Source organism: Arenimonas metalli CF5-1 (genome assembly GCF_000747155.1).
Lineage (GTDB): Bacteria > Pseudomonadota > Gammaproteobacteria > Xanthomonadales > Xanthomonadaceae > Arenimonas > Arenimonas metalli.
Map to the genome: position 1 here is coordinate 1 of NZ_AVCK01000020.1, position 55532 is coordinate 55532.

Here is a 55532-nt window from a genome sequence, read left to right on the forward strand (position 1 = left end):
TCGGGGGAGTTGTTCAGAGTTTCCTTAGGACTGTCAGGCTGGCGTTGACGTCCTCAATCCGCGAATTCGACCCGCCGCTACTGAGCTTGGCCAAACGGGCGGTGAGCTCTCCGCCACACGCATCCAAATCCGCTTTCCGGCTCAGCTGCGCTGATCGAAGGTAACTACTCTCGCAGTGCCTTACATCAAAAATCGCGTGAACGAAGCTGGTCACCGACAGCTCAATCGGGTGCACCTCTGGCTTTTCCGAAACATCCTCAGCTTTACCATCTGCAACCTCGGACTGCTCGCTACTCATTCAGCACCACCATTGGGTTTTGTTGTTGCAATACCGAGTCAAAGACTACTCGCTGGCTTTTCTGGCCACACCAAAACCTTCAGTTGAAGACAATCCCTTGAGAGAAAGGAATCGATCCATACCAGCACCGAATTCACACCGAAACGCCATTACATATTTCTTCGGTACTCACCACCCACGTCATACAACGCGTGGCTGATCTGCCCGAGGCTATGCGTCTTCACCGCCTCCATCAGCGCCTCGAAAATGTTCTGGCGTTCGCGGGCGGTGTTCTGGAGGTAGGTTAGGCCATGGCCAGCCCGGTTCGGGCCTGAAACCCCTCCCACAGGGGCGAGAGAATTTCTCGCCTGCTGGAAGGTCCGCACGTTGGCGATCTGGGCGGCCTTTTCGGGCTCGGTGCTTCGGATCAGTTCGATGGTGGTGGCCACCTCGCCGGCGTGGTCCTTGGGCAGGAAGGTATTCACGCCCACCAGGGGCAGGCTGCCGTCGTGCTTCTTGTGTTCGTAGTACAGGCTTTCTTCCTGGATCTTGCCGCGCTGGTACATGGTGTCCATCGCGCCCAGCACGCCGCCGCGCTCGCTCAGGGCCTCGAACTCCTTGTACACGGCCTCTTCCACCAGGTCGGTCAGCTGCTCCACGGCGAAGCTGCCCTGCCAGGGGTTCTCGTTGAAGTTCAGGCCCAGTTCCTTGTTGATGATCATCTGGATGGCCACGGCGCGGCGCACGCTTTCTTCGGTCGGCGTGGTGATGGCCTCGTCGTAGGCATTCGTGTGCAGGCTGTTGCAGTTGTCAAACAGCGCATACAGGGCCTGCAGCGTGGTGCGGATGTCGTTGAACTGGATTTCCTGGGCGTGCAGCGAACGGCCCGAGGTCTGGATGTGGTACTTCAGCATCTGGCTGCGCTCGTTGGCGCCGTAGCGCTCGCGCATGGCGCGGGCCCAGATGCGGCGGGCCACGCGGCCGATCACGGTGTATTCCGGGTCCATGCCGTTGCTGAAGAAGAAGCTAAGGTTCGGCGCGAAGTCATCAATGTGCATGCCGCGCGCGAGGTAGTACTCCACGATCGTGAAGCCATTGCTCAGCGTGAACGCCAGCTGCGAGATCGGGTTCGCGCCCGCTTCGGCGATGTGGTAGCCGCTGATGGACACCGAGTAGAAGTTGCGGACCTTCTGGTCCACGAAGTACTGCTGGATGTCGCCCATCATCCGCAGCGCGAACTCGGTACTGAAGATGCAGGTGTTCTGGGCCTGGTCTTCCTTCAGGATGTCGGCCTGCACGGTGCCGCGCACCTGGCGCAGGGTGTCGGCCTTGATGCGCTCGTAGGTCAGCGGGTCGAGCAGCTGGTCGCCGGTGACGCCCAGCAGGCCCAGGCCCAGGCCGTCATTGGTGGGCGGCAGCTCGCCGTGGTACTCGGGGCGCTTCTTGCCCTCGAAGAACGCCTCGATCTTCTTGTGCGCCTCGTCCCAGCGCGCCTGGTCCTCGCGCAGGTACTTCTCGACCTGCTGGTCGATGGCGGTGTTCATGAACATCGCCAGGATCATCGGGGCAGGACCATTGATCGTCATGCTGACCGAGGTGGTGGGCGCGCACAGGTCGAAGCCGGAGTACAGCTTCTTCATGTCGTCCAGCGTGGCGATGGAGACGCCGCTGTTGCCGATCTTGCCGTAGATGTCGGGCCGCTCGGCCGGGTCCTCGCCGTACAGGGTGACGCTGTCGAAGGCGGTGGACAGGCGCGCCGCGGGCTGGCCGACGCTCAGGTAGTGGAAGCGGCGGTTGGTGCGCTCGGGCGTGCCCTCGCCCGCGAACATGCGGATGGGGTCTTCGCCGGTGCGGCGATACGGATACACGCCGCCGGTGTACGGGTAGGCGCCGGGCAGGTTTTCCTTGCCCAGGAAGGTCAGCAGTTCGCCCCAGCTGGTGTACTTGGGCGCGGCGATCTTCGGGATCTTCTGGTGGCTGAGCGATTCGCGGTAGTTCTCGACCTTGATGGCCTTGCCGCGCACTTCGTACTCGGTGGTGTCGTCGGTCACCGACTTCAGGCGCTCGGGCCACTCGCGCAGCAGGGCGATGGACTCGGCGCTGAGCGCCTTCACCGCGTCGTTGTAGCGCTGGCGCAGGGTCACCAGGCTGCGGTCGATGGTGGCGGCGCGGCGCTCTTCCAGCGGGCGGCCGTCGGCCGGCGTGCCCTGGGCCTGCTGCCACTTGAACACCACCTTGCGGCGCTCGCCGCCGGTGCGGCGCTCGCCGCAGGCCGGGTACTCATTGCCGCTGGGGCTGGTGCCGGCGGGGGCGCGCTGCAACACCAGGTGGTGCGGGTCGTACTGGTCGAGCTGGCGCGGCAGGTCGGGGTCTTCCAGCTCGCGCAGGCTCTGCCAGTAGTGCTGGGCGCGGTCGGCCGCCTCGGCCTGGCGCTCGATGCTGGCATTGATCTGGCGGCCCTGCTCGGAGATTTCGGCCAGGTAGCGGGTGCGGGCGCCTGGGATGAGCACGGTGGCGCGCGGTTCCTTCAGCGTCACGTCCACCTTCGGATTGAAGTCGCAGCGCGGGCTCAGTGTAGGAGGGGCTTCAGCCCCGAAGCTCTCGGCGGAAAGCTTCGGGCCTGAAGGCCCTCCTACAGAGAGCTTTTCGCGGAGGAGGCGGCAGAGGTTGGCGAACATCCAGCTGACGCCGGGGTCGTTGAACTGGCTGGCGATGGTCGGATAGACCGGCACCTCCTCGTCCTTCAGCGCGAAGGCGACGCGGTTGCGTTTCCACTGCTTGCGCACGTCGCGCAGGGCGTCTTCGGCGCCGCGCTTGTCGAACTTGTTCAGCACCACCAGCTCGGCGAAGTCGAGCATGTCGATCTTCTCGAGCTGGCTCGGGGCGCCGAAGTCGCTGGTCATCACGTACACCGGGAAATCGACCAGGTCGACGATCTCGGAGTCGCTCTGGCCGATGCCGGCGGTTTCCACCAGCACCAGGTCGAAGCCCTGGCCACGCAGGAAGGCCACGCAGTCCTTGAGCACGGCATTGGTGGCCACGTGCTGGCGGCGGGTGGCCATCGAGCGCATGAAGATGCGCGGGCTGCGCAGCGAGTTCATGCGGATGCGGTCGCCCAGCAGCGCACCACCGGTGCGGCGGCGGGTCGGGTCGACCGAGATCACCGCCATGCGCATCTCGGGGAAGTGCTGCAGGAAGCGGTTCATGATTTCGTCGGTGACCGATGACTTGCCCGCGCCGCCGGTGCCCGTGAGGCCGATGACCGGCGTCTTGCCGCCGGCGAGCTGCCATTCCTTGCGGAGCGTGGCGAGCTGTGCCTCGTCGATCTGGCCGGCTTCGATGGCGCTGAGCACTTTGCCGATGGCGAATTCGTCGTCCAGGCTCACCCTTCCGAAGGAAGCCGTACCAGGTTCATTTTTCCGGGGGGAACCCTTGCCGTTGTTGCCGGGTTCTTCTCCGGAAAAATGAACCTGGTACGGTTTTTCCCGCTTTTCGCGGGCAACCTGGGTGCGGCGGACGAGGTCCTCGATCATCGCCACCAGGCCCATCTGCATGCCGTCGTTGGGGTGGTAGATGCGCTCGACGCCGTAGTCCTGCAGTTCCTTGATCTCCTCGGGCGTGATGGTGCCGCCGCCGCCGCCGAAAACGCGGATGTGCGAGGCGCCCCGCTCCTTCAGCATGTCCACCATGTACTTGAAGTACTCGGTGTGGCCGCCCTGGTAGCTCGACAGCGCGATGCCGTCGGCGTCTTCCTGCAGCGCGGCGCGCACCACGTCCTCGACGCTGCGGTTGTGGCCCAGGTGCACCACTTCCACGCCCTGCGCCTGGATCAGGCGGCGCATGATGTTGATGGCGGCGTCGTGGCCGTCGAACAGGCTGGCAGCGGTGACGAAGCGGAGCGGGCTGCGCTCGGGCTGGGAATCCGGGAGGGAATTGGCGGGGGTGCTCATGGGGCGCGCTCGTACGGCAAGGGGCGGGATCGCCCGATTGTAGCGCCGACCGTATGGTTCGCCCTACCCCGCGCCCCGCAGGGCCTTCACGGGGCGTCAACCGCCCAGCTGCTCGCAGAAGGCCTTGGCAAAGGTGCTGCGACGGATGTCACAGGCGTCGCGCCCGTCGGCCGCGACCAGGTCCAGCCGCGCCGCCCGCAGCCGGTCGATCTCGGCCCCGCGGCGGAAGGCGACCTCACGCTGCAGCCGCGCCCGGCGGTGGTCGTCCAGCCCGGATTCAAAGGTGACGCGATGGTCCACCAGCGCCCGCCACGGCACGAAGATGGCGTGAAGCTCGCCCTCGGCCACCGCGAAGAACCCCACGCCGAACAGGTCGGCGCTGGCGCTGTGCGCCGACAGCCGCCACTCGCCGCCATCGCGGTAATGCAGGGTCGAGGCCACCGACAGCGGCGGCGCCACGGCGCGGCCGCGGGCCTCGGCGCTGATCATGATGCCGCGCAGGCTGCCGATCGGATTCGAATGGGTCACGTCGCCGGCACGCAGGATCACGTTGCCGCCTTCCCAGTCCAGGCCTGTGAGCTGGCCGAACAGCAGTTCGCTGGTATCGAGCAGCAGCAGCGCCTTCTGCAGGTCCGGGTTGACCTCGCCCATCCAGCGCGGCGGCTGCGGCAGGCCGTACAGCAGCCCGGCGCCATAGCCAAAGCTTCCCGGGAGATCGTCAATGCGCAGGTCGGACATGGCCTGAGTGTAGGCAAGCGCGGCTGAACTTTCACCGGCCCGCGGCGGGTGTCCGGGCCGCCGGCAAGGCCGCGTTAACCTCCCCGGACCGTGCCACCCTGTCCGCCGGGCCCGATGCCCAAGGAGCCTCCCATGTTCATTCCCCTCTGGCTGCTGATCACCCTTGCCGTGATCGTCATCACCGTATTCGGCTGGACCGTGCAGGTGGTGATGGGCCGCAACCCCTTCCCGTTCCCGGACCCGGGCTCGCGCATCTTCTCGGCCGCCTCGCCCGAGGCCAAGGCCGCCGTGGTTGCGCTGCTTGAGAAGCACGGCATCAAGGAGCGCTTCCGCGCCGACAGCGAGGCCGTGCTGCGCTCGATCATGTGGGACGGCACCATCATCAACACGCCCTCGCCCGGCGCGCTGGAAAAACTCGATGCCGCCTCGTCCTGCATCGGCCTGGTTTCAGGCGACCCCGAGGCCAGCGCCCGCGAGGCCGCGGCCTTCCTGGTCTCGCGCGGCTTCGCGGCCCGCGTGGTGCTGGACGTCGAACCCGGCCTGCCGATTGCCTTCGTCGTCACCGATGCCTTCCCCGGCACCGTAATCAACTTCCGCAAGCACATGATCCACCTGCCGCGGCCTCAGCCCGTGCCGGGCTGAGCCCCGAAAAAACGCGGGGCCGGCGCCCATGTCCAAGGCGACCGGCCCCGCTGCCCCACGCAAGCGATTACTTGTTGACGATTTCCCGGTGCATCGGCGCCAGCTTGGCCAGCAGCTTGTTCTGCGCCGCGAACGGCACGTCGTGCTCGTTCATGGCCACCTGCAGCACTTCCACCAGTGCGTTGAAGTCGCCGCGGCCGATCTGCATGTCGCGGTGCGAGCTCTTCATGTCGCGGCCGGTGTAGGTGCAGTCGCCGCCCAGGATCACGCAGAACTGCTCGACCAGCTGGCGCTTCACGCGCACCTGGTCGGAGTTGGCGAAGAACGGGCCGGTGCGCGGGTCGGCGATAAGGCCGGCCATGAAGGTGTCCATCAGCTTGGTGAGGCCGGCCTCGCCGCCGAACTGGTCCAGCACCGGGCGCAACTCCGGATGGGCCGGCGCGGGGTTGGGCGCGGTCGGGTCGTTCATCGGGGCGGCGCTCGCGGCCTCCTCGGCCTCCAGGCGCGCTTCCTCGGCCAGGATGGCCTGTTCCTCGGCGGACACCGCGGCGTCCTGGGCCGCCAGCGGGCCGGCGGCCAGCAGCAGGGCGAAACTGATCGAAAGCAGGGTCTTCATGGGGTTCTCCAGGGGTCTCAGAAGCCGACCTGCAGGGAGGCGTACACGCCCCGCTGCTCGTCGCGGATGACGATGTTGCCGAGGTCGACGTAGGCGACGGTCAGCGACACGTTCTTGATCGGGGCCCAGGCCACGAACACGTCCCAGGCATCGTCCTCGGTGGCGATGCCCAGGTTGTCGGGCTTGGTGCGGTACTCGGCGCCGATGGCCAGGTTGCGGCTCAGCAGGTAGGCCGCGGAGGCCTCGAACTGCGCCTCGTAATCGTCGTTGCGGTCGCCGCCGAAGCCCAGGATGCCGAACTGGTTGGCCTTGGTGAACCGCACCGTGCCGTTGAGCAGCAGGCTCTGCGCGAGGTAGAGCTTGGTGGCGCTGACGTAGTAGTCCACGCCGCTGTCGTCGCGGGCGCCCACGAAGGCCAGCACGCCCGGCTGGTCGTTCTTCTTGTACTGCGCGCCCACCGCGATCTGCGGCAGCCACGAATCCTGCTCGAGCACCGCGTCGCCGGCCACCTTCACCTTCACGCCGATGGTGTCCTGGGTGAAGGTGAAGCCATTGCCCAGGCCGAGCGCGCCGCCGACGGCCTCGGTGTCGAACTCCTGGCGCGAGAAACTCAGCTCCACGCGGTCGTAGAAGCCGACCAGCACGCCGTAGCTGTCGAGCGCGTAGTCGTCGACGTTGACCTTGGTGTAGAAGGCATTCGCGCCGATCTGGTCGCGGGTGCCGTAGCCGCCGATCACGGCCCAGGGCGTGAGTCCGCCGCCGGCCGAACCTTCGACCTGGCTGACGCCACCGGTGAGCAGCAGCTTGCCGCTGGTGCCGGCGCCGTCATCGTCGGCGTCCTGGGCCTGGGCGAACCCGGCCGCGGCCATCAGGGCCAGCGCGAGCGCGAGGCGTTGGGGGTGGGTGTTCCGGGTGTTCATCAGCGCTTCCTCGACAGGTTGGCTTGGGACGGATTGGACAGGTTGGTGCCGGCACGGGGCATCGGCATCGGGAAATACGGCGTCACCGCGGTCTTGAGCTCGGGCGGCACGCGCACCAGGAACCAGACGTCGGCCACGCCGTCGCCGCCGGCGGCGCCGCGCTTGCGGTCGGAGATCCAGCGGTACAGCGGCTTGCCCTGCCAGGCCCACATCGGCCGGCCGTCATAGCTGCGGGCGATCGTGAAGGGGCCGTGCGGCTTGGCGTCGGGCGCGGCGTAGTGCGGCGGCCACAGCGCTTCGCAGGGCAGGTCGCAGTTGCTCTGGCCCGGGGTGTCGGGCGTGTAGGTGTAGAGCGCGCGGCCGCCCTGCTCCACCAGGATGCCGCCGCGCTGCCAGACCGGCACGGGGCTGGCCAGGGCCACTTCCTGCGGCGAGAGCGGGCGCTTTGCGGTCGGGTTCGAGGCGGCCGTCGACGGCTCCGCGCTGGCCACGAGGGCCAGGCAGGCCAGAAAGAGCGTGACGAGCACGCTGGCGAGCAAACGGGTCATGGTGGTGCGCTCCGCGGGGATATTCGAGGAGGCTTACGCGCCTCGCGGGCGGCCCGGATGCAGGCGCGCGAAAAAACTCTTACGGGCCGTCGTGGCCGGCGAGCCGCGAGGGGTCGGGGATCAGTTCGCTGCGGATCATCAGCAGCGCGCCGCGCGGGGCCAGGAAGGGCTGGTGGCGTTCGCCCGGGGGCGCGAGCAGGAAATCGCCCGGGAAGTATTCGATGCCGTCATGGATCACCGAGCCTTCCAGCACCAGGCACTCCTCTTCGCGCGTGTGCGGGTGCGGCGGCACCTGGGCGCCGGGCTCGATGCGCCACAGGCTGGTCTGGGTGCCGTCCTGTTCGTCGCGGCGCAGGGTCTTGATGCGGATGCCCGGCACGAACGGCGCCCACTCGCCCTCGTTCGCGCGCAGCACCACGGTGCGCGGGCGGGCGGCCGCGGCCAGCAGGCGCTCGCGCAGCGCGAGGGCGCGCTCCGGCGGCGGGGCCTCGGCCGGCGTCAGGCCGGCCAGGGCGGCCAGCAGCAGGTCGTCGGCGGGATCGGGGCGGCGGGGGTTCATTGGGATTCACCGTCGGCCATCAGCGCGGCGCGCATCGCGGCCAGGCCGCGGCGGGCATGCGATTTCACCGTGCCCAGGGGCAGGCCGGTGCGCTGCGCGATTTCAGGCTGGGACAGGTCCTCCAGGTAAGTGAGTTCGATGACGGTGCGCTGCGCGGGGCTGAGCGCCTTGAAGGCGCGCTGCACGGCCTGGGTGTTGCCGAGGCGGTCGAGGACATCGGCCGGATTGGTTTCACCTGGCGTATACGACTCGTCCGTGCCGTCCGGATGCAGCGGCTGTTCGAGCCGCTGCCGGCGGCCGCGGCGCTGTTTGTCCACGGCGCGGCTCCAGGTGAGCGTGAGCAGCCAGGCCATCACCGCGCCGCGCTCCGGGCAGAATCCCGCCGCCTGCTCCCAGGCCTGCAGGAAGACGTCGCTGACCACCTCCTCCGCATCCTCCGGGTGACGCAGCACCCGCATCGCCAGTCCGTAAACCCGCGCCAGCGCGAGGTCGTAGAGCTGGCCCAGCGCCGCCGTGTCGCCGAAACGCATGCGGCCGACCAGCGCCACCAGGGCGGCTTCATCGCCCGGGGCGTCGGTGGTGTCGGGGCTGGCGAGCTGGGTGGCGATGGCGCGGATCCGCGTGAAGGCGGCGCCATTGGGCTTGCGGCAGCGGCTAGGCCATGTGAAGCCGGGCCGGCGCGCGGGCAAAAAAATGGGCGATCGCGTGGCGACCGCCCAACAACCCTGCTCGAGGGTTTTGGCCAGCCGCCTTCCGGGGAGAGACAAGGCGGCCAAGCATTGATAGGAACGCTGCACTGCGGCAAGACCGGACACGCCGCCCGGACTGCCCGGTTAGAGCGTTTGCTTTACACTACGGCGCGCCTGAGGCCGGGCTGGCGGTCGCCATTCCTGCCAAAAACGCATTAATTCAATAACTTGCGGATAATTTTTAAAGTAACCGCGCACGCCTGCACTCGCGCAGGCCCGCGCCATCCGCCGGACCGGAGCCTTCCATGATCTTCGAAACCATCTCCACCTCGGGCCACGAGGAAGTGGTGTTCTGCCACAACAAGGACGCGGGCCTGAAGGCCATCATCGCGATCCACAACACCGTGCTGGGTCCCGCGCTCGGCGGCACCCGCATGTGGCCTTACGCCAGCGAGGCGGAAGCGCTCAACGACGTGCTGCGCCTGAGCCGCGGCATGACCTACAAGGCGGCGGTGTCGGGCCTGAACCTGGGCGGCGGCAAGGCGGTGATCTGGGGCGACCCGAACAAGGACAAGTCCGAGGCGCTGTTCCGTGCCTTCGGCCGCTTCGTCAACTCGCTCGGCGGCCGCTACATCACCGCCGAGGACGTCGGCATCGACGTCAATGACATGGAATACGTGCTGCGCGAGACCGAGTTCGTCACCGGCGTGCACCAGGTGCACGGCGGCTCGGGCGACCCGTCGCCGTTCACCGCCTACGGCACGCTGCAGGGCCTGATGGCCGCGCTGCAGGTCAAGTTCGGCAACGAGGAAGTGGGCAATTACTCCTACGCCGTGCAGGGCGTCGGCCACGTCGGCATGGAGTTCGTGAAGCTGCTGCGCGAGCGCGGCGCCAAGGTCTTCGTCACCGACATCAACAAGGATTCGGTGCAGCGCGCCGTGGACGAGTTCGGCTGCGAGGCCGTGGCCCTGGACGAGATCTACGACGTCGACGCCGACGTGTACTCGCCGACCGCCCTGGGCGGCACGGTGAACGTCAACACCCTGCCCCGCCTCAAGTGCAAGGTGATCTGCGGCGCCGCCAACAACCAGCTGGCCACCGACGAGATCGGCGTCGAGCTGCAGGCCAAGGGCATCCTGTATGCCCCGGACTACGCCGTGAACGCCGGCGGCCTGATGAACGTCTCGCTCGAGATCGACGGCTACAACCGCGAGCGCGCGATGCGCATGATGCGCACCATCTACTACAACCTGGGCCGCATCTTCGAGATCGCCAAGCGCGACGGCATCCCGACCAACAAGGCCGCCGACCGCATGGCCGAAGAGCGCATCAGCGCGATCGGCAAGCTGCGCCTGCCGCACCTGGGCGCCCCGGCCCCGCGCTTCCAGGGCCGCCGCGGCAACTGATCCACCCGCGGGGTCAGGTTCCGAACCTGACCCCGCGTGCTGTGCCCCGCCGGCACGGGCGCCTCGCCTGCGCCCGGCCCCTGCGGCCTTGACCGGGTCGCGACGGCAACCCGGTCATGCTCCGCCGCTTTCCCATGACACGGAGTCACCATGCGCACGTTCCCCCTCGGCGAAGACCTCGATGCCCTGCGCGACGCCGTCCGGCGCTTCGCCGATGCCGAGATCGCCCCGCGGGCGGCGCAGATCGACCACGACAACCTGTTCCCGGCCGACCTGTGGCCGAAGCTCGGCGAAATGGGCCTGCTCGGCCTCACCGTGCCTTCGGAATACGGCGGCTCGGACATGGGCTACCTCGCCCACCTGGTGGCGATGGAAGAGATTTCCCGGGCCTCCGGCTCGGTCGGCCTGAGCTACGGCGCGCACAGCAACCTCTGCGTGGCCAACCTCTACGGCAACGGCAACGAAGCGCAGCGCCGCAAGTACCTGCCCGGCCTGTGCAGCGGCCAGCTCAAGGGCGCGCTGGCGATGAGCGAGCCGGGCGCCGGTTCCGACGTGGTGGGCTCGATGAGCTGCCGCGCCGAACTGCGCGACGGCAAGTGGATCGCCAACGGCAACAAGATGTGGATCACCAACGGCCCGGAGGCCGACGTGCTGATCGTCTACATGCGCACCGCCGGCAAGGAAGCGGGCTCGCGCTGCATGACCGCCTTCCTGGTCGAGAAGGGCATGAAGGGCTTCTCCACCGCGCAGAAGCTCGACAAGCTCGGCATGCGCGGCTCCAACACCTGCGAACTGGTGTTCGAGAACTGCGAAATCCCGGCCGGGAACGTGCTGGGCGAAGTGAACCAGGGCGTCAAGGTCCTGATGAGCGGCCTCAACACCGAGCGCCTCGTGCTCACCGGCGGCCCGATCGGCCTGATGCAGGCGGCGCTCGACATCGCCCTGCCCTACGTCCGCGAGCGCAAGCAGTTCGACCAGGCCATCGGCACCTTCGGCCTGATGCAGGGCAAGATCGCCGACATGTACACGGCGCTGCAGTCCAGCCGCGCCTTCGCCTACCAGGTGGCCCGCGACTTCGACGCCGGCCACGCCAGCCGCGTGGATTCCGCCGCCTGCCTGCTGCACGCCAGCGAAGGCGCCGTGCAGGTGGCGCTCGAGGGCATCCAGGCCCTGGGCGGCAATGGCTACATCAACGAATACGCCACGGGCCGCATCCTGCGCGATGCCAAGCTCTACGCCATCGGCGCCGGCACCAACGAAATCCGCCGCATGCTCATCGGCCGCGAACTCTTCGACGGCCGCGACTGAGCCCGGTAGGAGGGCCTTCAGGCCCGAAGCCTTCCGCCGAAAAGCTTCGGGCCTGAAGGCCCTCCTACAAGGGGCGCTATAATGCCCGGCTGAATTCAAACTACCCGGAGCCACCATGTCCAAGGTCATCATCGCCGGTGCCAAGCGCACCGCCCTCGGCGCCCTGCTGGGCCAGTTCACCGGCGTGCCGGCCACCCAGCTCGGCAGCACCGCGATCAAGGCGGCGGTCGAACAGGCGGGCGTCAAGGCCGACGCCGTGGACGAAGTCATCATGGGCTGCGTGCTGCCCGCCGGCCTGGGCCAGGCCCCGGCCCGCCAGGCGGCGCTGGGCGCCGGCCTGTCCAAGGCCACCGGCTGCACCACCATCAACAAGGTCTGCGGCTCGGGCATGAAGGCGATCATGATGGGCGCCGACCTGATCCGCGCCGGTTCCGCCAACGTGGTCGTGGCCGGCGGCATGGAGTCGATGACCAACGCCCCGCACCTGCTGATGGGCTCGCGCACCGGCACCAAGTACGGCAGCACCGAGATGCTCGACCACATGGCCTGGGACGGCCTCACCAACCCCTACGACAAGCAGGCCATGGGCGTGTTCGGCGAGCTGTGCGCCGACAAGTACGCCTTCAGCCGCGCCGACCAGGACGCCTACGCCGCCGAATCCGTGCGCCGCGCCCTGGCCGCCCAGGCCGAGGGCGCATTCAAGGACGAGATTGCCCCCGTGACGGTCGCCGGCCGCAAGGGCGACGTGCTGGTGGACACCGACGAGCAGCCGGGCCGCTGCGACATCGCCAAGATCCCGACCCTGCGCCCGGCCTTCAAGAAGGACGGCACCATCACCGCCGCGGCCTCCTCGTCCATCAACGACGGCGCCGCCGCGGTCGTGCTGGCCTCCGAGGAAGCCGCCAAGGCCCACGGCCTGGCCCCGATCGCCACCCTGGTGGCCCAGGCCGGCCATGCCCAGGAGCCCGAGTGGTTCACCACCGCCCCGGTGGCGGCCATCCGCAACGTGCTGGCCAAGGCCGGCTGGTCGGTGGCCGATGTCGACCTGTTCGAGGTGAACGAGGCCTTCGCCGTGGTCGCCATGGCCCCGATGAAGGAGCTGGGCATCCCGCACGAGAAGCTGAACGTGCACGGCGGCGCCTGCGCCCTGGGCCATCCGATCGGCGCTTCCGGCGCCCGCCTGGTGGTCACCCTGGTCAATGCCCTCAAGCGCCGGGGCGGCAAGCGGGGCGTCGCCGCCCTGTGCATCGGCGGCGGCGAGGCCACCGCGGTAGCGGTCGAACTGGCCTGACCGTACGGTGGGCGGCGGCGGGGCCGGAAATTTATTTCGCGCCAAAACGCTGGTTCTGCTTGACTCCCGCCAAACTCTTGTCAAGATTGTTCGCACGTGTGCCAACTGGCACACGTCTTGTTACTTCAAAATCGTCTAGACGAGGAAACAACCCATGTCCCTGAACAAGACCCTGCTCGCCATGGCCCTGGGCCTGGCCCTGGCGGCCTGCTCGAACCAGGCTGAGCAGGCGGCTGACGCGGCGAACGACGCCGCTGCTGCTGCCGACGCTGCCGCCACCGAAGCCGCCGACGCTGCTGCCGCCGCTACCGACGCCGCGACCGAAGTCGCTGCCGACGCTGCCGACGCTTCCGCCGAGGTTGCTGCCGACGCCGCCGACGTGGCCGCCGACGCCGCTGCCGACGCCGCTGGTGCGGTCGAAGCCGGTGCCGAAGAGGCCGCCGACGCTGCCGCCGAGATGGCCGATGACGCTGCCGAGATGGCCGATGACGCCGCCGACGCCGCCGAAGAAGCTGCCGACGACGCCGAAGGCAACTAAGCCTTTCGCGAGCTCCAAGGGAAACGGGCGCGACCCAAGTCGCGCCCGTTTTCTTTTGCGCGTCCCCGATGCTGGCCGCCCCCGCGCGCGAACCGTAAACTCCCCGGGTTCCCCGCCGAGCCCGCGCGCATGCCCATCCTCACCAGCCACGTCGATCCCCGTTCGCCCGAGTTCCAGGACAACGCCGCCGCCCTGCGCGCCGCGGTCGCGGACTTCGAGGCCCAGCTGGCGCGCGTCGCGCTGGGCGGCGGCGACAAGGCCCGCAGCAAGCACACCGAGCGCGGCAAGCTGCTGCCGCGCGAGCGCATCACCGCCCTGCTCGACCCGGGCTCGCCCTTCCTCGAACTCTCGGCGCTGGCTGCCGGCGGCATGTACGACGACGCCGCGCCCGCCGCGGGCGTGATCACCGGCATCGGCCGCGTGCACGGCCAGGAAGTGGTGGTGGTGGCCAACGACGCCACGGTGAAGGGCGGCACCTACTTCCCGATGACGGTGAAGAAGCACCTGCGCGCGCAGGAAGTGGCGATGGAAAACCACCTGCCCTGCCTGTACCTCGTGGATTCCGGCGGCGCCTTCCTGCCGCTGCAGGACGAGGTGTTCCCGGACAAGGAGCACTTCGGCCGCATCTTCTACAACCAGGCCCGGCTGAGCGCGATGAACATCCCGCAGATCGCCGTGGTGATGGGCAGCTGCACGGCCGGCGGCGCCTACGTGCCGGCGATGTGCGACGAATCGATCATCGTGCGCGAGCAGGGCACGATCTTCCTCGGCGGCCCGCCGCTGGTGAAGGCGGCCACGGGTGAAGTCGTCGATGCCGAGTCGCTGGGCGGCGCCGACGTACACACCTCCGTGAGCGGCGTCGCCGACCACTTCGCCGAGAACGACCGCCACGCGCTCGAGATCGCGCGCGACATCGTGAAGCATCTCAACCGCAGGAAGCCGCTGCCGGTCGCGGTGCAGACGCCCAGCGAGCCGCTGTTCCCGGCCGAAGAGCTCTACGGCGTGATCCCGAAGGACACTCGCCGCCCCTTCGACATCCGCGAGGTCATCGCCCGCGTGGTGGACGGCAGTGAGTTCCAGGAGTTCAAGGCGCGCTACGGCAAGACGCTGGTCTGCGGTTTCGCGCACATCCACGGCTACCCGGTGGGCATCATCGCCAACAACGGCATCCTGTTCGCCGAGAGCGCGCTCAAGGGCGCGCACTTCATCGAGCTGTGCAACCAGCGCGACATCCCGCTGGTGTTCCTGCAGAACATCACCGGCTTCATGGTCGGCAAGAAGTACGAGAACGCCGGCATCGCCAAGGACGGCGCCAAGATGGTGACGGCCGTGGCCTGCTCGCACGTGCCGAAGTTCACCGTGGTGATCGGCGGCAGCTTCGGCGCCGGCAACTACGCCATGTGCGGCCGCGCCTACGGCGCCCGCTTCCTGTGGACCTGGCCGAACGCGCGCATCAGCGTGATGGGCGGCGAGCAGGCCGCCAGCGTGCTGGCCACCGTCAAGCGCGACGGCCTGGAAGCCGCGGGCACGGCGTGGAGCGCCGAGGAAGAGGAAGCCTTCAAGGCCCCGATCCGCGACCAGTATGAGCGCCAGGGCCACCCCTACTACGCCACCGCCCGCCTCTGGGACGACGGCATCATCGACCCGGCCGACACCCGCCGGGTGCTGGGCCTCGCCCTCTCCGCCAGCCTCAACGCCCCAATCGAGAAAGACCGCTTCGGCGTCTTCCGCATGTAAGCCCTCATGTAGGAGGGCCTTCAGGCCCGAAGCTTCTTCGCGAAACGCTTCGGGCCTGAAGGCCCTCCTACAGGGCTATCGGTTTTACTTGCAGGCCTTGCAGGCGGAGCAGCCCGTACCGCAAGCGCTGGCCGTCACCGCCAGCGACGGCCGCAGCCAAGCGCCGATGCGCCGCAGCCAGGCCGGCCGTCCCGGCCGCTCCAGCCAGTACGACAAACGCGCCTGCGCCTGCCAGCTCGCGCGCGGGGCCAGCGCCCGCAGCAGCGACAGCGCGCTGAAGCCGACGATCGCGGCCACCACGGCGACCTGCAGGGCCGGCGTCATGCGCCCAGCGCCCGCGCCAGCTGGAACGTGACCAGCGAGGCCAGGTAGGCCAGCGCGAACAGGTACACCGTGGCGATGCCGGCCTGCTTCCAGCTGTTGGTCTCGCGCTTGATCACCGCGATGGTGGAGAGGCACTGCGGCGCGTACACGTACCAGACCAGCAGCGACAGCGCGGTGGCCAGCGACCAGTCGGCCGCGATCAGCGGCGACAGCGCGCTGATGGCCTCGGCGTCGTTCGCGGCCGACAGCGCGTACACCGTCGCCAGCGCCGCCACCGCGACCTCGCGCGCCGCGAGGCCCGGGATCAGGGCGATGCAGATCTGCCAGTTGAAACCGATCGGCGCGAACAGCGGCTCCATCCAGCGGCCGATGCGCCCCGCCAGGCTGTAGTCGATCGCCGGGCCCACCGCGCCCTCGGGCGGCGCAGGATAGCTCGACAGGAACCACAGCAGCACCGTCAGCGACAGGATGATGCCGGTGACGCGGCGCAGGAACACGCGGGCGCGCTCCCACAGGCCGATGCCGAGGTCGAGCAGGTTCGGCAGCCGGTAGCTGGGCAGTTCGAGCAGCAGCACGTGCTCACCCTCGCCCCGGCGCAGGCGCTGGATCACCCAGGCCGCCACCAGCGCGCTGGCCACGCCCGCGAAGTAGAGCGCGAACATCACCAGGCCCTGCAGGTTGAACACGCCCGCCACCGTCTCGCGCGGGATGAAGGCCGAGATCAGCAGCGTGTACACCGGCAGCCGCGCCGAGCAGGTCATCAGCGGCGCCACCAGGATCGTGGCGAGCCGGTCGCGCGGATCCTGGATCGAGCGCGTGGCCATGATGCCGGGGATGGCGCAGGCGAAGCTCGACAGCAGCGGGATGAAGCTGCGGCCGGTCAGCCCCGCGGCGCGCATCGGCCGGTCCAGCAGGAAGGCCGCGCGCGGCAGGTAGCCTGACTCCTCCAGCGTGAGGATGAAGACGAACAGCAGCAGGATCTGCGGCAGGAACTCCATCACCGTGCCCAAGCCCGCGAACAGGCCGTCGGCGACCAGGCTGCGCAGCGGGCCCGCGGGCATCGCGCCGGACACGGCTTCGCCCAGCCGCGAGATCCCGCCGGCCAACGCATCCTGCAGCGGACCGGCCCAGCTGAAGACGGCCTGGAACATCAGGAACATCACCGCCGCGAGGATCAGCAGGCCCCAGACCGGATGCAGCAGCCAGCGGTCCAGCCGATCGTCCAGGCTCGAACCCTGCGCCGGCATCTGCACGCATTCGGCCAGCAGCGCCGAGACCCGGGCGTGCAGGTCGCCCGCGTCGTCGGTCGGCGCGGCGGGCGGCAAGGCACCGTCCAGCTGGGCCAGCAGCGCGGCGGCGCCTTCGCGCTTCACCGCCACGGTTTCCACCACCGGCATGCCCAGCCGCGCCTGCAGCGCCGCGGTATCGATGCGGATGCCGCGCCGGCGGGCCACGTCCATCAGGTTCAGCGCCAGCACCATGGGCCGGCCCAGCTGGCGCAGCTCCAGCACGAAGCGCAGGTGCAGGCGCAGGTTGGTGGCGTCGGCCACGCACACCAGCAGGTCGGGCACCGCCTCGCCCGGCAGCGCGCCGCGGCAGACGTCGCGGGTGATGGCTTCGTCCGGGCTCGCGGCCTCGAGGCTGTACGCGCCCGGCAGGTCGAGCACGCGCACGCTGCGCCCGCCCGGCGTACGGAACAGGCCTTCCTTGCGTTCGACGGTGACGCCGGCGTAGTTCGCCACCTTCTGGCGGCTGCCGGTGAGGCGGTTGAACAGCGCGGTCTTGCCGCAGTTCGGGTTGCCGACCAGCGCGATGTTGAGTGCGGACACTCAGGCGTCCTGCGGCTGCAGGCGGATGCGGGCGGCCTCGGCGGTGCGCATCGCGAAGCGGGTGCCGCCGACCTGCACCAGCAGCGGCTCGCCGCCCATCGGCCCGCGCGTCACCAGGCGCACGGTCTCGCCGGCCACGAAACCAAGGTCGCGCAGGCGGCGCGCGACGGCGTCGCCGGGGCCGGTGTCGTGCACGCCGGCCACCACGCCGTGGCGGCCGGTCTGCAGCTCGGGAAGGGTCATGGCGGCGCCGCTCCAGTTGCGAATGATTCGCATTGTAAGCAAATCCCCGGCGCCGCGATAGCGGGCGGCTGCCGGCCGGACCGGCCCAGCCGCTATCATTCGCGCTTGCCCCGAGGAGCCCGCATGACCCAGGCCATCCGACTGGACCGCAGCGGCGGCACCGCCCGCCTCTCGCTGGCCCGCCCGCAGGTCCACAACGCCTTCGACGACGCCCTGATCGCCGAACTCACCGAGGCCCTGCGGGCCCTCGACGCCGACCCCGCGGTCCGCGCCGTGGTGCTCACGGGCGACGGCAGCACCTTCTCGGCCGGCGCCGACCTCGGCTGGATGCGGCGCATGGCACAGGCCAGCGAGGACGAGAACCGCGAGGACTCGCTGCGCCTCGCCGCGCTGATGCGCACGCTCAACTTCCTGTCCAAGCCCACCATCGCGCGGGTGAACGGCTCGGCCTACGGCGGCGGCGTCGGCCTGGTCGCCTGCTGCGACCTGGCGATCGGCGTGGACACCGCCAAGTTCTCGCTTTCGGAAGTGAAGCTGGGCCTGGTGCCGGCGGTGATTTCGCCCTACGTGGTCCACGCCATCGGCGGCCGCCACGCCCGCCGGCTGTTCACCGGCGCCGAAGTCATCGACGCCACGGAAGCCCATGCGATCGGCCTGCTGCACCAGCTCACCGCCCCCGACCAGCTGGACGAGGCCGTGGACCGCGCCCTGCACTTCTGGGCCAAGGGTGGCCCGGCCGCCCAGCGCGAAGCCAAACAGCTCGCCCTGCGCATGTCCGGCATGACCCGCGACGCCGCCGAACGCACCGACACCGAAAACGCCGCCCTGATCGCCCGCATGCGAGTATCCGCTGAGGGTCAGGAGGGGCTGGGGGCATTCTTGGACAAGAGGGCGCCCGGCTGGGTTCTTTAGACGCGGATTAACGCGGATGAACGCGGATAGAGCGTTGTTGATCAATAGCGATATATCCGAAGCCGTGCTGGGCTGCTTCTTCGATGTCTACAACGAGTTGGGGCCCGGCTTTCTCGAAAGCGTGTACGAAAATGCAATGACCTTAGCGCTGCAGGAAGCGGGCTACGATGTCAGCCAACAGGTTGCCCTGACGGTTTGGTTCCGCGGACAGGCGGTAGGCGATTTCCGTGCCGACCTGATCGTTGGATCAAGCCTTGTCGTAGAAATCAAAGCCGTTTCCCAAATCCACTCAGCCCACGAAGTCCAACTCGTCAACTATCTGAAAGCCAGCCGGATCGAAGTAGGGCTATTGCTCAATTTCGGCCCTCGACCCCAATTCAAGCGCCGGGTGCTAGCGCTCACCGGATCCGATCAGCGTTAATCCGCGTTAATCCGCGTCTAAAGATCCCAAGAGAATGTTCAACAAAATCCTGATTGCGAACCGTGGCGAGATTGCCTGCCGGATCATCCGCACCTGCCGGCGCCTCGGCATCCGCACGGTGGCGGTGTACTCCGAGGCCGATGCGCACGCCCAGCACGCGCGGCTGGCGGATGAGGCCTGGCCGATCGGCGGGCCGCGGCCGCAGGACAGCTACCTGCGCGGCGAGGCCATCATCGAGGTGGCGAAGCGTGCCGGCGCGCAGGCCATCCATCCGGGCTACGGCTTCCTGAGCGAGAACGCCGACTTCGCCGAGGCGGTCGAGGCGGCAGGCATCACCTTCATCGGGCCCAGCGCGGCCTCGATGCGCAAGATGGGCAGCAAGGCCGGGGCCAAGCAGCTGATGCACGCGCAGGGCGTGCCGGTGGTGCCGGGCTATACCGGCGAGAACCAGGATCCCGCGCACCTGCAGGCCGAAGCCGACCGCATCGGCTACCCGCTGATGATCAAGGCCGCGCACGGCGGCGGCGGCAAGGGCATGCGCATCGTGCGCGAGGCCGGCGAGTTCGCCGCCGCGCTCGAGAGCTGCCAGCGCGAGGCGGCCAGCGCCTTCGGCCGCGACCGCGTGCTGCTCGAGCGCTACATCGGCGAGCCGCGCCACATCGAGATCCAGGTCTTCGCCGACCGCCACGGCCAGACCATCCACCTCGGCGAGCGCGAATGCTCGGCCCAGCGCCGCTACCAGAAGGTGGTCGAGGAATCGCCCTCGCCCTTCCTCACGCCCGGGCTGCGCCTGAAGATGGGCGAGGCCGCGGTCGAGGCGGCGCGCGCCATCGACTACGTCAACGCCGGCACGGTGGAGTTCATCGTCGGGCCGCAGGGCGATTTCTATTTCATGGAAATCAACACGCGCCTGCAGGTCGAGCACCCGGTCACCGAGCTCGTCACCGGGCTGGACCTGGTGGAGTGGCAGCTGCGCGTCGCCGCCGGCGAGCACCTGCCGCTGCACCAGCAGGACATCACCCACCGCGGCCACGCCATCGAAGTGCGGCTTTACGCCGAGGATCCGTCGCAGGGCTTCCTGCCGGGCTCGGGCAAGCTCGAGCGGCTGCGGCTGCCGGCGCCGTCGGCGCACGTGCGGCTCGACGCCGGCGTGGTCGAGGGCGACACCGTCACCATCTTCTACGACCCGATGATCGCCAAGCTGATCGTCTGGGACCTCGACCGCCCGCGCGCCCTGGCGCGCCTGCGCGAGGCGCTGGCCGACTGCGAGATCGCCGGCCCGAAGTCGAACATCGAGTTCCTCGAGAAACTCGTGCGCCACCCGCGCGTGGTCGAAGGCACCATCCACACCGCCTACCTCGACCGCCACCTCGAGGAAGTGCTGCCGCGCGACAGCGCCCTGCCCGACGCCCACCTGGCGCTGGCGGCGGCCGCGGCCGCCCTGCACGACGAGGCCAGCACCCGCGCCGCCGCCGGCACCAGCCAGGACCCGCATAGCCCGTGGGCGATCGCCGACGGCTGGCGCCTGGGCCACGCCGGCGAGCGCCTGCTGTGCTTCCTGCACCGCGGCGAGCGCATCGAAGTGCACGCCCGCGGCAGCGCCGGCGACTACCGCCTTCGCATCGGCGAACGCGAGCTCACCGTGCGCGGCGCGCGCCACGCCGATGGCCGCCTCGGCGCCGAGGTCGATGGCCGCCAGTCGCGCATGCGCGTGCACGCCGACGCCAACTCCGCCAGCGTCCACGACGGCGAACACCGCGTGCGCCTGGAGCGCATGCCGGCCTTCCGCTTCGACGGCAACGCCGCCGCCGGCGTCGGCGATCGCCTGGTCGCACCGATGCCCGGCCGCATCGTGCTGGTGAAGGCCAGCCCCGGCCAGGCCGTCGCCGAGGGCGAGGAATTGCTGGTGATGGAAGCCATGAAGATGGAGCTGAGCCTGAAGGCCCCGCGCGCCGGCACGGTGGCGGCGGTGCAGGCGGCGGCCGGCGATTTCGTCGAATCCGATGCGGTCCTGGTGAAACTGGAGGCGTCATGAAGCTTCGCGTCCGCGTTCCCCTCGCCCTGGCGGCGCTGCTGGCCCTGGCCGGCTGCCAGGTCACCACCTTCGAACTGTCGCCGCTGGCGGCCCTGCCCTGCGACCCGGCCGTGGCCGGCGAGTGGCACTCGGTCGGCGACGAGCCCTCGGGCGACGGCGAGATGATCCTGCGCGTGTCCGCCGACTGCCAGCTGGAAATCGAGGAGCGCACCCCCGCGGGTCCGCGCCACGGCGAAGCCACGCCGCTGTTCCTGGGCGAGCATGCCGGCCAGCGCTACGCCTGGACCGACGGCGCCTGGCTGCTGCGTCGCTTCGGCGAAGACCACGCGCTGCCCGCGGGCGACGTGCACCTGGTGCGCTTCGCCATCACCGGCGACCGCCTGGAACTGTGGTCCACCGACGACAAGCCCATCGCCCACGCCATCATCGACGGCGAGCTGAGCGGCGAAGTGATCGCCCGCGACCGCAGCCTGTTCAACCGGCTGACCGCGCCGCAGCCGCCCGAGGTGCTCGCGCGCCCCGGCCTCTTCGACGCCGAGCCGGCGGCGTTCCGCAAAGTGGAGCCGCGCCCGTGAGCCTGCCCGCCCAGGTCCGCATCGTCGAGGTCGGCCCGCGCGACGGCCTGCAGAACGAGAAGGCCATCATCCCCGCCGCCGCCAAGATCGAGCTGATCGACCGCCTCACCGCCACCGGCCTGCGCAGCATCGAAGCCACCAGCTTCGTCAGCCCGAAGTGGGTGCCGCAGCTGGCCGATGCCGCCGAGGTCTTCGCCGGCATCACGCGCGCGCCGGGCGTGGCCTACCCGGTGCTGGTGCCGAACCTGCAGGGCTATGAGCGCGCCCGCGCGGTCGGCGCGGAGGAAGTCGCGGTGTTCACCGCCGCCTCCGAGGCCTTCAACCGCAAGAACATCAACGCCGGCATCGACGAAAGCATCGAGCGGTTCATGCCGGTGCTCGAGCGCGCCCGCGCCGACGGCGTGAAGGTGCGCGGCTACGTCAGCACCGTGCTCGGCTGCCCCTACCAGGGCGCGGTGCCGGTCGCCGACGTGGTGCGCGTGGCCAGCCGCATGCATGCGCTGGGCTGCTACGAGGTTTCGCTGGGCGACACCATCGGCATCGGCACGCCGGGCGCCGCCCGGGCCATGCTGCGCGCGGTCGCGGCCGAAGTGCCGATGGCCGCGCTGGCCATCCACTTCCACGACACCCGCGGCCAGGCCCTGGCCAACATCCTGGCCTGCCTCGAGGAAGGCGTGGCCGTGGTCGACGCCGCGGTGTCCGGCACCGGCGGCTGCCCCTACGCCCCGGGCGCCAGCGGCAACGTCGCCACCGAGGACGTCGTGTACATGCTCGAAGGCATGGGCATCGCTACCGGCGTGGACCTGCCTCGCCTGGTCGAGACCGGCCGCTGGCTGGCCGCCCTGCTCGGCCGCGGCTCCGGCAGCAAGGTGACGCTGGCCGCGGGATGATGCGGCGGCGGCGGGCCGCCGGTGTATGCTCGGGCCAGCCCCGCCAGCGCCGACCCACGACGGAATGCAGCCCGACCACCCGCCCCGCGACGACGACGCCACCCCGACGCAGGACGAGGGCACGTCGCGCCTTGCGGCGCTGGTCTCCCGGCTCGAGCACTGCCTGACCACCGGCGCCCCCGCGGACGCCCTGCTGCTTTCCGGCGTGCTGGCCGAACTCCACGGCCTGCAGCGCGAAGCCGACAGCGTGCGCCTGCGCTACGAAACCCTGTTCAACGCCGTGCCCGACCCGGTCAGCATCATCGACGCCGAGGGCCGCGTGCTGGACCTCAACCGCGCGGGCCTGAAGGCCTACCGCCGCCCGCGCGAGGAGATCGTCGGCAAGCTGGTGCACGTGCTCAACCCCGACCTGCCGCCCAACCACATGGGCCCGGTGCTCGAAGCGCTGGCGCGCGACGAGAGCTACGTGGTCGAGGTCAGCAACATGCGCGGCGACGGCACCCGTTTCCCGGTCGAAGTGCACTCGGCCAGCTTCCACGACGGCCCGCACCACCACATCATCGCCGTCGCCCGCGACCTGAGCCTGCGCCAGGAAGCCGAGCTCAACTACCACGCGCTGCTGTCGGCGATCGACAAGGGCGTGCTGTTCCAGGGCTTCGACGGCCGGCCGCTGTCGGCCAACCCGGCCGCGTACCGCATCCTCGGCATCGACGACAGCCTCGACATCTCCGCCAGCCTGCGCTTCGACGACTGGCTGGTGATCGACCACCGCGGCTACCCGATCAGCTTCCGCGACCTGCCCCCGCTGCGATCGCTGGCCACCGGCGAGATCGTCGAGAGCACACTGCTCGGCCTCTACCACCATCGCCGCAAGCAGCTGACCTGGATCTCGGCGACCTCGGTGCCGCAGTTCCATCCGGGCGCCAGCAAGCCGCACCAGGTGATCTCGCTGTTCTCGGACGTGACCGAACTCAAGCGCGACAGCTCGCTGTTCCTGCGCGCCCAGGCGCTGGCGCGCATCGGCGGCTGGGAGTGGGACGGCGGCCGCCGCCGGCTCTACCTGACTGACGAGGCGCTGCGCATCATCGGCCGCCGCGACGACCCGCCGATGAACCTCGACGACGTGATGGAGCAGATCGCCGAGGCGCACCGCAAGCCGGTCGAGGACGCGATCGAGAGCGTGATCCGCGACGGCGGCGGCTTCGACCTCGAGGTGCAGGTGGTGCGGCCCGACGGCGAGCGCCACTGGGCCCGCCTGATCGGCCAGTCGGAAGGCCGCGCGCCGATGTCCACCCGCCTCACCGGCACGCTGCAGGACATCACCCAGCGCCGGCAGATCGAGGAGGCGCTGCGCAGCCAGGCGCGCACCGACCCGCTCACCGGCCTGTTCAACCGCGACGGCATCCTTGGCGAGCTCGAGCGCCGGCTGGGCGACGACGCCACCGGCACCACGGTGATCTACGTCGACCTCGACCGCTTCAAGCTGGTGAACGACCTGCTGGGCCACGCCGCCGGCGACCACCTGCTGGTGAACGCCGCGCGCCGGCTCGAGCGCTGCGTCGGCGACACCGGGCTGCTGGCGCGCTTCGGCGGCGACGAGTTCCTGGTGGTCACCGACCAGCGCGCCGGCGCCGGCATGGCCGAGCTGCTGGCCGAGCGCATCACCCGCGCCTTCGGCGACAGCTTCCGCTACGCCGGCGAGGAGTTCACCATCACCACCAGCGTCGGCCTCGCCCGCCACCCCGAGCACGGCCGCACGGTGCAGCAGCTGGTCAACAACGCCGACGCGGCCATGTACGCGGCCAAGCGCAAGGGCCGCAACACCTGGCAGGTGTTCAACCCCGAACTGGCGCAGCAGCAGCACGACCGCGTGCAGATCGAAGCGCAGCTGCGGCGGGCACTGGACAACGGGGAGTTCCGGCTGGTGTTCCAGCCGCTGGTGTCGCTTGGCGACGGCCGGGTGCGCACCGCCGAAGCCCTGATCCGCTGGCACAACCCGACGCTGGGCGAGATCCCGCCGGACCACTTCATCAGCCACGCCGAGACCACCGGCGACATCGTCCGCATCGGCGCCTGGGTGATCGAGGCCGCCTGCCGGCAGATGGCGGCCTGGCGTGATGCCGGCCTGCCGCTCGAGCGGGTGGCGGTGAACGTGTCCTACCGCCAGTTCCTCACCGAGGACCTGGTGCAGACGATCGCGCACGCGCTGCGCGAGCACGGCCTGCCGGGTTCGGCGCTGGAGCTGGAGTTCACCGAGCGCGTGCTGATCGAGGATGCGCCCGACACCTTGAACACCTTCGAGGCACTTCGGGCCCTGGGCGTGGTGCTGACGATCGACGATTTCGGCGAAGGCTACAGCGCGCTCAACTACCTGCGCCGCCTGCCGATCCACGGGCTGAAGCTGGCGCACAGCTTCCTGCAGGGCGTGCCCGCGAACCCTTCCGACGTCGCCATCTGCCAGGCCGTGGCCGGCATGGCCCGCGGCCTGGGCCTGGACGTGGTGGCCGAGGGCGTGGAAAGCCCGGCCCAGCGCGATTTCCTGCTCGGGCTGGGCATCGCCACCGGCCAGGGCTTCCTCTTCAGCCCCGGCCTGGAGCCCGACAGCTTCGCGGCTTACCTGCGGCAGGCCGGTCTTCGCGTCCCCGAGGCAACCCATGACTGACGGTTTCACCCTTCGCCCCATCACGACGGCCGACGACGCGGCCGTGGCCAACATCATCCGCACGGTGATGCCCGAGTTCGGCGCCGGCGGTCCCGGCTTCGCCATCCATGACCCGGAGGTGGACGGCATGTGCGCTGCCTACGACCGTCCCGGCGCGGCCTACTTCGTGGTCGAGGCCGGCGGCCGCGTGCTCGGCGGCGGCGGCGTGGCGCCGCTGGACGGCGGGCCCGACGGCGTCTGCGAGCTGCGCAAGATGTACTTCCTGCCCGCCCTGCGCGGCCTCGGCGCCGGCACCGCGCTGATGGCCCGCTGCCTGGACGAAGCCCGCCGCCTGGGCCACCGCCAGTGCTACCTGGAAACCCTGCACGGCATGGACGCGGCCCAGAAGCTCTACGAGCGCACCGGCTTCCGCCGCCTCGACGGCCCGATGGGCGCCACCGGCCACTTCGGCTGCAACCGCTTCTACCTGCTGGATCTGTAGGGCCGGGGGCGGCTTGCCTGTTCAGGGCAAGGGCGTTTTTTGACGCGGATTGACGCGGATGAACGCGGATAAGGCAAAAGCAAATCAAATGGGTTTCAGGCGCGCCCGCCCGGGCTGGCGTAAGCCCACTCCGCCTTTAGCTTTATCCGTGTTCATCCGCGTCAATCCGCGTCCAATGCTTTTAGCGCTTCCCTGCCCACCCCCAACGGGCCGGCACGGGGTTTTTGCTAGAATCGCGGGCTGATCACCGGGGGATTCCCATGAAAATCAAAGACACCCGCGCCGCCATCACCGGCGGCGTTTCCGGCCTGGGCCTGGCCGTGGCCGAGCACCTGGTCGCCGGGGGCGCCAAGGTCGCGCTGCTCGACATCAACGACGAGAAGGGCGCCGCCGCCGTCGCCGCGCTGGGCGCCGACAAGGCGCGCTATTTCCGCACCGACGTCACCGACGAGGCCAACGTCGAGGCCAACCTCGCCGCAGCGCGCGAGTTCATGGGTGGCCTCAACGCCGCCGTGAACTGCGCCGGCATCCTCGGCGCCGGCCGCGTGCTGGGCAAGGACGCGCCGATGCCGCTGAAGAACTTCGCCGGCACGGTGATGGTGAACCTGGTCGGCAGCTTCAACGTCGCCAAGGCCGCCGCCAACCTGATGCAGCACAACGCCGCCGGCGAAGACGGCGAGCGCGGCGTGATCGTCAACACCGCCAGCGTCGCCGCCTACGAGGGCCAGATCGGCCAGGCCGCCTACTCCGCCTCCAAGGGCGGCGTGGTCGCGATGACGCTGCCGATGGCGCGCGAGCTCGCCCGCTTCGGCATCCGCGTCAACACCATCGCCCCGGGCATCTTCTGGACGCCGATGGTGGACGGCATGCCGGAAGCCGTGCAGCAGTCGCTGTCGGCCTCGATCCCGTTCCCGTCGCGCCTGGGCCAGCCGGCCGAGTTCGCGGACCTGGTGGCCTACATCCTGGGCAGCCGTTACCTCAATGGCGAGACCATCCGGTTGGATGGCGCGGTCAGGTTGGCTCCCAAGTAATCCTGAGCTCCCCCTCCCCGGCCCTCCCCCACTGCGTGGGGGAGGGAGAAAAACATTGGACAGAGAACGAAGATGAAAGCTGGCGAGATCAAGAAGGGCAACGTCATCGAGCACAACGGCACCGTCTACCAGGTGCGCGACATCGAGCGCAGCTCGCCGCAGGGCCGCGGCGGCAACGTCAAGTTCCGCTTCACCCTGTACAGCGTGCCGGGCGGCGTGAAGTACGACCTCAGCGCCGGCGCCGACGACGAGCTGCGCGAAGTCGAGCTCAGCCGCCGCGAGTGCACGTTCTCGTACAAGGACGGCGAGGCCTTCGTGTTCCTCGACGCCGAGGACTACACGCCCTACCAGCTCGACGCCGACGTGGTCGGCGACAGCGCCGGCTACATCACCGAAGGCCTGGAAGGCTGCTACATCCAGCTGATCGAGGACGCCCCGGTGGCCGTGCAGCTGCCGCCCAGCGTGCAGCTGGAAGTGGTCGAGACCCCGCCGGAGCTCAAGGGCGGCACCGCCACCAAGCGCCCCAAGCCGGCCAGGCTCAACACCGGCATCGAGATCATGGTGCCGGAGTACATCACCAACGGCGAGAAGATCTGGGTCAGCACCACCACCGGCGAATTCAACGGCCGCGTGTAACGCCCTGTGTAGGAGGGCCTTCAGGCCCGAAGCTCTTCGCCAAGAGCTTCGGGCCTGAAGGCCCTCCTACATTTTCAGCGGGAGAGCCATTTGCGGGCCATGCGGCGGAGGGATTCGTCAACAGCGGGATCGGCGGCGATGTCGGCCACCGCCTTCCAGGCCAACGCCAGCGATTCCTCGTTGAGCACGAAGTCCTCGCTGCCGGTCGCGCGCACCACGAAGCGCACGTCGTAGTGCCAGTGCTCCGGCTCGCTGCCGCGGGCCGGGATGGCGTGGCGGTCCAGGTCCAGGATCGCCGGATCCACCACCAGGTCCACCAGCCCCGATTCCTCTTCCGCCTCGCGCAACGCCACGCGCGGCAGGTGCGCGTCGCCGTCGGCGTGGCCGCCCAGCTGCAGCCAGCGGCCGAGCTTGCGGTGGTGCATCAGCAGCACGCGTTCGCCGTCGGCGCTGACCACCCAGGCCGACCCGGTGAAATGCCCCGCCAGCCGCACCCGCTCGAACACCGGGCCGGGGTCGGCCAGCAGCTCCCGGAACAGGGCCACCACCCCGGCCTCGCCCGGGCATCGGGCCAGGTAATCGTCGAACAGGCGGGCCAGGGGCAGGCGGTCTTGCATGGGGTTTCCACACGGTGGCGAAGGGCGCCAGCATACCCGCACGCGCCGTGCCGGCTCGGGTAAACTCGGGCGATTACTCTGGGGAGAGAGCCCGATGACCGAACCGAACCAGGCCGCGAAGGCCCGCGAAGCCGTGACGGCCCGCGAACCGACCCTGCTGCAGGCCTTCCTGCCCCTGGTCTTCCTCTTCGCGCTGCTCGGGACCTCGGTCTACCTGTTCGCGGACAACTCGGCCTACGGCGGCAGCCAGATCTCGCTGCTGCTCGCCGGCGGCCTCGCGGCCATCATCGGCATCCGCAACGGCATGCGCTGGGACGACGTGCAGGACGCGATCGTCCACGGCATCTCGATCTCCACCAACGCCATCCTGATCCTGCTCGCGGTCGGTTCGCTGATCGGCTCCTGGATCCTCTCGGGCGCGGTGCCCACCCTGATCCACTACGGGCTGATGCTGCTCGACCCGTCCTACTTCTATCCGGCCGCCTGCCTGGTCTGCGCCATCGTCGCGGTCACCATCGGCAGCTCGTGGACCGTGGCCGGCACGCTCGGCGTGGCGCTGATGGGCGTGGCCCAGGGCCTGGGGCTGGACCCGGCCATCACCGCCGGCGCGGTCATCTCCGGCGCCTACTTCGGCGACAAGCTCTCGCCGCTGTCCGACACCACCAACCTGGCCCCCGCCGCCGCCGGCAGCGAGCTGTTCGCGCACGTGCGGCACATGACCTGGACCACCATCCCCAGCATCCTGATCGCACTGGCGGGCTTCGCCTTCCTCAGCTTCGGCGCGAAGGCCGGCACCGCCACCGTCGGCTTCGACGACCTCTCGGCCGAGCTCTCGCGCATCTTCGCCATCGGCCCGCACCTGCTGATCCCGCTGGTGGTCGTGTTCGGCCTGGCCATCAAGCGTTTCCCCGCCTACCCCACCATCCTCATCGGCGCGCTGCTCGGCGCGATCTTCGCAGTCCTGTTCCAGCCCGAGCTGGTGGTGGCGCTGGCCGGCGACGAGACCCTGTCGCGGCCGATGGCCCTGCTCAAGGGCGCCTGGGCCTCGCTGATCGACGGCTACAAGGGCGAGTCCGGCAACGAGGCCATTGATTCGCTGCTCAACCGCGGCGGCATGTCGTCCATGCTCAACACCGTGTGGCTGGTGATCTGCGCCATGTCCTTCGGCGCCATCATGGAAAAGGCCGGCCTGCTCGAGCGCCTGATCCGCAGCGTGCTGAAGATGGCGCGCAGCACCGGCTCGCTGATCGTGGCGACCCTGGTCACCAGCTTCGGCACCAACGTGCTGGCCGCCGACCAGTACCTGGCCATCGTGCTGCCGGGCCGCATCTACCGCTCCGAGTACGAGAAGCGCGGCCTGGCCGCGGTGAACCTCTCGCGCGCGCTCGAGGACGCCGGCACCATCACCTCGCCGCTGGTGCCCTGGAACACCTGCGGCGCCTACATGGCCGCCACCCTCGGCGTGGCCACGCTCGACTACCTGCCCTACGCCTTCTTCAACCTGGTGAACCCGGTGCTGGCCGGCATCCTGGCCTACACCGGCTACAAGATCCTCAAGCTCGAGGTCGGCGGCGCGATCGCATCGCGCCGCGCCGACTGACCCCTTTCCGACGACATCCCACGAGACGTCCCTCCCATGTTCAAGAATCTGCTGATCATCAAGCCGGTCACCGCGCAGCCGCACGTCGATGCCGGCGAGCCCGTCGAAGGCAGCCTGAAGGGTGAAGCCAACCTCAAGCGCGTGCTCGGCGCGCGCCACCTGCTGCTGCTGGGCGTGGGCGCGATCATCGGCGCCGGCATCTTCGTGATGACGGGCCAGGCGGCCGCCAACCACGCCGGCCCCGCGATCATGCTCAGCTTCGTGCTGGCGGGCTTGGCCTGTGCCTTCGCCGGCCTGTGCTACGCCGAGTTCGCGGCCATGATCCCGGTCTCGGGCAGCGCCTACAGCTACACCTACGCCACCCTCGGCGAGGCCATCGCCTGGTTCGTCGGCTGGAGCCTGGTACTGGAATACCTGTTCGCGGCCTCCGCGGTCGCCGTGGGCTGGTCCGCCTACACCATCAGCCTGCTGGAGAACCTCGCGGCGATGGCCGGCTCGGGCTGGAAGTTCCCGGCCTGGCTGGCGTCCGCGCCCTTCACCTACACCAATGGCGAAGTGCTGATGACCGGCTCGCTGTTCAACCTGCCGGCGGTGCTGATCGTCGGCGCGGTGGGCGTGCTGTGCTACGTCGGCATGCGCCAGTCGGCCTTCGCCAACGCCATCATCGTCGCCATCAAGGTCACGGTGATCCTGGCCCTGATCGGCTTCGGCTCGCAGTACGTGAACCCGGAGAACTGGGTGCCCTTCATCCCGGAGAACGAAGGCGGCGACCGCTTCGGCTGGGAGGGCGTGCTGCGCGGTGCCTCGATCGTGTTCTTCGCCTACATCGGCTTCGACGCAGTCTCGACCGCGGCGCAGGAAGCCAAGAACCCGCAGCGCGACATGCCGATCGGCATCCTCGGTTCGCTGGTGGTCTGCACCCTGCTCTACATCATCGTCGCCGCCGTGCTGACCGGCATGGTGCCTTACACCGAGTTGGGCACCGCCAAGCCGGTCGCCACCGCGCTCGAGCCCTACGCCGACCTGGCCTGGCTCAAGCTGGCCGTCGAGATCGGCGCCGTCGCCGGCCTGAGCTCGGTGATCCTGGTGATGCTGATGGGCCAGCCGCGCATCTTCTTCGCGATGTCGCGCGACGGCCTGCTGCCGAAGTTCTTCGGCGCGGCGCACCCGAAGTTCGGCACCCCGCACAAGGCCACCGTGGTCGTGGCCCTGGTCGCGGCGGCGCTGGCGGCGTTCTTCCCGCTGGGCGTGCTGGGCGACCTGGTGTCGATGGGCACGCTGCTGGCCTTCGCCACCGTGTGCATCGGCGTGCTGGTGCTGCGCAAGACCCGCCCGGACCTGCCGCGCGCCTTCCGCGTGCCGTTCGCGCCCGTGGTCTGCGTGCTGGGCGCGCTGTCTTGCCTGGCCCTGGTGTTCTTCATGGGCTGGTACAACTGGGCCCTGCTCGGTGCCTGGACCCTGATCGGGTTCACCATCTACTTCGGCTACGGCTATCGCCACAGCCACCTGCGCCGCGGCGCCTGAACCCGGACCCGACTCGGAAGCCAGCATGGACAACAACTCGATCCACGGCATGTGGTCTTCGCGCCTGGCCTTCATCCTCGCCGCCAGCGGTTCGGCGGTGGGCCTGGGCAACATCTGGCGCTTCCCCTACCTGGCCTCCGACAACGGCGGCGGCGCCTTCGTGCTGATCTACCTGGCCTGCATCCTGCTGGTGGGCCTGCCGATCATGGCCGCCGAGATCCTGATGGGCCGCCAGGGCCGCATGAGCCCGGTGAACACGCTGCGCAAGCTCACCCGCGAAGGCGGCCACAGCGGCGCCTGGACCCTGATCGGCTGGATCGGCCTGGTCGCGGCGGTGGCGATCCTGAGCTTCTACAGCGTGGTCGGCGGCTGGACCCTGCACTACGCCTGGCTGTACTTCGCGCAGCTGTTCGGCGGCGCACCGATCACCGACCCGGGCGCCACCTTCGGCGCCATGCTGGCGAGCCCGTCCACGCTGATCTTCTGGCACAGCGTGTTCATGCTGGTCACGGTGGGCGTGGTGGCGATGGGCGTCGAGAAAGGCCTCGAGCGCGCGGTGAAGTTCCTGATGCCGCTGCTGTTCCTGATCCTGCTGGGCCTGCTGGCCTACGGCTTCAGCACCGGCAAGGTGGGCCAGGCCTTCGAGTTCCTGTTCAAGCCCGATTTCAGCGAAGTCACCGGCGACACGCTGCTGGCGGCGCTGGGCCAGGCCTTCTTCTCGCTGAGCCTGGGCATGTGCGGCATCATGACCTACGGCGCCTACCTGCCCAAGGACATCTCGATCCCGCGCGTGGCGGTGACCGTGGCCGGCATGGACACCGCGGTGGCGCTGCTGGCGGGCCTGGCGATCTTCCCGGTGCTGTTCGCCTTCGGCCTCGACCCGGCCGGCGGCGGCCCGGGCCTGATCTTCACCTCGCTGCCGCTGGCCTTCAACGACATGGCCTTCGGCATCCCGTATGCGGTCGCGTTCTTCGGGCTGCTGTTCGTCGCCGCGTGGACCTCGTCGATCTCGCTGCTCGAGCCGCCCACCGCGTTCCTGGTGGAGATGGGCAAGCAGTCGCGCAAGAAAGCGGCCATCGTGGCGGCGCTGGTGATCTGGGCCATCGGCCTGGTGACGGCGCTGGGCTTCAACGTCTGGCAGAGCGTGCGCGTGTTCGGCCGCGACCTGCAGGGCGCCATCGAGTTCGTCGCCTCCGACATCATGCTGCCGGTCGGTGGCCTGCTGATCGCGCTGTTCGCGGGCTACGTGCTCAGCCGCAACATCACCCGGGGCGAGCTGTCCCACCTCAACGAAGGTGGCTACAAGGCCTGGCGCTTCCTGACCTGCATCATCGCGCCGGTCCTGGTCCTGATCGTGCTCGCCGCCAAACTCCTCGGCTAGCGTCCAGGCAGAAAAAGGGGTCAGAGTAATTATTTGTTTGAAACAAATAATTACTCTGACCCCTTTTTCCTGAGCCCCTTTTTCTGGCCTAGTTCAGGAGGGCGCCGAGGGCGGCGCCGCCGCCGGCGAATACCACGCCGAAGTAGGTGACCGAGGCCAGCTGCACCAGGTGGCCGACCAGGATGGCGCCACCGTCGCGCTGGATGAAGCCGATCGAATACAGCAGCAGCGCCACGCCCGGCAGCGTGTTGCTGAAGGGCAGGAAGCTCAGCGGCGCCATCAGCAGCAGCGCCGCGGTGATGAAGGCCAGGTTGCCCACCACCAGCCAGCCGCGCTGCTCGGCCAGCTGGCGCAGCCGGTGCGGCCGGCTGATTCGCTCGAAGCGCGCCACCCACTTCAGGCCCGCGGTCAGCGCGGCGCGAACCTTCTGGCCGGGCAGCTCGCGTTCGCGCAGGCGGCGCGGCAACCACAGCGGACGCCCCGTCAGGCGGCTGATGCCGACCATCAGGATGGCCGCGCCGAACACCGTGCTCACGCCCGGGATCGACACCGGCACCAGGAACACCAGCACCATCAGCGCAGTGAGCAGCAGCAGGCCCTCGTCGCCGAAGACGTCGAGCAGGCTGCCGAGGCTGACGCCCCCTTCGGGCAACTGGTCGATGATGGCGCGCAGCTGTTCCCCGAGCGAGAGATCGGCGGGCGGCAAGGGAAGTCGGGTCGTCATGGAGCCTCGTGTGGCGCCGGGGGCGCGACGATCGGGAATCGTGGGGTCCAGCGGGCTCCCGGCGTCCTGCGGGACGCCGGGGGCTGCTTCATGCGCGGCCTCAGCCGGCCCAGTCCGCGGCGGGCTTGATCTCGCCGGACTTCAGGCGGGCCAGATAGCTCTTGAGCTCGCGCTTGACCACCGGCATCAGCAGGTAGACGCCGATCAGGTTCGGGATGGCCATGATGAACAGCAGGCCGTCCGCGATGTCCACGATGCTGGCCAGCGGCATGGTGCAACCCACCACCGCCATCGCCAGGTAGAAGAACTTGAAGCCGTACAGCGCCGCCTTCGATTCCTTGAACAGGAAGCTGCAGGCCTTGGCGCCGTAGTAGGCCCAGGTGATCGTGGTCGAGAACGCGAACAGCAGCACCACGAAGGCCAGCGCATACGGCATCAGCGGCGACACCGTGGCGAAGGCGTTGGACGTCAGCTGCACGCCGTCGGCGCCGCCCACCAGGTGCTGGTTGGTGATGATGATCACCAGCGCGGTCATGGTGCAGATCACCACCGTGTCGATGAACGGTTCCCAGAGCGCGACGAAGCCCTCGCTCAGCGGCTCCCTGGTCTTGACCGCCGAGTGCGCGATCGCGGCCGAGCCGAGGCCCGCTTCGTTCGAGAAGGACGCGCGGCGGAAGCCCTGGATCAGCGCACCGATGACGCCGCCCGACACGCCCTCGGCGGTGAACGCACCGTCGAGGATGGCCATGAACGCGCCCGGCACCTGCGAGAAGTTGGTGAGGATGACGAACAGCGCGCCCAGCAGGTACAGCGCCGCCATGCCGGGCACCAGCTTGGCGGTGACGCTGCCGATGCGGGTGATGCCGCCGATGACCACGACGCCGCCGAGCACGGCGTAGACGAGGCCGAACCAGAGGCTGCCGTTGGCCGGCATCAGGTCGCCGGCGACGTTGGCCATCTGCGCGAAGGCCTGGTTGGCCTGGAACATCGCGCCGGCGCCGATCGCGCCCAGCATGGTGCAGACCGCGAACACGAACGCCAGCACCATGCCGAACCACGCCGCCTTCGGGTAGTTCTTGGCGATGCCGCGGCTCAGGTAGTACATCGGGCCGCCGGAAATGGTGCCGTCCGGCTTCTCGAGGCGGTACATCACGCCCAGGGTGCATTCGACGAACTTCGAGGACATGCCCAGCAGGCCCGCCAGGATCATCCAGAAGGTGGCACCCGGGCCACCGATGGTGATCGCGACCGCCACGCCGGCGATGTTGCCCAGGCCCACCGTGCCGGACACGGCCGAGGTGAGCGCGCGGAAGTGGCTGACCTCACCAACCGAACCGGGATCGGAGTACTTGCCCCGGATCAGGTCGAAGCCGTGCTTGAAGCCGCGGACGTTGATGAAGCCGAAGTAGAACGTGAAGATCAGCGCGGCCAGGATCAGCCAGCCCACGATCAGCGGGAACATGACCGGCGATTCCTCGGTGCCGCCGACGCGGACCGACGAGAAGATGAACCCGGACACGGCGTCTGCGACCGGCCGCACGGCGGCGTCGATCTTCTGGGCGGTGGTCGGCTCGGCCGCGGGTGCGGCGGCGACGTCCTGGGCCTGGACCCCGGACACGGTGGCCAGCCAAAGCAGGCTGATGATGCAGAAGCGAATGAACATCCGTGGAGCTCCTCCCCGATACCAGCCCCGGAGTCTACCTAATCCGGACCGGGGGTGCGGCCCGCCCGGGCGGGCCTGCGGAGGCTAGCCCACGGGGTCGTCGGCGCCCTCGCCTGCCGCGGCGTCGGTGCCTTCGCCACTGGCGGCCTCACCCGCCCCGTCATCGCCCCCCTCGTCGCTGAGGTCGCGCAGCGCGGCCGGCATCCGCTTGGACGGCGCCACGCCCAGCTCGCGCAGCATCTCGGCCTGGCGCACCACGTTGCCGCGCTGCTGCGACAGCTTGGACACGGCCGAGGCGTGCAGGTCGCTGGCGCGGCGCAGGGCTTCGCCGACCTTGAGCAGGTCCTCGGTGAACAGCACGAACTTGTCGTACAGCACCGCCGCGCGGCTGGAGATGGCCTTGGCGTTGGCGTTCTGGTGCTCGGTGCGCCAGATCTGCGCCACCAGCCGCAGCGAGGCCAGCAGGTTGCTGGGCCCGACCAGGATGATCTTGCGCTCGAAGGCGTAGGCGTAGAGCTGCGGGTCGCGCCGCAGCGCCTCGAGGAAGGCAGCCTCCACCGGCACGAACATCAGCACCATGTCGGGGCTGGTGAGGCCCTCGAGCCGGCTGTAGTCCTTATCGCCCAGCTCCTTCACGTGGGCGCGCAGCGCCAGGCCGTGGCGCACGAAGGCCTGCTCACGCTCGGCCTCGTCGGTGGCCTCGCAGGCGCGCTGGTAGTCGAGCAGCACCATCTTGGCGTCGATGACGATGCTCTTGTCCTCGGGCAGGCGCAGCACGGCGTCGGGCCGGTAGCGGTCGCCATCGCCGTCCTTGAAGCTCTCCTGCGTGAGGTAGTCGCGGCCCTTCTCGAGGCCGGCGGTTTCCAGCAGGCGCTCGAGCTTGAGCTCGCCCCAGTAGCCCTGGCTGCGGTTGTCGCCGCTGAGCGCGCGGCTGAGGCTCTGGGCCTCCTGGCCGAGCGTCTGGTTCAGGCGCACCAGGTCGTCCAGCCGCGTCTGCAGCGCGACGCGGGAGTTGTTCTCTTTCTCGTAGGAGTCGGTGACGACTTTGCGGAAACCGTCGATCTGCTCGCGCAGCGGATTGAGCAGCTGGCCCAGCTGCTGCACGTTGGCCTCGCCGAAGCGCCTGGACTTGTCCTCGAGGATTTCGGCGGCCAGGGCCTGGAACTCAGCCTTCAGGCGTTCGCGCGAGCTCTCGAGGTCCCGGTAGCGCTGCTCGGCGGCCTGCTGCTGCTCCTGCAGGCGGGCCTCGAGCGCCGCCGCGCGGGCCTCGCCGGTCGCCCGCAGCTCGCCCAGCTGGCGATGTTCGGCTTCCAGGGCGCCCAGGCGGGCACGGAGCTCGGCGGCCTGGCCTTGGGCCGACTGCAGTTCGCTGGCGGCGCGGGCCAGCTCGGGCTCACGCTCGGCGCGGCCCGCCGCGCGGGCTTCGTCCAACCGGCGACGGGCGATCCACAGCGAGGCGGCCCCGGCCAAAACCAGGCCGGCCAGCAGGCCCAACAGCAGGAAGGTGGATTCGGAAGCGGACAAGGCAAACCCCGGCAAGGACACTGCCGGGGATTCTAGCGGCCCCGCGGTCTCACCGGCCGAGACGGCCGGTGGCGGGCATCAGGCCTTCTTGGCCCAGGCGCTGCACCAGGCATTGGCCGGCACGGAGTTCTTCGGGAACAGGGTGCAGGCGCCGGTGGCGGCGGTGAAGAACTGGCAGTTGGCGCAGTTGCTGCCCGGCTTGAAGCTCGGGTGCGAGACCTTGGTGTAGTCCTCGGCGTAGGCCAGGGCCTTGGCAGTCGGGTCATCCAGCGACAGCTTGGGCAGGGCCTGCGCCTGGGCGGTGCTGATGAAGCGGCCCGCGAACGGGATCGCCACGGCGGCGACGGCGGCGTGGACCAGGAAACGGCGGCGGGACGGGTTCTGGGTGTTCATGGCGGTCTCGTCTGGCTACGGAGGATTCCGATGGCTGGGCGCAGTCTATGCCTTCCGGGTGAATACAGTGTTGATGCAGGTCAAGCCGACGACGCCGGCGCCATCGGCTAGACTTCCGGCCATGGAAAACCTGCCTTTCGACACCGCCCGCCTGGCCGCCTGCGCCGCCGAGATCGTCGCCAACACCCGGGAACTCTCCGCCCTGGGCTGGACCCCGGCCACGAGCAGCAATTTCTCGATGCGCCTGGACGACCGCCATGCCGCGATCACCGTCTCCGGCCGCGACAAGGGCCGCCTGGTGGCGGAAGACATCATGGTGGTGGACTTCCGGGGCCAGCCGGTGGCCACGCCGCACCGCCCCTCGGCCGAGACCCTGCTGCACACCCAGCTCTATGCCCGCTACCCGGAGATCGGCTGCGTGCTGCATACCCATTCGCACGTGCAGACGGTGGCGTCGCGGCTGTATGCGCCGCAGGGCCACGTGCACCTCGAGGGCTACGAGCTGTTGAAGGCCTTCCACGGCAACCACACCCACGAAATGGCCATCGACGTACCGGTGCTGGCCAACACGCAGGACATGCCCGAGCTGGCCGAGTGGGTGGAAACCCTGCTCGACCAGCAGCCGATGTGGGGCTACCTGATCGATGGACACGGCCTTTACGCCTGGGGCCGCACCATGGCCGAGGCCCGCCGCCACCTGGAGGCCTTCGAATTCCTGTTCGCCTGCGAGCTCGACCTGAGGAGACTGAACGCATGAGCCGCCTCCGCATCTTCGACGAAGCCAACCCGTCGGCCCCGCTGTCGGCCACCGAGGACCTGGCCACGATCGCCGAGCACCTGCGCGCCATCGGCGTGCGCTTCGAGCAATGGCAGGCCGCGCAGCCGGTGCAGCCGGGCGCCACGCCGGACGAGGTGATGGCCGCCTACCGCGCCGACATCGACAAGCTGGTCGCCGAGAACGGGTTCAAGACCGTGGACGTGGTGTCGATCGCGCCCGACAACCCGAACAAGGACGCGATGCGCGCCAAGTTCCTGGACGAGCACTTCCACAAGGAGGACGAGGTCCGCTTCTTCGTCGCCGGCTCGGGCCTGTTCACCCTGCACGTGGGCGACAAGGTCTACGAGATCCGCTGCGAACAGGGCGACCTGGTCGGCGTGCCGGACGGCACCACGCACTGGTTCGACATGGGCCCGGAACCGAGCTTCGTCGCCATCCGCTTCTTCACCGAGCCCGATGGCTGGGTCGGCCACTTCACCGGCACCGACATCGCCCAGCGCTTCCCCCGCTACGAGCCGGGCCAGGCGGGGTGATCCGCGGTATCGGAAAGGCTTTTCAGACGCGGATTTACGCGGATGAACGCGGATAGAGCAAAATTCGATTGAATGAAGCGAAGCGGCTTGGACAGGGCCTGACCAAACGGGCTTGGCGCTGCCCCCTCCGTTCTATCCTCGCATTTGCTCTATCCGCGTTCATCCGCGTTAATCCGCGTCTAAAGAAAAAAGAATGAAGACCATACTGACCGACATCGAGGGGACGACCAGCAGCATTTCGTTCGTGAAGGACGTGCTGTTTCCGTATGCGCGCAAGGCGCTGCCCGGGTTCGTGGCGGCGCGCGCGCGGGAGCCGGAGGTGCGGCGGTGGCTCGATGCCGTGGCCACCGAGATCGGCGGCGCCTGCCAGGACGACCTGGTGGTCGAGACGCTGCAGGGCTGGATCGATGCCGACCGCAAGCACACCGCGCTCAAGGCGCTGCAGGGCATGGTGTGGAAGGACGGCTACGGCCGGGCTGATTTCCGCGCGCATATCTACCCCGACGCGGCCGACGCGCTGCGACGCTGGCACGCCGCCGGGCATTCAATGAGCGTCTACTCGTCGGGTTCCGTGCCGGCGCAGAAACTCTTCTTCGGCAACAGCGCCGCGGGCGACCTGCAGCCGCTGTTCTCGCAGTGGTTCGACACCGAGGTCGGCGGCAAGCGCGAGGCCGACAGCTACCGCCGCATCGTTGCGGCGCTGGGCGTGCCGGCCGGTGACGTGCTGTTCCTGTCCGACGTGGTGGAGGAGCTCGATGCCGCGCGCGAGGCGGGGCTGGGCACCGTGCTCGTGGACCGCCGCGAGGACTATCCGCAGCCGCGCCTGGGCGCCGATACCGGCGGCCATCGCCGCGTCGAGACCTTCGACGCGATCGACCTCGCCGCGGGATGAGCCGGCGGGCCGCCGGGCTGGTGCTGTTGATCGCCGGCGGGCTGCTGGCGACCAGCGTCGGCGCCGCGACCACCAAATCGCTCGACAAGCCCGCGCCGGCGCCGCGCGCGCCCGACCCCCAGCTCGCCGCCGACCTGTCGCAACTGGCGCCGCAGCGGCCGGGCCATCCGGACCTGTTCGTGCTCGGCTTCGCCGGCGACGGCAGCGAGCAGGTCTTCCGCAACGAAGTGCACTACCTGCGCGACCTCGCGGCGCAGCGGCTGGACGCGAAGGGCCGCGTGGTCCTGCTGGCCAACCACGTCGAGGCGCCGCCCGTGCGTGCGCTGCCCGAGGCCAACGCGCACACGCTGCGACAGGCGCTGGCCGGCATCGCCGCCCGCATGGATCCCGACGAGGACCTGCTGCTCGCGTACTTCACCACCCACGGCACCGAACAGCACGAGCTGCTGCTGCGCCGCGAAGGCCGACGCGACCGGCTGCTGACGCCCGGCGAACTGCGCGAAGCCCTGGACGACTCCGGCATCCGCCACCGCGTGCTGGTGATCTCGGCCTGCTACTCGGGCGGCTTCGCCAAGGCGCTGCGCGGGCCGGACACGCTGCTGCTGATGGCCGCACACCGCGAGCGCACGTCCTTCGGCTGCGGCAACGACTCGGTGGCCACTTTCTTCGGGCGCGCCTGGCTGGTGGAAGGCCTGAACGCCACCACCGACTTCGACGCCGCGTTCGTACAGGCCACCGCCGCGATCGAAGCGCGCGAGCTGGCCGAAGGCCTGGAGCCCTCGCGCCCGCAGATCAACCGCGGCGCGCGCATCGGCGAGCGGCTGGCGGCATGGCGCGCCGGGTTCGAGCCCGGCCCCGCGCTGCCCTACCCGTTTGCGTTCGAACCGCCGGCCGCGGAAAACACCAAGGCGGCCGTCCTCACTCCGCTGCGTCCACCAACCGATAAGACCCCGAAGCCCTGAGCTCGCCGCGCCAGCGGTCGAAAGCGCGCACTTCGAAGGCATGCTCGCCGGCCGCGAGGTCGGTCGGCAGGTTGAAGCGCCAGAGGTGGGTCGAGGCTTCCGCTTCCGGCAGTCGGTCGTAGCCGCGGAGCGCGGTGGCCAGGTCATCGAGCAGGTTCTCGGCCACCAGGGCCGGGTCGGCGGCGTCCACGCGCCGCATCGGCTGCCACTCGCCGCCGTCGATGCGCACCTCGACCCGCGTGCCCGCCTCGCCCATGTACACGTTCGCGAACAGGCCGACACCCGGCCAGTGCCCGCGGCGCAGCACCTTCGGCGCGTGCAGCGACATCGCCTCGTCGCCGGCGCGCGCGGCGTGCCAGTGCAGCGCGTAACCGCCGTCGCGGGCGAGGCGCAGGCGGGCGTAACCGTTGGGCGTGCCGTCGGACATGCGCGCATCCGGCAGGCCCGCCGCATCGGGCGCACCGCCCCAGTAGCCGCCGCAGGCCGCGCCGACGTTGTACTCGTGCAGCGGCGAGGCGCCGTGCCAGCCGTCATCGGCGTCGTGGTAGTGGTGGCGCTGCACGTGGCCGTGGCCGCTGAGCAGCAGCACCTTGCTGAAAGGCGCCAGCAGCGCGAACAGGCGCTCGCGGTCGGCACGGCGGAAGGTCTCGCGGCCGGGCTCGTCGAAGAACGGGATGTGCGCGGCGATCACCAGGCGCCGGTCGCGCGCCAGCGTGTCGAGGTAGGCCGCCAGCCAGGTGAACTGCTCTTCGCGCAGGCCGCCGACGTAGGCCGGCTTCTGCCCGGGCCGGTAGATCACGTCGTCGAGCACGATGAAGCTGGCCTGCGGCTCCTCCCACGCAAACGTGTCGGGGCCGAAGGCATTGCGGAAGCTGCGCAGCGAATCCTCGTCGGTGGCCGCGTCGAAATCGAGGTCATGGTTGCCGGCCGCGTGCAGCCAGGGCGTGCGCAGGCGCGCGGTGGCCGCCTTCAGCGCCGGGTACAGCGACAGGTCGTCGTTGGCGATGTCGCCCAGGGTCAGGCCCAGCGCCGCGGCGGGCCGGCCGTTCGCGGCGGCCACCAGCGGGGCGATGATGTCGCGGTCGTAGTAATCCACCTGGGCCTGCGTCTTCGCCTGCGGATCGGCGAACACCAGCACGTCCAGGTCACCGCGCGACGGCGCCGCGCGCCGCAGCGCGAAATCGCGGCAGGCCGGGAAACCGTCGGGGATGCCGCCGTACTTCAGCGTCGGACCGGCGTGGTACTGCTGGTGCCGCCAGAATTCGGGCAAGCCATCCCCGCCGGTCGGGAAGGCATGGCCCGCCGGCTTGACCACGAAGATCGTCCGGCCGTCCTCGACCGGCAGGCCGTACCCGCCCTGCGCGTCCGTCCGGACCAGCCGCACGCCGTCGGACACCAAGACCCCGGGCAGCGGCCGGTCGCCGCGCGACCAGCGCCCGTCGCCGTCGCGATCCTCGAACACGCGGCCGCTGTTGCAGGGCGGCGGCAGCGCCAGCGCGGCCACGGGCAACACGAGGCTGAGGCAAAGCAGGACGCGGACGATGACGGGCATGGGGACCTCCGGCGAGGCCCCGATTATCACCCGGCGGTGAAGGTCAGCGCTTGGCGGCGTGGCGCTGGCGCAGCACCCGTTCGACGTCGGCCAGGCCCAGGCCGCGGGCGCGCAGCAGCACGGTCAGGTGGAAGACGAGGTCCGCCGCTTCGCCCAGCAGCGGCTCGTCGTCCTGGGCCACGCCGGCCAGGGCCGTTTCCACGCCCTCCTCGCCCACTTTCTGGGCGACGCGGCGCACGCCGCCCTCGAACAGCGAAGTCGTGTAGCTGCCGGCGGGCCGCTCGCGCTCGCGCGCCTGCACCAGCGCATCCAGCTCGGCCAGGAAACTGCCCGGCGCGTCCGGGAAGCAGCTCCCGCGGCCGAGGTGGCAGGTAGGGCCGTGCGGGCGGGCCTGCACGAGCAGCGTGTCCGCGTCGCAGTCGGTTTCCAGCCGCACCAGCTCCAGCACGTCGCCGCTGGTCTCGCCCTTCATCCAGAGGCGCTGCTTGCTGCGGCTGAAGAAGGTGACGCGGCCGCTGGCCAGCGTGGCTTCCAGCGCGGCACGATCCATGTAGCCGAGCATCAGCACGCGGCCGTTGCCGGCGTCCTGCACCACGGCGGGCAGCAGGCCGCCCTGCTTGTCCCAGGCCAGGCCGGCGATCTGATCAGGCGACATCGCGCACCTCGATGCCCTGCGCGCGCAGGGCGGTCTTGAGTTCGGGGATCCGGACGCTGCCGGAGTGGAAGACGCTGGCGGCCAGCGCCGCGTCCACGTCGGCGTCGAGGAAGACCTCGGCGAAGTGGCGCGCCGTGCCGGCACCGCCCGAGGCCACCAGCGGCACCTCGCAGATCGCCCGCACCGCGCGCAGCTGTTCGAGGTCGTAGCCGGTGCGCACGCCGTCCGAACCCATGCAGTTGAGCACGATCTCGCCGGCGCCGCGCTGCTGCACCTCCGCCACCCAGTCCAGGGTGCGGCGCGGCAGCGCGCGGGTCTGGTCGGGGTCGCCGGTGTAGGCGCGCACGCGCCACTCGCCGTCGCCGTCGCGCAGGCTGTCGATGCCGACCACCACGCACTGCACGCCGAACTCGGCCGCCAGTTCGTTGATGAGCTCCGGCCGCTCCAGCGCCGGCGTGTTCACCGAGATCTTGTCGGCGCCGGCCAGCAGCACCTCGCGCGCCTGCGCCACCGAGCGGATGCCGCCGGCCACGCAGAACGGGATGTCGATGATGCGCGCCACGCGCTCGACCCACGCGCGGTCCACGCCGCGACCCTGCGGGCTGGCGGTGATGTCGTAGAACACCAGCTCGTCGGCGCCCTCGTCGCGGTAGCGCAGCGCCAGGTCCTCGATCGCGCCCATCACCACGTGGTCGCGGAACTTCACGCCCTTGACGACCAGGCCGTCCTTGACGTCGAGGCAAGGGATCAGGCGGCGGCTCAGCATGGCGTTTGCTCCGCGATCACGTCGGCGAGGGTGAAGCGGCCGTCGAGCAGCGCCTTGCCCAGCACGATGCCGCCGCAGCCGCTGGCCCTGGCGACGGCGACTTCGCCGGCATCGGCGACGCCGCCCGAGGCCTGCACGCGCAGGCGCGGGAAGCGCTCGCACAGGTAGCGGTAGAGATCGAAGTTCGGGCCGCTGAGCATGCCGTCGCGGCTGATGTCGGTGCACAGCAGGTGGCGCAGGCCGACTTCGTCGTAGGCGGCGGCCAGCACGTCGAGCTCGCGGCCGCCCTCCTCGGTCCAGCCGTGCACGGGCAGGCGCCAGCGGCCTTCCGCGTCGCGGCGGGTGTCGAGCGCGACGGTGATGCGCTCGGCGCCGTAGCGCGCGACCCAGGACGCGACGCGGCCCGGCTCGCGCACGGCCAGCGAGCCGACCACCACGCGGTCGGCACCCGCCGCCAGCAGCGCGTCCACGTCCGCCTCACCGCGCACGCCGCCGCCGGTCTGAACCTTCAGGCGCGTGCGCCGCTTGAGCTCGTCGAGCAGCGGCGCCAGCGTGTAGCCACCGGCGCGGGCGGCATCGAGGTCCACGAGGTGCAGCCAGCGCGCGCCCGCGGCGGAGTAGCGCGAGGCCAGCTCGAGCGGGTCGTCCGCGTAGCGGGTTTCCTGCGCGTAGTCGCCCTGGCGCAGGCGCACCACGCGGCCGTCGCGCACGTCGATGGCGGGGTAAAGGGTGAAGTCGCTCATGCCGGGTCGGCCTGCAGGAAGTTCTGGAGCAATCGCGCGCCGACGGCGCCCGAGCGTTCGGGGTGGAACTGGGCGCCGGCGACGTTGCCGCGCCGGACCATGGCCGCGAACGGCTGGCCGTGCTCGCACGACGCCAGGCAGTCGGCCGTCACCGGCGCCGCGAAGCTGTGCACGAAGTAGGCCTGCGCACCGGCGGCCACGCCCGCCAGCAGCGGATCGGGCCGGGTCGGCCGCAGCCGGTTCCAGCCCATGTGCGGCACCCGGACGCCGGGCGAGGCCGGCATCTTCCGCACCCGCCCCGGCACCAGCCCGAGGCAGGCGACCTCGCCCTCCTCCGACCCCTCGAACAGCAGCTGCATCCCCAGGCAAATCCCCAGCAACGGCTGCCTCAAGCCCCGAAGCAAATCAACCAGGTTCATTTGCTGGAGGCGGGCCATGGCGGGGGCGGCGGCGCCGACGCCGGGCAGGATCACGCGGTCGGCGGCGAGGATGGTCCCGGCGTCCGCGGTCATTTCCGCGGACACGCCCAGCCGCTCGAGCGCGTAGCGCACGGAGCCGATGTTGGCGCCGCCGGAGTCAACCAGGACGACCTTCACAGCGCGCCCTTCGTGGTCGGCAGCTCGCGGCCCTCGCGGCGGATGGCCTGGCGCAGCGCCCGCGCCGTGGCCTTGAAGCAGGCCTCGACCATGTGGTGCGCGTTCTCGCCCTGCACCGACAGGTGCAGGTTCAGGCCCGCCGTCTCGCACAGCGAGCGGAAGAAGTGCGGCACCAGCTCGGTGGCGAGCCCGCCCACCTCGGGGCGCGGGAAGCTGCCCTCGAACACGAAGTACGGACGGCCGGAGAAGTCGACCGCGGCCTTCGCCAGCGTCTCGTCCATCGGCAGCGTGATCGCGCCCTGGCCGGAGGAATCGCCGTATCGCCCGATGCCGCGCTTGTCGGCCAGCGCCTGCTTCAGCGCCTGGCCCAGCGCCAGCGCGCTGTCCTCGACCGTGTGGTGTTCGTCGATGTGCAGGTCGCCGCTGCAGGTGAGCTGCAGCGCGAAACCGCCGTGCTTGCCCAGCTGCTCGAGCATGTGGTCGAAGAAGCCCAGCCCGGTCGCGACCACCGGATCGGCGGCGCGGTCGAGGTCGAGCTCGATCCGCACCCGCGTTTCCTTGGTCACGCGCTCGACCTTCGCCACCCGCGGCGCATCGGCCAGCGCGTGCGCGATCGAAGCCCAGGTATCCGGACCCGGCTTGAGCTTGAAGCCGCGGCAGCCGAGATTGGCCGCCAGCTGCAGGTCGGTGTCGCGGTCGCCGACCACGGCCGAGTTGGCCAGGTCGATGCCGCGGTCGCGCAGGTAGTGCATCACCAGGCCCAGGCCCGGCTTGCGGGTCGGCTTGTTCTCGTGCTCGAAGCTCTCGTCGATCAGCTGCTCGCGGAAGGTGATGCCCTGCGATTCGAGCACCTGCAGCATCAGCGCGTGCGGGCCCTCGAAGGACTCGCGCGGGAAGCTGGCCGTGCCCAGCCCGTCCTGGTTGGTCACCAGCACGAACTGGAAGCCGGCGTCGCGCAGCTTCAGCATCGCCGGGATGACGCCCTCGACGAAGCGGATCTTCTCGTAGGCGTCGATCTGGAAATCAGCCGGTTCCTCGATGATCGTGCCATCGCGGTCGACGAACAGGATGCGCTGGCCGCTCATGCCGCCGCCCTCCCCGCCCGCAGCGCCGCCAGCATGGCGTCGTTCTCCGCCGGGCTGCCGACGCTGATGCGCAGCGCATCGCCCAGCTGCGGTGAGGCGCGCATGTCGCGCACCACCACGCCCGCCGCCAGCAGCCGTGCAAAGGCAGCACCGGCATCGTCGAAGCGCACCAGGATGTAGTTGCCCTGCGAGGCGTACACGCGGCGCACGCCGGGCACGCCCGGCAGTTCGTGCTGCAGCCGCTCGCGCTCGGCGCGCACGGTGATCACGCGGCTGCGGGTCTGCACCAGCGCCGGCTCGGACAGGCCGGCCAGGGCCAGCTGCACGCAGGGCGACGGCAGCGGGTACGGCGCCTGGCAGTTGCGCAGCACCGCGACCAGTTCAGGGGCGGCCAGCAGGCAGCCGATCCGGGCCGCGGCCAGCGCGTGCGCCTTCGACAGCGTGCGCAGCACCGCCAGGTTCGGCTGCTGGTCGATGAAACCGGCCACCGACGGCTGGTCGGAATACTCGCCGTAGGCCTCGTCCACCACCACCAGGCAGCGCCCGGCGAGGCGGCGCGCCAGCGCCAGCAGGTCGGCGGGCGGGATCGCCTGCCCGGTCGGGTTGGCCGGCGAGCACACGAACACCAGCTTGGCGCCGTTGGACACCGCAGCATCGGCCATGGCGTTGAGGTCGGACGCGAAGCCGGCCTCGGTGTCGCGCAGCGGCACCTCCACCAGCGGCGCACCCTGCAGCCGCGCGCTGACCGCGTACATGCCGAACACCGGCGGCGAGATCACCACCGCGTCCCGGCCCGGCACGCACAGCGCACGCACCAGCAGGTCGATAGCCTCGTCGCTTCCGCGGCCGACCAGCACCTGTTCGGCACGCACGCCGTAGAGCTCGCCCAGCCGCGCACGCAGCGCCGCCGGCTGGGGATCGGGGTAGCGGTTGGCGCCCAGGCCCGCGTCGGCCGGGTTGCGCCAGGCGCTCTCGTTGGCGTTGAGCCAGACGTTGCCGGTGACGCCGGCGCGGCGCGCCGAACTGTAGCCGGCGAACTCACGCAGGTCCTCGCGCACCAGGGACAGGATGGCGCTCATCGCACGTTCTCCAGGCGCCGCAGCACCGATTGCGCGTGGGCCTCGAGGCCTTCGGCGCGGGCGATCTCGACCGCGCAGGGACCGATCGCCGCCAGGCCGGCGCGGCTGACCTCCTGCACGCTGATGGATTTCTGGAAGCTGGCCACGCTGACGCCACTCCAGGCGCGCGCCGCGCCATTGGTCGGCAGCACGTGGTTGGTGCCCGAGCAGTAGTCGCCCAGCCCCTCCGGCGCGAAATCGCCGAGGAAGACCGAGCCGGCGCAGCTGACCTGGCCCAGCCAGGCACGCGGCTCGCGCAGCGCGAGGATCAGGTGTTCCGGGGCGTACTCATTGCTGATGGCGAAGGCTTCGTCCAGCGAGTCCACCTTCACCAGCCGCGCGAACTCGAGCGCCCGCGTGGCGATCGCCTCGCGCGGCAGCTCGGCGACCTGGCGCCGCACTTCGGCCTCGACCGCGTCCACCAGTGCCGCCGAATCGGTCAGCAGCACCACCTGCGAATCGGGGCCGTGCTCGGCCTGGGACAGCAGGTCGGCCGCGACGTGCACCGGCGGCGCGCCGGCATCGGCGATCACCAGCACTTCCGACGGGCCCGCGGGCATGTCGATCGCCGGGCCGCCGGCCATCATCGCCGCCAGCTGCTTGGCCGCGGTGACGTAGCGGTTGCCGGGACCGAAGAGCTTGTCGCAGCGCGGCACGCTCTCGGTGCCGAAGGCCATCGCGGCGATCGCCTGGGCGCCGCCGAGCTTGAAGACGCGGCGCACGCCGCACAGCTCCGCCGCCGCCAGCACCGCCGGATCGGCGCTGCCGTCGGCGCGCGGCGGCGTGCAAAGCACGATTTCATCGCAACCGGCCAGCACCGCCGGCACGCCCAGCATCAGCGCGGTGGAAACCAGCGGCGCGCTCCCGGCCGGAACGTACAGCCCCACGCGCGGGATCGCGCGCAGCAGGCGGCCGCAGCGCACGCCCGGCGCGGTGTCGACCTCGAATTCGCTGGCCATGCCGGCACGGTGCCAGGCCAGCAGCCGCTCGCGCGCCTCGGCCAGGGCCGCGCGCAGCGACGCCGGGACGGTGGCGATGGCGGCCGCCATTTCCGCCGGGGTGACTTCGAAGGCGGCCAGTTCGGCGCCATCGAAGCGGCGCGTCAGCGCCCGCAGCGCGGTGTCGCCGTCGGCGCGCACCTGCTCGAACACGCGTTTCACCGCCGCCTCGACCTCGGACTGGTCGCCCGCGCCCGGACGGGCCAGGCACGCCCGTCGCGCGTCGGCGTCGAGCCGGTTCCATTCGATCCGCTTCATGCCAGCATCTGCTCCACGGGGAGGACCAACAGGCCGGAGGCGCCGGCACGCTTCATGTCTTCCAGGCGCTGCCACGTCATCGCGCTGCGGCACAGGGCCTGCAGCGCCACCTGGTCGCGCTGGCCTTCGATGGCCATCACGGTCGGGGTTTCGGCGTCGGGCAGCAGCTTCACCAGCTCGGCCACCTGGTCGCGGTGGGCCTGGAACAGCACCAGTTTGCTCGCGCGCACGCTCATCACCGCGTCAAGGCGGCGCAGCAGCATGGCCGCCAGCTCGGCGCGCTCGTCGCCGAAGGGCTGCGACGGTGCGACCAGCAGCGCCTGGCTCTCGAGGATGACGGCCACTTCCTTGAGCTGGTTCGCCATCAGCGTGCCGCCGGTGGAGACGATGTCGCAGATGGCCTCGGCCTTGCCCAGGCGGGGCGCGATCTCGACCGAGCCCGACAGCATCACCGGCGTGGCCTCGACGCCCTGCTCGCGCAGCCAGCGCGCCATCAGCTGCGGGTAGCTGGTGGCGATGCGCAGGCCGGCGAGGCGCTGCGGACCGGTCCACTCCCAGTCATTGGGCACCGCCACCGACAGGCGGCAGCGGCCGAAGCCGAGCTCGCGGATCGGCCGGAAGGCCTCGCCGCGGCCGTCGGCCAGGCGCTCGCAGGCCTGTTCCTCGAGCACGTTGCCGCCGACCACGCCGAGGTCGCAGGCGCCCTCGGCGATCAGGCCGGGGATGTCGTCGTCGCGGACCAGCAGCAGGTCGATCGGCAGGGATTCGCCGTAGCAGAAGAGCCGGTCGCGGCTTTCCCGGAACGACAGCCCGGCGCGGGCCAGGAGGTCGCGGGCGGGGTCGGACAGGCGGCCCGACTTCTGGATGGCAATGCGTAAACGGTCGTGCGTCCTCATGACGCCCTCCGGGGTTCCGAAACAGTGGGATTCAGTGCGAAGCGTCGGGGGCCCGATGGCCCAGGCGCTCGGCGGCGAGGCGGTAGCCGCCCTCGCCCAGGTCCAGGCAGCGGGCGACGCGGCCGATGGTGGTCACGCTGACGCCGGTGCGGTCGTGGATTTCCCGGTACGGGACCTCCGCGACCAGGTGCGGCACCACGCCCCAGCGGTCGGCCATGGCCTCGAGCTCGGACGGGGTGCAGAGATCTTCCAGGAAGGCCCGCAGTTCGCCGGGCGAGCGCAGGCTCAGGAGGGCCTCGAGCAGGTCCTCGAGGTCCGGGCGGCTGGGCGGGCTGGCGGGGTCGCGGCGTTTCATGGCGCTAATGTAATAGCGTGTTATTACAAAAGCAAGCCCCGGAAGTGAACCCGTGCGCCCCGCCACCGCGCATAATGGGCGCGCCTCGGAGGGGGACCGACGTGACGTCGAACCGCTGGATCACGCTGCTGCTGGGACTGCTGCTCGCGTTCGGCGCCGTTGCCGCCGCGGCCAGCCCCGCCGTGCTCGAACCCGGCGAAGAGCGGCTCGCGCTCACCCCCCACCTCAGCTACGGCATCGACGAAACCGGGCGGGCCGATGCTTCGGCCATGTTCGCCCGCGCCAGCCGGGGCGAATTCATGCCCCTGCCCGGCGACAGCGCGGCCTTCGGCTTCACGCAGGGCGCGTACTGGTTCCATGCGCCGCTCTTCAACCAGAACCCGGCTGAACAGCGCTGGCTGCTGGTGCTGCACTACCCGCTGCTCGACAACGTCGACATCTACCTGCGCTACCCCGATGGCCGGGTCGAGCACATGGCCTCGGGCGACACGCTGCCGTTCAGCGCCCGCAGCATCCGCTACCGGCATCCGAACTTCTGGGTGACGCTGCCGCAGCGCACCGAAGTGGAGCTGCTGGTGCGCGTGGCCAGCCGCAGCTCGATGCAGGTGCCGCTGGCGCTGTACACGCCCACCGCCTTCGCCGAGCTCGAGCGCGATTCGCAGTTCGGCATCGGCCTGTTCTACGGCATTTTGGTGGCGCTGCTTTGCTACAACCTGGTGCTGTGGCTGTCGCTGCGCGATGCCAGCCACTTCTGGTACATGTTCCATGTCACCGGCTTCGGCCTGGTGATGTTCTGCCTCAACGGCCTGGCCTTCGAATACCTGTGGCCGAACTCGCCCTGGTTCGCCAACCTGGCCATCCCCTTGTCGATGGCGGTGTCGCAGGTCGCGATGCACCAGTTCTGCCGGGTGTTCCTGGAGCTGGAGACGCGGCAGCCGATCGCCAACAAGGTCTCGCTGGCGCTGATCGGCTTCTTCCTGCTGATGGGCCTGGCCACCTTCGTGCTCGACTACCGCACCGTGGTGCGGCCGATGACGCTGGCGGTGTTCCCGGGCGCGCTGTTCATCCTGTACCTGGCCATCACCTCGATCCGCAATGACTATGCGCCGGCCAAGGTGTTCCTGATGGCCTGGGCCTTCCTGCTGCTGGGCACGGCGCTGTATGCCTCGGTGTCGTTCGGCCTGCTGGACAAGAACTTCTTCACCGAATACGGCATCCAGATCGGTTCGGCGATGGAGATGATCCTGCTCTCCTTCGCCCTCGCCTACCGCTACGCGCGGCTGCGCAGCGAGAACGAGCGGCTGGTGCGCGAGCACAACGAGCAGCTCGAACGCCATGTCGCGCGCCGCACCTCGGAGCTCAGCACCGCGCTCGAGCAGCTGGCCGAAGCCAACCAGCGCCTGCGCGAGTCCAACCGCCGCGATGCGCTGACCGGGCTGTTCAACCGCCGGCATTTCCGCGACATGTTCGAGCAGCAGCTGCACCAGGCCAACGAACACCGGCAGTCGCTGGGCGTGCTGCTGATCGACCTCGACCACTTCAAGGACGTCAACGACACCCACGGCCACCTCGCCGGCGACGAGTGCCTGCGCTGGCTGGGCCGCTGCCTGCACGACAACCTGGTGGACCACGGCGCGCTGCTGGCGCGCTTCGGCGGCGAGGAGTTCGTGGTGGCACTGCCCGACATCACCGGCGACCGGCTGGTGCAGGTGGCCGAGCAGCTGCGCCTGAAGATCTGCGGCGAACCGGTGCGCTACGCCGGCAACAACATCCGCATCAGCGCGAGCATCGGCGTGTTCCTGCTGCGCCCGGGCGCGGGCCTGGGCGTGGACGAAGCCCTGCACCAGGCCGACGACGCGCTGTACATGGCCAAGAACCGCGGCGGCAACTGCGTGCACGCGGCCGAAGGCATCAGCTAGGCGCGATCCGGCGCACTGGACGCCGGGCGCGAGGCTTCAGGGCCGGCCAGCCTCAGTCCTGCGCGGCACGGGCCGCCGACAGCAGGCGTCCCTCTTCCACCAGGCGCACCGCGGTGGCGACATCGCCATCCATCGCGCGGTCGCGGCCCATGAACGGGATCGCTTCGCGCAGCGCGGCCCAGGCCGCCTGCACCGCGCGCCCCGGCTGGAACTCGCCGGCCGCGGCCAGCTCGCCGCGCAGCGCCTCGACCTCGGCCAGGAAGCCCGGACGATCCGGATGGCCCGGCAGTGGCGCGCCCAGCACCTTGGCGGCCAGCGCCTCGGCGTCGGCCTCGCGGGCCAGCTGGCGGGCGGCGTTGATCATGTCGCGGCGGTAGTCCAGCGCCTGCGCCGCGGTGTACAGCTCCAGGCCCAGCACCTGCGCCAGGTCGGCCGTCATCTCCAGCACGTGGCGGCCTTCGTTGGCGCCCATGGACACGTGGTCCTCGGCGTTCGCGCTGGTGGGGATCGAGTACACGCTGGCCGGATGCGCGCGGCTGGCCAGGTCGTTCACCAGCGCGGCGGCGGTGTACTGCACGATCATGAAGCCGCTCTCGGTGCCGTCCTCGTTGCCGATCAGGAAGGGCGGCAGGCCGTCGTTGGTGGCCGGGTCCACGAGCTTGTTGAGGCGGCGCTCCGAAATGGACGCCAGCACCGGGATCGCGGCCTTCAGGTAGCTCATCGCCAGCGCCAGCGGCATGCCGTGGAAATGGCCGGCCGAGACCACCTGGTCCTCGATCTCGCGGGCACCCTCGAGCCCGGGGAACAGCAGCGGGTTGTCGGTGACGGCGTTGAGTTCGATATCGATGACGCGCTTGGCCTGCTCGAGCGCATCGCGCACGGCGCCGTGAACCTGCGGGATGCAGCGCAGCGAGTAGCTGTCCTGCGGCTGGTGCTTCTTGCCGCCGCGGAACGGACGGAAGCGCTGGTAGAACTTCTCGCGCCCGTGGCGCTGGCTGAACGGCACCCAGTCCCAGCCGATGTCGAAGCCCAGCGCCTGCTGCTCCGGCGTCGCCCAGCTCTCGGGCTGCCACTGCCGGAAGCGCGGCACCAGGTGGTAGGCGATGTCGGACAGGCTGGAGCCATCGAGCAGGCGGCGCAGGTTCGCGGCTACGTGCACCTGCCCCGGATGCGGGCGCAGGGCGTGTACGTGCGGATCGAAGGCGCGCAGGCGACCGGCGAACGCGTCGAGCGTCATCGCGGCGGCGAGGTCGGCGGTGTCGAGCAGGTCCTCGAGCTTCTCGATCGCCAGCACCGCGGTGGCCAGCATCTGCGCGGTGCCGTTGTTCAGCGCCAGGCCTTCCTTGTGCGACAGCTTCACCGGCGCCAGGCCGGCGCGCTTGAGCGCTTCGCCGCCCGGAATGCGCTCGCCCTGGTAGAACGCTTCGCCGCCGCCCAACAGCACGATGGCCAAGTGCGAGAGCGGCGCGAGGTCGCCGCTGGCGCCCACCGAGCCCTTGCGCGGCACCACCGGCACGATGCCGGCGTTGAGCAATGCGGCCATGGCCTCGAGTACGGCCGGGCGGATGCCGGAATGGCCGCGCATCAGCGTGTTGATGCGGATCGCCATCATCGCCCGCACCACGTCGGCCGGGAACGGCTCGCCCACGCACACGGCGTGGGTGACGATCAGGTTGTGCTGCAGTTCCTCGAGCACGCTGTCGCTGGACTCGGAGGCCCCCGGCAGGCCGGTGCGCAGGCGGTGCGCGCCCAGCAGCTTGTCGGCGTTGCTGCCGAAGCCGGTGGAGACGCCGTAGATGGGCTCCTGCTTCTTGACCTGGTCGGCCAGGAAATCCGCGGCGCGCTGCACCGCCGGCATCTGCGCCGGGTCGAGGCGCACGGGCGCGCCGTGGGCGATTTCCGCCAGCTGCGCGCGGTTGAGGCCGCGGCCGTCGAGGGTGATCGGTTTCATCTCAGCGTTTCCCCATCGCGCGCAGCTGCTCCAGCTCGACCTTCAGCACCGATGCCAGCTCTTCGCGGCCCAGTTCGTACTGGTCCTGCGAGGCCATGTCCTTGACCTTGACCACGTTGCGCGCGGCCTCGTCCTCGCCGTAGAGCAGCACGAAGCGGATGCCGGCACGGTCGGCGTACTGGAACTGCTTGGCCAGTTTCTTCACCTCCAGCTGCACCTCGGCATTGATGCCGGCCGCGCGCAGGCGGCGGGCGATGTCGAGCGAATCGGGCAGGCGGGCGTCGTCCATCAGGCCGACCAGCGCCTGCACCGAGCTTTCGGCGGTGGACACGATGCCGGCCTCGCGCAGCTGCCAGAACAGGCGCGTGGCGCCGATCGAGATGCCGACGCCCGGCAGCTTCGACTTGGTGTAGTGGCTGGCCAGGTTCTCGTAGCGGCCGCCCGAGCAGACCGAGCCGATCTGCGGGTGTTCATCCAGCGTGGTCTCGTAGACGGTGCCGGTGTAGTAGTCGAGGCCGCGGGCGATGGAGAAGTTCAGCGCGTAGTTCTTCTCGGGCACGCCGTAGCCCTTGAGCAACTCCAGCACCTCGCGCAGCTCGCTGCGGCCCTGCTCCAGCACCTCGCTGCCGGCGCCCAGCGCCTCGAGCTGCGCCAGCGCATCGGCGTGCGAGGTCGAGCGCACCTGCACGAAGGCCATGATCCGGTCCACCACGTCGTCGGCCAGGCCGAAGTCGGCGCCGACCAGGGTGGCGCGCACCGCCTCGGCGCCGCGCTTGTCGATCTTGTCGATCTCGCGCAGCACCAGCGCCTGGCGCTCGCCGTCGGCGATGCCCACGCCCTCGAAGAAACCGCGCAGCAGCTTGCGGTTGTTGAGCTGGATGGTGAACGGGCCGACCTCGAGCTCGGAGAACACGGCGTGGATGACGGCCGGCATCTCGGCATCGTGGCGCACGCTGAGCGCGTCCTTGCCGATCACGTCGATGTCGCACTGGTAGAACTCGCGGAAGCGGCCGCGCTGGGCGCGCTCGCCGCGGTAGACGCGCTGGATCTGGTAGCGGCGGAACGGGAAGGCCAGGTCGTGCTCGTGCTCGGCGACGTAGCGCGCCAGCGGCACGGTGAGGTCGAAGCGCAGCGCCAGCTCCGGCTGGCCGCCCTGCTCGAGCGCGCCGGTGGACTGCACGAAATAGACCTGCCGCTCGGTCTCTCCGCCGGTCTTGGTCAGCAGCACCTCGGAAAGTTCGAACACCGGCGTCTCCACCGGCAGGAAGCCGAAGCGCTCGTAGTTGCGCCGGATGACGTCGAGCATGCGCTGGAAGGCGATCTGGTCACGGGGCAGCAGCTCCATGACCCCGGGCGTGGTGCGGGGCTTGATCAAGGCGGGACACTCCAAGGCGATGGCGCATTCTAGCTTCTGGCGCCGCCCCGCGAGCCGCCCCGGGCGGCCCGGTGAACGCCGGACTTGCCGAGTCCCGGTTCCGTCACTAGAATAGCCGGCTCGAATCCCTCGGGGTGTAGCTCAGCCTGGTAGAGCGCTACGTTCGGGACGTAGAAGTCGCAGGTTCAAATCCTGTCTCCCCGACCAATTCGACGCAAGAAAGCAAAAGGCCGGCGCAAGCCGGCCTTTCGCGTTTCCGCCTTCCGGGAATTCCCTGTAGGAGGGCCTTCAGGCCCGAAGCCCTTCGCCCAAAAGCTTCGGGCCTGAAGGCCCTCCTACAGGGGGCGGCGGCTCAGAAGGCCCAGACGCCCTCGAGGCGGACGTAGCGGTAGCGATAGTCCGCCCCGCCGCTGGCGCCGTCGGCCGGCGCATCCGAGTAGCCCGCGGTGGCCCGCAGGTAGTGGCCCCGGTCCTTCGGGGTCTGGAAATCCAGCTCCAGCAGCCGCGCCGGCTGGCTGCCGACCCCGGTGAAGTCCTGCCGCCCCGCGCCCACGGTCGCCCGCCACTGGTACCCACCGACGAAGCGCCGGAGCGAGACCACGCCCAAAGCCTGCCGGTAGCGGCCCGGCGCGAAATAGTCGAGCTCGCGCGGGTCGCTGTCGTTGAACTGCCGCAGCCGCAGCTGCAGGCTCAGCCCCTGCGAGGGCACCAGCGCATAGACCAGGTTCGCCCGCAGGTGCCGGCGCAGGTTGTCGCCGCCGAAATCCTGCAGGCCGACCAGGCCGGTGGCGCTCCAGCGGTCGGACAGCGGCCAGTCCAGGGCGGCGCCCGCGTAGGTATGCACCCGGCCCTCGGCCAGGCCGTGGCGGGTTTCGAGCACGTCGCGCTCGAGGAAGAATTCCTTGCGGCGGGCATCGGTGCTGTGGACGCTGGCGCTGCCCAGCAGGTCGTCGCCATTGGTCCCGGCCTCGCCCTGCCAGCGCCAGCCGCCCTCGCCGCCCGCGGCCCGCACGGACAGGCGCTCGTCGCGTTCACGCCAGCCTTCGCCCGAGAACCGGGTGCGCTCGGCACGGAAGCCCCACCAGTGCTCGATGTCCCGACGCGAGACGTCCCAGCCCAGGCTGGCGCGCTCGGCCGCGTTGCCGTCCGAATCCGACGACAGGAAGCCTTCCGCGCGCAGCGCCGGACCCGGCGGCCCGGCGGCGACGGTGGACGCGGACAGCGCCGCGAGCAGGGCAAGCGCGAGGCGCCTCATTTCGTCCCCCAGGTCTTGCGCAGGCTCAAGAGTTCAGCCAGGTAGCCCATCACGCAGACCGGCTGCAGGATCAGGGTGTAGAACAGCGAATAGAACAGGAAGCCGCTGATGTTGCGGCGCACCCGCATGCCCTGCCCTTTGAACATGCGCTGCTGCACCCG

53 protein-coding genes and 1 tRNA gene (1 of these 54 running past the window's edge) are annotated in these 55532 nt (G+C 70.0%); 24 read left to right on the plus strand and 30 right to left on the minus strand.

Translation table 11 applies throughout. From position 1 onward, the window contains the following. Positions 1 to 13: 13 nt before the first annotated feature. The 3 genes from N787_RS14955 to N787_RS07775 form a co-directional block, all read right to left on the minus strand. Positions 14 to 298 (minus strand): hypothetical protein, encoded by a 285-nt coding sequence (locus N787_RS14955; RefSeq protein ID WP_156968960.1) that lies wholly within the window; start codon positions 296 to 298, stop codon positions 14 to 16. A gap of 149 nt (positions 299 to 447) precedes the next feature. Beyond that, positions 448 to 4227: a methylmalonyl-CoA mutase family protein gene (locus N787_RS07770; protein ID WP_034212374.1), complete on the minus strand. Its 3780-nt coding sequence runs from the start codon at positions 4225 to 4227 to the stop codon at positions 448 to 450. A gap of 96 nt (positions 4228 to 4323) precedes the next feature. Further along, positions 4324 to 4965: a hypothetical protein gene (locus N787_RS07775; protein ID WP_034212376.1), complete on the minus strand. Its 642-nt coding sequence runs from the start codon at positions 4963 to 4965 to the stop codon at positions 4324 to 4326. 132 nt (positions 4966 to 5097) lie between these two features. On the opposite strand from N787_RS07775, the gene N787_RS07780 reads away from it, so the two are divergent. Continuing rightward, positions 5098 to 5607, plus strand: a complete 510-nt coding sequence (locus N787_RS07780) for a hypothetical protein (protein ID WP_034212378.1) — start codon at positions 5098 to 5100, stop codon at positions 5605 to 5607. 67 nt (positions 5608 to 5674) lie between these two features. Here the strand turns inward: N787_RS07780 and N787_RS07785 are convergent, their stop codons facing one another. The 5 genes from N787_RS07785 to N787_RS07805 form a co-directional block, all read right to left on the minus strand. Continuing rightward, the gene (locus N787_RS07785; protein WP_084590706.1) at positions 5675 to 6223 is read right to left on the minus strand and encodes a group I truncated hemoglobin; all 549 of its coding nucleotides are present in this window, start codon (positions 6221 to 6223) and stop codon (positions 5675 to 5677) included. A 17-nt stretch (positions 6224 to 6240) separates the two neighbouring features. Next, the gene (locus N787_RS07790) at positions 6241 to 7143 is read right to left on the minus strand and encodes a DUF3034 family protein (RefSeq protein ID WP_034212380.1); all 903 of its coding nucleotides are present in this window, start codon (positions 7141 to 7143) and stop codon (positions 6241 to 6243) included. Then, the gene (locus N787_RS14330) at positions 7143 to 7691 is read right to left on the minus strand and encodes a COG4315 family predicted lipoprotein (protein ID WP_052575275.1); all 549 of its coding nucleotides are present in this window, start codon (positions 7689 to 7691) and stop codon (positions 7143 to 7145) included. Before N787_RS14330 ends, N787_RS07790 begins: the two co-directional genes overlap by 1 nt. A gap of 79 nt (positions 7692 to 7770) precedes the next feature. Further along, on the minus strand, positions 7771 to 8250 hold the full coding sequence (locus N787_RS14335; RefSeq protein WP_052575276.1) for a cupin domain-containing protein: 480 nt from the start codon (positions 8248 to 8250) through the stop codon (positions 7771 to 7773). Further along, positions 8247 to 8939, minus strand: coding sequence for a sigma-70 family RNA polymerase sigma factor (locus tag N787_RS07805; protein ID WP_052575277.1), 693 nt, complete (start codon positions 8937 to 8939; stop codon positions 8247 to 8249). Before N787_RS07805 ends, N787_RS14335 begins: the two co-directional genes overlap by 4 nt. A gap of 305 nt (positions 8940 to 9244) precedes the next feature. Here N787_RS07805 and N787_RS07810 point away from each other — a divergent pair, with 305 nt between their 5' ends. From N787_RS07810 to N787_RS07830, 5 genes are all read left to right on the plus strand, one after another. Beyond that, entirely contained in the window at positions 9245 to 10345 is a 1101-nt protein-coding gene (locus N787_RS07810; RefSeq protein ID WP_034212383.1) for a Glu/Leu/Phe/Val dehydrogenase dimerization domain-containing protein, read from the plus strand. Positions 10346 to 10495: 150 nt separating this feature from the next. Then, positions 10496 to 11653 carry an isovaleryl-CoA dehydrogenase gene (locus tag N787_RS07815; RefSeq protein WP_034212385.1) on the plus strand — a complete coding sequence of 386 codons (1158 nt, stop codon included), beginning with the start codon at positions 10496 to 10498 and terminating at the stop codon, positions 11651 to 11653. A gap of 115 nt (positions 11654 to 11768) precedes the next feature. Beyond that, a complete protein-coding gene (locus tag N787_RS07820; RefSeq protein ID WP_034212387.1) occupies positions 11769 to 12944 on the plus strand; it encodes a thiolase family protein in 1176 nt (391 codons plus the stop codon). Positions 12945 to 13098: 154 nt separating this feature from the next. Continuing rightward, positions 13099 to 13482 (plus strand): hypothetical protein, encoded by a 384-nt coding sequence (locus N787_RS07825; RefSeq protein ID WP_034212389.1) that lies wholly within the window; start codon positions 13099 to 13101, stop codon positions 13480 to 13482. Between the two features lie 129 nt (positions 13483 to 13611). After that, positions 13612 to 15219: a carboxyl transferase domain-containing protein gene (locus tag N787_RS07830; RefSeq protein WP_034212391.1), complete on the plus strand. Its 1608-nt coding sequence runs from the start codon at positions 13612 to 13614 to the stop codon at positions 15217 to 15219. An 84-nt stretch (positions 15220 to 15303) separates the two neighbouring features. Here the strand turns inward: N787_RS07830 and N787_RS07835 are convergent, their stop codons facing one another. The 3 genes from N787_RS07835 to N787_RS07845 are packed head-to-tail and all read right to left on the minus strand — an operon-like array spanning position 15304 to position 17615. Further along, a complete protein-coding gene (locus N787_RS07835; RefSeq protein ID WP_034212393.1) occupies positions 15304 to 15543 on the minus strand; it encodes a DUF6587 family protein in 240 nt (79 codons plus the stop codon). Continuing rightward, positions 15540 to 17372 carry a ferrous iron transporter B gene (feoB, locus tag N787_RS07840; RefSeq protein ID WP_034212395.1) on the minus strand — a complete coding sequence of 611 codons (1833 nt, stop codon included), beginning with the start codon at positions 17370 to 17372 and terminating at the stop codon, positions 15540 to 15542. The genes N787_RS07835 and feoB overlap by 4 nt, the downstream gene beginning before the upstream one ends. Then, a complete protein-coding gene (locus N787_RS07845; protein WP_034212397.1) occupies positions 17373 to 17615 on the minus strand; it encodes a FeoA family protein in 243 nt (80 codons plus the stop codon). A 123-nt stretch (positions 17616 to 17738) separates the two neighbouring features. Between N787_RS07845 and N787_RS07850 the strand changes: the two genes are divergently transcribed. The 9 genes from N787_RS07850 (at position 17739) to efpL (ending at position 27258) form a co-directional block, all read left to right on the plus strand. Further along, positions 17739 to 18527: an enoyl-CoA hydratase-related protein gene (locus tag N787_RS07850; protein WP_034212399.1), complete on the plus strand. Its 789-nt coding sequence runs from the start codon at positions 17739 to 17741 to the stop codon at positions 18525 to 18527. A 16-nt stretch (positions 18528 to 18543) separates the two neighbouring features. After that, on the plus strand, positions 18544 to 18948 hold the full coding sequence (locus N787_RS07855) for a GxxExxY protein (RefSeq protein WP_034212401.1): 405 nt from the start codon (positions 18544 to 18546) through the stop codon (positions 18946 to 18948). Between the two features lie 34 nt (positions 18949 to 18982). Beyond that, entirely contained in the window at positions 18983 to 20983 is a 2001-nt protein-coding gene (locus N787_RS07860; protein ID WP_034212403.1) for an acetyl/propionyl/methylcrotonyl-CoA carboxylase subunit alpha, read from the plus strand. Then, positions 20980 to 21558 carry a hypothetical protein gene (locus tag N787_RS07865; RefSeq protein WP_034212405.1) on the plus strand — a complete coding sequence of 193 codons (579 nt, stop codon included), beginning with the start codon at positions 20980 to 20982 and terminating at the stop codon, positions 21556 to 21558. The genes N787_RS07860 and N787_RS07865 overlap by 4 nt, the downstream gene beginning before the upstream one ends. Continuing rightward, a complete protein-coding gene (locus N787_RS07870) occupies positions 21555 to 22448 on the plus strand; it encodes a hydroxymethylglutaryl-CoA lyase (protein ID WP_084590707.1) in 894 nt (297 codons plus the stop codon). Before N787_RS07865 ends, N787_RS07870 begins: the two co-directional genes overlap by 4 nt. Positions 22449 to 22512: 64 nt before the next feature. Beyond that, positions 22513 to 25110, plus strand: a complete 2598-nt coding sequence (locus tag N787_RS14340; protein ID WP_052575278.1) for a sensor domain-containing protein — start codon at positions 22513 to 22515, stop codon at positions 25108 to 25110. After that, positions 25103 to 25591 (plus strand): GNAT family N-acetyltransferase, encoded by a 489-nt coding sequence (locus tag N787_RS07880; protein WP_034212407.1) that lies wholly within the window; start codon positions 25103 to 25105, stop codon positions 25589 to 25591. The genes N787_RS14340 and N787_RS07880 overlap by 8 nt, the downstream gene beginning before the upstream one ends. 260 nt (positions 25592 to 25851) lie before the next feature. After that, the gene (locus N787_RS07885; protein WP_034212409.1) at positions 25852 to 26622 is read left to right on the plus strand and encodes an SDR family NAD(P)-dependent oxidoreductase; all 771 of its coding nucleotides are present in this window, start codon (positions 25852 to 25854) and stop codon (positions 26620 to 26622) included. Between the two features lie 72 nt (positions 26623 to 26694). Then, positions 26695 to 27258, plus strand: coding sequence for an elongation factor P-like protein EfpL (gene efpL / locus N787_RS07890; protein ID WP_034212411.1), 564 nt, complete (start codon positions 26695 to 26697; stop codon positions 27256 to 27258). Between the two features lie 74 nt (positions 27259 to 27332). Here efpL and N787_RS07895 read toward each other — a convergent pair whose 3' ends face one another. After that, the gene (locus tag N787_RS07895; RefSeq protein ID WP_052575279.1) at positions 27333 to 27875 is read right to left on the minus strand and encodes an NUDIX hydrolase; all 543 of its coding nucleotides are present in this window, start codon (positions 27873 to 27875) and stop codon (positions 27333 to 27335) included. A gap of 94 nt (positions 27876 to 27969) precedes the next feature. Between N787_RS07895 and nhaC the strand changes: the two genes are divergently transcribed. Genes nhaC through N787_RS07910 form a run of 3 tightly spaced genes read left to right on the plus strand, consistent with a single transcriptional unit; the run spans position 27970 to position 32380 of the window. Further along, the gene (gene nhaC / locus N787_RS07900) at positions 27970 to 29475 is read left to right on the plus strand and encodes a Na+/H+ antiporter NhaC (protein ID WP_052575280.1); all 1506 of its coding nucleotides are present in this window, start codon (positions 27970 to 27972) and stop codon (positions 29473 to 29475) included. A 36-nt stretch (positions 29476 to 29511) separates the two neighbouring features. Then, a complete protein-coding gene (locus tag N787_RS07905; RefSeq protein ID WP_034212412.1) occupies positions 29512 to 30999 on the plus strand; it encodes an amino acid permease in 1488 nt (495 codons plus the stop codon). 25 nt (positions 31000 to 31024) lie between these two features. Further along, positions 31025 to 32380 carry a sodium-dependent transporter gene (locus N787_RS07910; protein ID WP_034212414.1) on the plus strand — a complete coding sequence of 452 codons (1356 nt, stop codon included), beginning with the start codon at positions 31025 to 31027 and terminating at the stop codon, positions 32378 to 32380. Between the two features lie 88 nt (positions 32381 to 32468). Here the strand turns inward: N787_RS07910 and N787_RS07915 are convergent, their stop codons facing one another. The 4 genes from N787_RS07915 to N787_RS07930 form a co-directional block, all read right to left on the minus strand. After that, positions 32469 to 33104, minus strand: a complete 636-nt coding sequence (locus tag N787_RS07915; RefSeq protein ID WP_034212416.1) for an exopolysaccharide biosynthesis protein — start codon at positions 33102 to 33104, stop codon at positions 32469 to 32471. Positions 33105 to 33204: 100 nt separating this feature from the next. Continuing rightward, entirely contained in the window at positions 33205 to 34767 is a 1563-nt protein-coding gene (locus N787_RS07920) for an alanine/glycine:cation symporter family protein (RefSeq protein WP_084590708.1), read from the minus strand. A gap of 84 nt (positions 34768 to 34851) precedes the next feature. Continuing rightward, entirely contained in the window at positions 34852 to 36291 is a 1440-nt protein-coding gene (locus N787_RS07925) for a DNA recombination protein RmuC (RefSeq protein ID WP_052575281.1), read from the minus strand. A 78-nt stretch (positions 36292 to 36369) separates the two neighbouring features. Continuing rightward, the gene (locus tag N787_RS07930; protein WP_034212418.1) at positions 36370 to 36684 is read right to left on the minus strand and encodes a high-potential iron-sulfur protein; all 315 of its coding nucleotides are present in this window, start codon (positions 36682 to 36684) and stop codon (positions 36370 to 36372) included. Positions 36685 to 36805: 121 nt separating this feature from the next. Between N787_RS07930 and N787_RS07935 the strand changes: the two genes are divergently transcribed. The 4 genes from N787_RS07935 (at position 36806) to N787_RS07950 (ending at position 39849) form a co-directional block, all read left to right on the plus strand. Further along, entirely contained in the window at positions 36806 to 37441 is a 636-nt protein-coding gene (locus N787_RS07935; RefSeq protein ID WP_034212420.1) for a methylthioribulose 1-phosphate dehydratase, read from the plus strand. Beyond that, the gene (locus tag N787_RS07940) at positions 37438 to 37995 is read left to right on the plus strand and encodes a 1,2-dihydroxy-3-keto-5-methylthiopentene dioxygenase (protein WP_034212422.1); all 558 of its coding nucleotides are present in this window, start codon (positions 37438 to 37440) and stop codon (positions 37993 to 37995) included. The genes N787_RS07935 and N787_RS07940 overlap by 4 nt, the downstream gene beginning before the upstream one ends. A 193-nt stretch (positions 37996 to 38188) precedes the next feature. Then, a complete protein-coding gene (gene mtnC / locus N787_RS07945) occupies positions 38189 to 38887 on the plus strand; it encodes an acireductone synthase (protein WP_034212424.1) in 699 nt (232 codons plus the stop codon). Then, positions 38884 to 39849 carry a C13 family peptidase gene (locus tag N787_RS07950; protein WP_052575282.1) on the plus strand — a complete coding sequence of 322 codons (966 nt, stop codon included), beginning with the start codon at positions 38884 to 38886 and terminating at the stop codon, positions 39847 to 39849. The genes mtnC and N787_RS07950 overlap by 4 nt, the downstream gene beginning before the upstream one ends. On the opposite strand, the gene N787_RS07955 is transcribed toward N787_RS07950, so the two are convergent. The 10 genes from N787_RS07955 to N787_RS08000 are packed head-to-tail and all read right to left on the minus strand — an operon-like array spanning position 39806 to position 48871. After that, entirely contained in the window at positions 39806 to 41401 is a 1596-nt protein-coding gene (locus N787_RS07955; protein WP_034212426.1) for a calcineurin-like phosphoesterase C-terminal domain-containing protein, read from the minus strand. The two genes, N787_RS07950 and N787_RS07955, sit on opposite strands and share 44 nt — an antisense overlap. Before the next feature lie 43 nt (positions 41402 to 41444). After that, positions 41445 to 42056: a bifunctional phosphoribosyl-AMP cyclohydrolase/phosphoribosyl-ATP diphosphatase HisIE gene (gene hisIE, locus N787_RS07960; protein WP_034212428.1), complete on the minus strand. Its 612-nt coding sequence runs from the start codon at positions 42054 to 42056 to the stop codon at positions 41445 to 41447. Continuing rightward, on the minus strand, positions 42046 to 42822 hold the full coding sequence (gene hisF, locus N787_RS07965; protein ID WP_034212430.1) for an imidazole glycerol phosphate synthase subunit HisF: 777 nt from the start codon (positions 42820 to 42822) through the stop codon (positions 42046 to 42048). The genes hisIE and hisF overlap by 11 nt, the downstream gene beginning before the upstream one ends. Continuing rightward, positions 42816 to 43565: a 1-(5-phosphoribosyl)-5-[(5-phosphoribosylamino)methylideneamino]imidazole-4-carboxamide isomerase gene (gene hisA, locus N787_RS07970; protein WP_034212432.1), complete on the minus strand. Its 750-nt coding sequence runs from the start codon at positions 43563 to 43565 to the stop codon at positions 42816 to 42818. The genes hisF and hisA overlap by 7 nt, the downstream gene beginning before the upstream one ends. Further along, on the minus strand, positions 43562 to 44161 hold the full coding sequence (hisH, locus tag N787_RS07975; protein WP_034212434.1) for an imidazole glycerol phosphate synthase subunit HisH: 600 nt from the start codon (positions 44159 to 44161) through the stop codon (positions 43562 to 43564). The genes hisA and hisH overlap by 4 nt, the downstream gene beginning before the upstream one ends. Then, positions 44158 to 45246, minus strand: coding sequence for a bifunctional histidinol-phosphatase/imidazoleglycerol-phosphate dehydratase HisB (hisB, locus tag N787_RS07980; RefSeq protein WP_034212436.1), 1089 nt, complete (start codon positions 45244 to 45246; stop codon positions 44158 to 44160). Before hisB ends, hisH begins: the two co-directional genes overlap by 4 nt. Further along, positions 45243 to 46325 (minus strand): histidinol-phosphate transaminase, encoded by a 1083-nt coding sequence (gene hisC / locus N787_RS07985; RefSeq protein ID WP_034212438.1) that lies wholly within the window; start codon positions 46323 to 46325, stop codon positions 45243 to 45245. The genes hisB and hisC overlap by 4 nt, the downstream gene beginning before the upstream one ends. Continuing rightward, on the minus strand, positions 46322 to 47620 hold the full coding sequence (hisD, locus tag N787_RS07990; RefSeq protein WP_034212440.1) for a histidinol dehydrogenase: 1299 nt from the start codon (positions 47618 to 47620) through the stop codon (positions 46322 to 46324). Before hisD ends, hisC begins: the two co-directional genes overlap by 4 nt. Beyond that, a complete protein-coding gene (gene hisG, locus N787_RS07995) occupies positions 47617 to 48516 on the minus strand; it encodes an ATP phosphoribosyltransferase (RefSeq protein ID WP_034212441.1) in 900 nt (299 codons plus the stop codon). Before hisG ends, hisD begins: the two co-directional genes overlap by 4 nt. 31 nt (positions 48517 to 48547) lie before the next feature. After that, positions 48548 to 48871: a YerC/YecD family TrpR-related protein gene (locus tag N787_RS08000; RefSeq protein ID WP_034212442.1), complete on the minus strand. Its 324-nt coding sequence runs from the start codon at positions 48869 to 48871 to the stop codon at positions 48548 to 48550. 101 nt (positions 48872 to 48972) lie between these two features. On the opposite strand from N787_RS08000, the gene N787_RS08005 reads away from it, so the two are divergent. Then, on the plus strand, positions 48973 to 50790 hold the full coding sequence (locus N787_RS08005) for a sensor domain-containing diguanylate cyclase (RefSeq protein WP_034212444.1): 1818 nt from the start codon (positions 48973 to 48975) through the stop codon (positions 50788 to 50790). Positions 50791 to 50842: 52 nt separating this feature from the next. Here N787_RS08005 and N787_RS08010 read toward each other — a convergent pair whose 3' ends face one another. Then, a complete protein-coding gene (locus N787_RS08010; protein ID WP_034212446.1) occupies positions 50843 to 52741 on the minus strand; it encodes an HAL/PAL/TAL family ammonia-lyase in 1899 nt (632 codons plus the stop codon). Between the two features lies 1 nt (position 52742). Then, positions 52743 to 54116, minus strand: a complete 1374-nt coding sequence (hisS, locus tag N787_RS08015; protein WP_034212447.1) for a histidine--tRNA ligase — start codon at positions 54114 to 54116, stop codon at positions 52743 to 52745. Positions 54117 to 54246: 130 nt separating this feature from the next. Between hisS and N787_RS08020 the strand changes: the two genes are divergently transcribed. Next, positions 54247 to 54323 (plus strand) — tRNA-Pro (locus N787_RS08020). A gap of 145 nt (positions 54324 to 54468) precedes the next feature. Here the strand turns inward: N787_RS08020 and N787_RS08025 are convergent. Next, positions 54469 to 55371, minus strand: a complete 903-nt coding sequence (locus tag N787_RS08025; RefSeq protein ID WP_034212449.1) for a hypothetical protein — start codon at positions 55369 to 55371, stop codon at positions 54469 to 54471. Then, on the minus strand, positions 55368 to 55532 hold the 3' end of the coding sequence (locus tag N787_RS08030; protein ID WP_211252148.1) for a glycosyltransferase family 2 protein. 1248 nt of this gene lie beyond the right edge of the window; the window shows 165 of its 1413 coding nt (coding positions 1249-1413); its start codon lies beyond the right edge, outside the window — the gene reads right to left on this strand; it ends in the stop codon at positions 55368 to 55370. The genes N787_RS08025 and N787_RS08030 overlap by 4 nt, the downstream gene beginning before the upstream one ends.

Excerpts from the sequence above, each read along its gene's own strand:
- N787_RS08025 (WP_034212449.1), bottom strand. The coding sequence starts at position 55,371 with ATGAGGCGCCTCGCGCTTGCCCTGCTCGCGGCGCTGTCCGCGTCCACC.
- N787_RS07855 (WP_034212401.1), top strand. The coding sequence starts at position 18,544 with ATGAACGCGGATAGAGCGTTGTTGATCAATAGCGATATATCCGAAGCC.
- N787_RS07820 (WP_034212387.1), top strand. The coding sequence starts at position 11,769 with ATGTCCAAGGTCATCATCGCCGGTGCCAAGCGCACCGCCCTCGGCGCC.
- nhaC (WP_052575280.1), top strand. The coding sequence starts at position 27,970 with ATGACCGAACCGAACCAGGCCGCGAAGGCCCGCGAAGCCGTGACGGCC.
- N787_RS07950 (WP_052575282.1), top strand. The coding sequence starts at position 38,884 with ATGAGCCGGCGGGCCGCCGGGCTGGTGCTGTTGATCGCCGGCGGGCTG.
- N787_RS07835 (WP_034212393.1), bottom strand. The coding sequence starts at position 15,543 with ATGACGCCGGCCCTGCAGGTCGCCGTGGTGGCCGCGATCGTCGGCTTC.
- hisB (WP_034212436.1), bottom strand. The coding sequence starts at position 45,246 with ATGAGCGGCCAGCGCATCCTGTTCGTCGACCGCGATGGCACGATCATC.
- hisG (WP_034212441.1), bottom strand. The coding sequence starts at position 48,516 with ATGAGGACGCACGACCGTTTACGCATTGCCATCCAGAAGTCGGGCCGC.
- N787_RS07930 (WP_034212418.1), bottom strand. The coding sequence starts at position 36,684 with ATGAACACCCAGAACCCGTCCCGCCGCCGTTTCCTGGTCCACGCCGCC.
- N787_RS07920 (WP_084590708.1), bottom strand. The coding sequence starts at position 34,767 with ATGTTCATTCGCTTCTGCATCATCAGCCTGCTTTGGCTGGCCACCGTG.
- N787_RS07845 (WP_034212397.1), bottom strand. The coding sequence starts at position 17,615 with ATGACCCTTCCCGAGCTGCAGACCGGCCGCCACGGCGTGGTGGCCGGC.
- hisD (WP_034212440.1), bottom strand. The coding sequence starts at position 47,620 with ATGAAGCGGATCGAATGGAACCGGCTCGACGCCGACGCGCGACGGGCG.
- N787_RS07790 (WP_034212380.1), bottom strand. The coding sequence starts at position 7,143 with ATGAACACCCGGAACACCCACCCCCAACGCCTCGCGCTCGCGCTGGCC.
- hisIE (WP_034212428.1), bottom strand. The coding sequence starts at position 42,056 with ATGTCGCCTGATCAGATCGCCGGCCTGGCCTGGGACAAGCAGGGCGGC.
- N787_RS07905 (WP_034212412.1), top strand. The coding sequence starts at position 29,512 with ATGTTCAAGAATCTGCTGATCATCAAGCCGGTCACCGCGCAGCCGCAC.
- N787_RS07935 (WP_034212420.1), top strand. The coding sequence starts at position 36,806 with ATGGAAAACCTGCCTTTCGACACCGCCCGCCTGGCCGCCTGCGCCGCC.
- N787_RS08010 (WP_034212446.1), bottom strand. The coding sequence starts at position 52,741 with ATGAAACCGATCACCCTCGACGGCCGCGGCCTCAACCGCGCGCAGCTG.
- N787_RS07955 (WP_034212426.1), bottom strand. The coding sequence starts at position 41,401 with ATGCCCGTCATCGTCCGCGTCCTGCTTTGCCTCAGCCTCGTGTTGCCC.
- hisA (WP_034212432.1), bottom strand. The coding sequence starts at position 43,565 with ATGAGCGACTTCACCCTTTACCCCGCCATCGACGTGCGCGACGGCCGC.
- N787_RS07850 (WP_034212399.1), top strand. The coding sequence starts at position 17,739 with ATGACCCAGGCCATCCGACTGGACCGCAGCGGCGGCACCGCCCGCCTC.
- N787_RS07815 (WP_034212385.1), top strand. The coding sequence starts at position 10,496 with ATGCGCACGTTCCCCCTCGGCGAAGACCTCGATGCCCTGCGCGACGCC.
- N787_RS07885 (WP_034212409.1), top strand. The coding sequence starts at position 25,852 with ATGAAAATCAAAGACACCCGCGCCGCCATCACCGGCGGCGTTTCCGGC.
- N787_RS07940 (WP_034212422.1), top strand. The coding sequence starts at position 37,438 with ATGAGCCGCCTCCGCATCTTCGACGAAGCCAACCCGTCGGCCCCGCTG.
- efpL (WP_034212411.1), top strand. The coding sequence starts at position 26,695 with ATGAAAGCTGGCGAGATCAAGAAGGGCAACGTCATCGAGCACAACGGC.
- N787_RS07780 (WP_034212378.1), top strand. The coding sequence starts at position 5,098 with ATGTTCATTCCCCTCTGGCTGCTGATCACCCTTGCCGTGATCGTCATC.
- hisC (WP_034212438.1), bottom strand. The coding sequence starts at position 46,325 with ATGAGCGCCATCCTGTCCCTGGTGCGCGAGGACCTGCGTGAGTTCGCC.
- N787_RS08000 (WP_034212442.1), bottom strand. The coding sequence starts at position 48,871 with ATGAAACGCCGCGACCCCGCCAGCCCGCCCAGCCGCCCGGACCTCGAG.
- N787_RS07825 (WP_034212389.1), top strand. The coding sequence starts at position 13,099 with ATGTCCCTGAACAAGACCCTGCTCGCCATGGCCCTGGGCCTGGCCCTG.
- N787_RS07865 (WP_034212405.1), top strand. The coding sequence starts at position 20,980 with ATGAAGCTTCGCGTCCGCGTTCCCCTCGCCCTGGCGGCGCTGCTGGCC.
- N787_RS07895 (WP_052575279.1), bottom strand. The coding sequence starts at position 27,875 with ATGCAAGACCGCCTGCCCCTGGCCCGCCTGTTCGACGATTACCTGGCC.
- N787_RS07810 (WP_034212383.1), top strand. The coding sequence starts at position 9,245 with ATGATCTTCGAAACCATCTCCACCTCGGGCCACGAGGAAGTGGTGTTC.
- N787_RS07785 (WP_084590706.1), bottom strand. The coding sequence starts at position 6,223 with ATGAAGACCCTGCTTTCGATCAGTTTCGCCCTGCTGCTGGCCGCCGGC.
- N787_RS07880 (WP_034212407.1), top strand. The coding sequence starts at position 25,103 with ATGACTGACGGTTTCACCCTTCGCCCCATCACGACGGCCGACGACGCG.
- hisF (WP_034212430.1), bottom strand. The coding sequence starts at position 42,822 with ATGCTGAGCCGCCGCCTGATCCCTTGCCTCGACGTCAAGGACGGCCTG.
- N787_RS14330 (WP_052575275.1), bottom strand. The coding sequence starts at position 7,691 with ATGACCCGTTTGCTCGCCAGCGTGCTCGTCACGCTCTTTCTGGCCTGC.
- N787_RS07830 (WP_034212391.1), top strand. The coding sequence starts at position 13,612 with ATGCCCATCCTCACCAGCCACGTCGATCCCCGTTCGCCCGAGTTCCAG.
- N787_RS14335 (WP_052575276.1), bottom strand. The coding sequence starts at position 8,250 with ATGAACCCCCGCCGCCCCGATCCCGCCGACGACCTGCTGCTGGCCGCC.
- N787_RS07860 (WP_034212403.1), top strand. The coding sequence starts at position 18,983 with ATGTTCAACAAAATCCTGATTGCGAACCGTGGCGAGATTGCCTGCCGG.
- N787_RS07770 (WP_034212374.1), bottom strand. The coding sequence starts at position 4,227 with ATGAGCACCCCCGCCAATTCCCTCCCGGATTCCCAGCCCGAGCGCAGC.
- N787_RS14340 (WP_052575278.1), top strand. The coding sequence starts at position 22,513 with ATGCAGCCCGACCACCCGCCCCGCGACGACGACGCCACCCCGACGCAG.
- N787_RS07915 (WP_034212416.1), bottom strand. The coding sequence starts at position 33,104 with ATGACGACCCGACTTCCCTTGCCGCCCGCCGATCTCTCGCTCGGGGAA.
- N787_RS14955 (WP_156968960.1), bottom strand. The coding sequence starts at position 298 with ATGAGTAGCGAGCAGTCCGAGGTTGCAGATGGTAAAGCTGAGGATGTT.
- N787_RS07910 (WP_034212414.1), top strand. The coding sequence starts at position 31,025 with ATGGACAACAACTCGATCCACGGCATGTGGTCTTCGCGCCTGGCCTTC.
- mtnC (WP_034212424.1), top strand. The coding sequence starts at position 38,189 with ATGAAGACCATACTGACCGACATCGAGGGGACGACCAGCAGCATTTCG.
- N787_RS07775 (WP_034212376.1), bottom strand. The coding sequence starts at position 4,965 with ATGTCCGACCTGCGCATTGACGATCTCCCGGGAAGCTTTGGCTATGGC.